Origin of the sequence: Nostoc sp. (assembly GCF_036917815.1) — a bacterium.
In the GTDB taxonomy this organism is placed as follows: Bacteria; Cyanobacteriota; Cyanobacteriia; order Cyanobacteriales; family Nostocaceae; genus Nostoc.
The window spans coordinates 1-47,628 of sequence record NZ_JBALEK010000099.1; the positions used below are offsets into that span (position 1 = coordinate 1).

The following is a 47,628-nucleotide window of genomic DNA, read 5'->3' on the forward strand; positions in this document are numbered from 1 at the left end:
ATCGCGTCTTCCTCCTGATTCATCGCGTCTTCCTCCTGATTCATCGCGTCTTCCTCCTGATTCATCGCGTCTTCCTCCTGATTCATCGCGTCTTCTTCCTTCCCGTCATTTACATAGCGCGAATAATTCCGAGTTTTTTGGGTTGGCAATTACATCAATGCAAAGCAATAATTGCATAAATTTTTGTATAAATCAAAGATGTAACCATGAATCATTACGATCCTCAACCAGAAAACGACAAACCCAAATACAAAGGTAAATATCGAATTGATTCAACCCGTTTACCAGCATGGAGTTATGCTAGTAATGCCGGATATTTCGTTACTATTTGCACCGACGGTAAAAAATGCTTTTTTGGTGAGGTTGTGCAGAGTGAAATGCAGCGATCGCCAATTGGAGAAATTGCTCAGAAATTGTGGTACGAGATTCCTAATCATTTTTCTAATTGCCAGATAGATTCGTTTTGCGTCATGCCTAATCATATTCATGGGATTTTGGTTATTAATCAAATACGAGAAGAGGACGTGATGAATCCACGAACACAGGAAGAAGAAGACGCGATGAATCGCGTCTCTACAAGGGGGGATGGTGAACGGGGTGGGGTTACTGGGTTATTTAATCCGATGTTGTCTAAAAATTCTCTTTCTAAAATTATTAGATGGTACAAAGGACGATGTTCATTTGAAATTAATCAAATATATGAAGGTTTTGGATGGCAAGAAAGGTTTCATGACAACATAATTCGTAATGAATTCGCCCTCGATAAAATTAGACAATATATTATCAATAACCCAATCAATTGGGAACGCGATGCCTACGGCGGGGCATAGCCCATCGCGAACAACCACCCCATCCCCCCTTGTAGAGACGCGATTCATCGCGTCTTCTTGCTGTGTTTGTGGATTCATCGCGTCTTCTTGCTGTGTTTGTGGATTCATCGCGTCTTCTTGCTGTGTTTGTGGATTCATCGCGTCTTCTTGCTGTGTTTGTGGATTCATCGCGTCTTCTTGTATTTGATTATTCATCGCACCTAGTACTATTGACGGGTATAACGATGTTTCACCCCAATCGGAAAATATTCTGCATCCCCCATTGGCGCTAACATAACCTGTGGTGTTTGATATTCTGCGGGAACATAATTAGCAAACTCGCTATTTAGGCGTAGCAGTTGTGAGAGAATAGAAGATGCGATCGCTTCTCTTCGATCTTCACTACCCTCTACCCCTGCTCCTAACTCCACAACCACAGATAAAAATCGATTCTTGTCTGCATCTTCCTTCACCTGCAACACAAATTTACCCGTTACCCATTCTTGAATTACTGGTTGTTCTAATCCCACCGTCACATTTTCGGGATAGATATTTGCGCCAAAGTAGGAAACCGTAAAGTTAGAACGGCCAAAGACATAAACAAAAGGTAGCTGATGAATACCTCTAGCTGATTGTTGATTCTCAGAACGGAGATTTTCAAGCGGGTTAAATCCCCATTCTGCTAAAAATTGCAGCATGGCATCATAACTAATTATTCCACCAGTATCTAAAATGTCATAACGTACTAAGGGAATACCGTTATCTCCCGAAAACAGCAATCCGCCATCTTGAACTTCAAAAAAGCGAGTGAAGGGATCATATTGTACTAATGTGGGTAAACGCGATTCCCCAAATAAAGCTCTAGCGGCATCGGGATTTTCTGCCAAAAAACGGCGAATACAGATACTTAACGGTGTTTCATTACCTAAAACTCCCGCATCCGCAGTGCCGTAAAGTGATGCAAAATCATAGCAAGGATTTTGTGAACCAATTCTTTCACCAACTAAACTCCGCCATTCTTCACTAAATACTTCTCCCGCCATCACTAATTTAATCTGATATTGCTGCCACTCCACGCCACGGGCGATACCAGTATCAATGACATCTTTTAAAAATGGCGGGTATCCCAATAACACCACTTGTTCAAATTCTGAACCAAGTTCTTGGACAACTCGCAATATTTCTTCTTTATTGTTACCAGGAGTAATTACAGTGATGAGATAACCTTTGCTAGCAAGATAACGACAGCAATTAGTGGTAAACATCCCACCTACCCAAGTGCCCAAAGTGAAACAAATCACTGCTAGGGTACGTCTGGTATCTGTATAGAAACTATCGTGAAAAATCTGTTCAAAGCGTGTGGCGATTTGGAGTTCATCTGTGAAAAAACGAGGCCAAAATGTCGGTTTACCACTAGAACCTGATGAAGCAGCTATCATGTCACACGCTTCTAGTTGTCCGTTGTGGCACAAGTCAGCTAAGGGATAACGCAGGATATAATTTTGTTTAGCGATCGCTGGTAGTTTTTGAAACTCCTCCAAGGTTTGAATAGTCGCGGGATTAATTTCCCTTTCTGCTAAAAACGCCTTGTAAGCTGGTACATTAGCCGCCACATCGTGAAATAAACTCAAAGTTGCCGAAGTTTGAGTGTTGAGATGACGTTGCAGTAACGTTTCTAGGGGAGTAGACAAAAAATCTTCAAATGCTTTAATTACTTGCTGCTGTCTTGATTTGCGGTTCATGACGCTTGTTGTTTATCCTGAAGTAGAACCAACACCGTTAAAATAATGACGCTCCTTCCTCGCTACCGCTACCTAACGTAATTCGTAGGATATCCGAAAATAAGGGTATGCGCGTTGTAGTCATTCAATAAAACCTTAATTTATCCTTGGGCACCATGCAGCTCTATTGCAGTAAACAACACACAAATAATGGTAGTAACCGCTTTTGCACGCTTTGTGGTGAACCATTACCTCTTGCTGTGGGACAGGTTGTGGATAATCGCTATCAAATTATCCGTCAATTAGGTCAGGGTGGCTTTGGACGCACCTATTTGGCTGAGGATAAAAATAAATCCCAGCAAACCTGTGTGTTGAAGGAATTTGCACCCCAAGTACAAGAACAACAAGATTTACAAAAAGCTAAAGAGTTATTTGAAAGAGAAGCAAATGTCCTCAAAAAACTCCAACATCCACAAATTCCACGTTTTCACGCCTCGCTACAAGTGAAGATAGGTAGTAAAGATTTTTTCTTTCTAGTGCAAGATTATGTTGATGGTGATAATTATTACCAATTATTAGAAGAGCGTGAGAGTCAAGGAAAAACTTTTAGTGAAGAGGAAGTAATCACCCTCCTGCAACAGATTTTACCCGTGTTATCCTACATCCACTCACGAGATGTAGTTCACCGCGATATCTCTCCTGATAATTTGATTTGGCGGCGTTCTGATAATCTACCTGTGCTGATTGATTTTGGTGGTGTCAAGCAATTGCCAGCTTCTCAAGGCTTTTGGCGCACTAAGTTGGTGGGAAATAACACTTTGCTGGGTAAAAAAGGCTACGCCCCAGAGGAACAGCTACGGCAGGGTAAAGCATTTTTCAGTAGTGATTTATACTCTTTAGCTGTGACAATCTTGGTGTTGTTCACAGGTCAAGAACCACAAAAATTATACGACAGCTATCAGGGAATTTGGGGATGGGGAAAGGAAATCAGAGTTAGTCCCCAACTGGAAGCGGTGTTAAAAAAGATGCTGGCTTATAAACCGAGCGATCGCTACCAACGAGCCGAGCAAATTCTCAAAGATTTACCATCACCAACTGCGACTAAATCCCCAGGTAATTATATTACCACCAAGATTAAGACGATGATAGTTGCTCCGGGAAGACAACACGCCAGCGCTGTTGTGAGTAGATTCCAGAGCAAAACCCAAGCCATCGCTAAACCAATATCTTGGCCTATTTGGATTCGCCCTTTTGTGATGAGTTTAGGGGGGACGGCTTTAGTTGGATTAACTTTAGCAGCGGGAAATGCAGTCATTCGGGCCGTAACTTCAATCACTATCCCATCAATTTCATTACCTTCATTACCTTCATTACCTTCATTACCGGAAATCCCACACTTTCCAAGCGGAAAACCAGTCAGTGAGAAAGGAAAAAATCACGATATCCAAGAAATTATCAGTCGTCGTCAACAGCTAGAAATTCCTGAAGGATTTTTTATTGGCTTCGTAGATGATTTATTTTATACAAAAAAACCGGAACTAAAGGGACGTAGCCTGACATCTAAAGCTGAAGACGCTGGTTTACGAGATGAATGGTCTGGTGTCGCTGACGATTTATTGAATCAACTAGAACAGGCGAAACTGAGTACAGCATCTCGTCGTAAATTGGGTAAATATACTGAAAAAGATTATAAAACATGGAGACGACAAGCGCGATCCGGCCAATTGGGGAACTATACAATTGATCAGCTGACCAAAGATACAAATGAAAAATTTGATCGGTTGTTTCCTGGTCAGCAGCGTGGGAAACTCAATCAACAGACTTACCTTCAAGTTTGGTATGCGATCGCAGCCGATCAAGTTAGTAAACTACAATCTGGCAAGTAAGGGGATTGGGGAAGAGTCAGTAATAACAAATGACAAATAACAAATGACTAATGACTAATGACTAATGAGTAATGACAAAAATATATTGTTCTAAAAGACATGAAAATTCCCCAGGTAGTCGGTTTTGTCTCCAGTGTGGTGAAAATTTGTTGGATGCGCCCATGAGTTATAGTATCCAACCGGGATTAACTTTAGGCGATCGCTATGTGATTGTACGTCAAATTGGCCAAGGTGGCTTCGGACGCACTTATTTAGCTGAAGATGTCAACCGTTTCCGCGAACTTTGTGTTTTAAAAGAGTTTTCGCCCCAAGTTCAAACCGCTTACGTTGTCCAAAAAGCTGAAGAATTGTTTGAGAGAGAAGCGAGTGTTCTTTATAAACTGCAACATCCCCAAATTCCCCGCTTTCGGGAACTGCTTCGGCTGAACTTAGGGGGCAAAGAATATCTGTTTTTAGTGCAAGATTATGTCGAAGGGGAAACTTACAATTCTTTGTTAAATACCCGAATACAGCAGGGTTTGCGCTTTACAGAAACGGAAGTCCGTCAATTGTTGCAGCAAATTTTGCCAGTATTGGAATACATTCACTCACTAGGAGTAATTCACCGAGATATTTCTCCAGATAATTTAATGCTTCGCACTGTTGACAAATTGCCAGTATTAATTGATTTTGGCGGTGTCAAACAAGTAGTAGCAACCGTTGCTTCTGAATATTACCAACCCGGTATGGTCGCACCCCCTCCAGCACCAACCCTATTAGGTAAAATAGGATTTGCACCCCCAGAACAGATGCAAACTGGGTCAGTATCTCCCCACAGCGATTTGTATGCCTTAGCCGCAACAATGTTGGTTTTACTGACAGGGAAACAACCCCAAGAATTAATTGATACCTACAATCTTACCTGGCAGTGGCAGAGGCAAGTTAGCTTGAGTCCAATTTTGGGACAAGTATTAGATAAAATGCTATCTGCCAGACCAAGCGATCGCTATCAATCAGCCCGTCAAGTACTGCAATCCCTTAACCCACCCCCAGTTAACTATCCCCCAACTCAATACCCCACACCACCACAACCGACATCCGCCACCGTCGCCGTCTCCCCACCCCCCCCATCCCCCTCCCCTTCATATCCCTCATCTCCCCCTCCTCCCTCTTGGTGGACACCAACAAAAACCTTCCTAGTGGCGGCGCTAGTAGCTGGTAGTGTTGGATTAATTTGGTGGGGAGTCAATAGCCACCGCAATGTAGTGGAAGTCAAACCTACTTCTACAGCCAGCCCAATTCCAACCAAGGAACAACCAACCGATCCTTTAGCGCAATATTCACCAGCTGAACGGGAACGCAAAGAAAAATTAAGCGATCGCCGTCAAGAGTTGGGTATTGACTCTAACTTCTACGTAAACTTGGTGAATCAAGTTTTTTGGGACAAAAATCCCAGTTTAAGGGGACGTACTCTCAGCAACGGCCCTGAAGATGAAAGTTTGCGGGCAGAATGGGATAAAACAGCCTCAGAATTGCTAGAAAAGCTAGCCCCACTGAGTAACAAAGCACGTCAACAAATGGGAAGTTACACAAGGGCTGAACACGATCGTTGGAAAGTGGAAGTTAACAAAATCAACGTTGGTAGTCGTTCTTTGGATGATTTGGGAGACGCTGCTTTCTTCAATGTATTCCCTGAACAGCGTGGTAAAAATTTCCGATCTCAGCCCATTGAACAAGTTTGGTACGGTTTTGTTAGCGATCAACTCAGTGCTATCCTCAGTGGTAGCGCTTTCGAGAAACTTGTTTTTGATCCGGGTGCGATCAGTAAAACAGTTAGTGGTACTCTTAAACCTGGTGGTGGTAAAGTATTCATTGCTGGACTTGCTAAAGATCAATTTCTGGACTTAAAGCTACAAGCAAATTCCCAAGTTTTATTATCAGTCTATTCACCATCTGGCAAAATCCAAATTTTAGAAGATTCTACCCAGCGTAGTTTGTCAACTAAATTACCAGAGAAGGGATTTTACGAGTTTGCTGTGGTTTCTACAGCATCGAAACCAGTAGATTATCAACTCAGCATTACAGCAGAAAATCCCACGCCTGCACCAACACCAACGCCAACACCAACGCCAACTCCCACGCCTACACCAACTCCCACGCCTACAGAAACCTCCAAACCTGAACCTACACCTACACCAATACCAACTCCTGAGACAACGCCTTAGTGTTTTTGGAAGAGGGCGCAGGGACTCAAAGACATGGGGACACAGAGAATACTTTCACCGTGTCTCCCACTTTCCCCGTCTTCTTGTTTAGTGTTTTCCAGTCTCACCGAACAAGGCAAAAGTAAAAAGTAAAAAGGCACTCATCAAGAAAAAGAAAAATGGTTTGAGAGCAACTAAATTTATTTATGGAATGAAATAAAAACATTTATAACGATAGCGCCGGCGGCAAGCGAGTCATCGAGCGTCGTGGCGCAGCGCGTTCGCATGATTGCGTCTCGTAGAGAGAAATAAGGTGTCCTTATTAAATCCCCTCAATTTATTTATGGGGATTATCTTTTTACTTTTTACTTTTTACTTCTTAACTCAACCTGTCTCTACTACACCTAAACGCAACGCAATTCGCTTGTGTTTCGTTGCATCATAGGGTGTACCTCTGTGCATCACCTGTGAGTTGTCCCAAAAAATAATATCTCCTGGCTGCCAAACATGGGAGTAGACTGGCGTACAGTCTAGAACAGTCCTAAACAAATCCTCCCAGAAACGTTTTGCTGACTCTGGTCGATCTTCCATACCAACTGCGATCGCAGTGTCCGAACCTAAATATAATCCCTTTTTACCAGTGACTTTGTGAGTAGACACAATGGGATGCACTTTTCTCGGTACATCAGTCTCTACATTGGGATTTTTAGAAAACATTGGTGGCGAGTGATACATCGATATCTGCTCTAACTGCTGCTGATGTTGAGGATCTAGGTTATTGTACGCTTCTACCATATCGACGAACTCGGTAGTGTGAGGTTGCCCATCTACACCTTCCGGCACTTGTATTCCATAAAGCATCACAACATATAGTGCGTTCATATCAAGTCCCTCTGTGCGGGGGAGACTATCTTTATCATGATGCCATTGCCACGCATATTTTCCGACTGGCTCAGTAACCGGCCCTTTAGGATTGCCCAATATATAGACATATTGGCTTTGTAAGTCTGGACTAATATCAGGATCTAATGTTTTCGGAGGGCCGCCCAACATAAAATCGCCAAAGGTCTGCTTGGCAAATTCTTTTAATTGTTGTGCGGTAAGCTGTTGCTGTCTGACGACTACAACGCCATGTTTCCAAAGTGATGCCTTTAATTCACGCGACTCTAGATTTGTGAGGTTGCTAAGATTGCAACCGCGCAGGACTTCAACTCCGAGTCTTGGGTGGTACTGGATTGGTTGTTGTTGAGTATTTTGAGTCATTGCTATACAGTTATTTTGAGAGTAACTATATAGCAATCCTAAATGAGTTGTGAAAATCGAGAGACTCAGATCCCCGACTTCGTAAAAGTTGTCAGGGATCTTCTTATTTATTGTTCACAAATGATTTAGGACTGCTATATAGTCAATTAGTGTAGTATCTTAGCTAAAAAAGTTGGCAAAGTATATTAAATACTGAAGGGGCTACTAATCAAAGTCTGTCGGTAAATCTGGTTGGCGATAATGCTGAAAAAGTCGCGTGATTTGTGCTGGTGTCACACGTCCAAGAGAAAGTTCTGGTAACGCATCTTCAGGGAAAAAACTTACTTCTTCAGTTTCAATACTTGGTGAGGGAGAACCAGCGATAATTTCACAGTGAAAAAACAGCTTGTAGACATAAAACGGAAGCGGTGAATGTCCCTGTTTGTCTCTGTCATAGACTGCTAGGAGTTTGATAGCGCGTGCTTGATATCCAGATTCTTCATATACTTCTTTCACAACTACCTCGCTGGGAGACTCGCCGACATCAGCCCATCCACCAGGTACAGTCCAGCAGCCGTCTGCTCGTTCTTTGACTAATAATATAGTATCATCACGAAAAATAGCTGCCCGCACATCAACTTTGGGAGTTGCATATCCGACTTCACGGCTAAACAAATCGAGGACATAGCTATGTTCTACATTTGAATAAGTCGCCATGATTTCTGTGGCGATCGCTCGTAACTGTGTATACCGTTCGATATCATAAACACCTTCAGAATAGGTTAGACCATTTTGAGCGATCGCTTGTAATTTTTGCGCCCATTCCAGCCATTTAGTTTCCACAGTTTTCCCAAATTTGTATAAATTAGTGCGAGCAAGTACCTAATTAATAAATTTTATTTGACGATTAATAATATCAAATATGCCAGTAGTTTTAGTGTACCGTCTGAGGAAAACCTAGCTAGAAATGGTTTACTAAAAGGTGCATCTTTAAATAAAAGAGCTAATCTGCCATCAATTGTTGGCTCCGACTCCACTTTATACTTAATTATAATTTCAATTTCTTGACCTTGACAATCACGGGAGATAACCTCTTGAAATCTTCCTCTTTTTTCTAACGCTTTACGAACATTAGTAGTTAGGCAATCTGATAGGAAACCTATCACATCGAAAAAAGTAGTTTTGCCACTACCATTAGGCCCAAGAAAAACGGAAAAAGGTTTAATATCTTTTAGGGTAATATTTTGCAAAACCCTATAGTTTTTGACTGAAATTTCTTCAATTCTTGCCATTACAACATCACTTCCATAACTTTGTTCGCATGGTTGCAGAAATATTAATAAAAATAGCAAGGGCACAGTAAACCGTGCCCATACTAAATTTACAAGTCCCTTAACTGATGTTAACAATAGCTTAAGAGCTAACTTGATTACGCATCATCTAAAGCTGCAATTCCAGGTAATACCTTACCTTCAAGTAACTCCAAGCTAGCGCCGCCACCTGTAGAAATGTGGCTCATTTGGTCAGCTAAACCAACCTTTTCCACAGCCGCTACTGAGTCACCACCGCCGATAATGGTGGTTGTGCCAGTTTTGCTAATTTCAGCTAAGGTATGAGCGATCGCTTCCGTACCTACTGCAAACTTATCAAACTCAAACACACCCATCGGCCCGTTCCAAATAACCGTTTTGGTATCTGCAAGGGCATCTTGGAAAACCTTCACCGAGTCTGGCCCAATATCCAAACCCATCCAACCATCAGGGATATTCTCAATACTAACGGTTTGAGAATTGGCATCAGGGGCAAAGTTATCTGCCACTACCACATCTGTAGGTAACAGTAAGCTGACACCACGTTCCTTAGCCTTAGCTTCCAAAGACTTCGCCAGTTCCAGCTTGTCTTCTTCCACCAACGACTTACCAACATTTAAGCCACGGGCTTTGTAGAATGTGAAAATCATTCCACCGCCGATGATCAGCTTGTCGCACTTCTCCAGCAACGTTTCAATCACGCCAATTTTACTGGAAACCTTGGAACCGCCAATAATTGCGGCCAAAGGACGTTGGGGATTTTCAATAGCGTTTTGCAGATATTGCAATTCCTTCTCAACTAAATATCCAGCCACAGAAGGACTGAGGAATTTAGTCACACCTTCAGTAGAAGCATGGGCGCGGTGTGCAGTACCAAAAGCATCATTTACATAAAAATCAGCATTAGCTGCCAATTTTTTCGCAAATTCTGGATCGTTTTTCTCTTCTTCTGGGTAAAAACGGACATTTTCTAGTAACAGCACTTGGCCATTTTGCAACGCGCCAACTTTAGCTGCAACTTCATCACCAATAGAGTCATCAGTTTTAACGACTTCTTGCCCCAGTAACTCCGACAGACGCTTGGCAACGGGAGTTAGGCGTAATTTGTCATCCACACCCTTGGGACGGCCAAAATGGCTTGCGAGAATGACCTTAGCACCCTTCTGCGTCAAATCTCTGATAGTTGGCAGAGCGGCGCGAATGCGAGTATCGTCGGTAATGTTGCCTTTATCGTCCACAGGCACATTAAAGTCAACCCGCACTAAGGCACGTTTCCCAGAGATATCAGCCGAAGATAAACTTGCTAAACTTTTTTTGGACACACCAAACTCTCCTGATTGCCTTTTTGTTATTGTTTTGAAAGTAGAACCATCCAGATTTTACCGGAGTCAGGGGTGCCCAGGTGACAGAAATGTTTAAGACAGTACTATTTCCTATTGATCAAAGCCGGGAAACGCGGGAAGCTGCTGACGTAGTTACCAACGTCGTCCAAAAGTACGGCAGTCGCTTGGTGCTGCTGTCTGTGGTAGAAGAACCGCCTCCAGATGCGCCTAGTGCAGATCCGATGGTGTCACCAGAGGTAGTTGCCAAACTGCTAGAAAATGCCCAATCTTTATTTTCTGGACAAGGAATTCAATCAGAAATCCTGGAAAGGCAAGGCAAACCAGCTTTTACTATCTGCGATGTCGCTGATGAAATCGGGGCCGATTTAATTATCATGGGTTGTCGAGGGCTAGGTTTGACTGAAGAGGGAGCGGATGATAGTGTTACCACTCGCGTGATTAACCTTTCCCCTTGCCCAGTGCTGATTGTGCCTTAGCAGTGTATTGCAGAATACTAGCAAAAAGAAAATTACTGTAGGGCAGCCAGTGCGTTGGACGGGTTCCCCCGCTTGTAACCCTCCGGGGATCTTGCTACGCGTAGCGTCTCCCCCTGGGAGAAGCAACTGGCGTTGTGTTAGGCGCATATTTTAATATGCTTTGCCACGAAAAATTTTGGTCAAGCACCTAACACACCCTACTTAAAATTTACTTGATCAATCAACTCTCAATACGGTTCGGTTAAGGCAAGAGACGCGATAAATCGCCGTCAAGACAAAGGACTGATTATTGTCAAGACGGCGATTTAAGTAAGTCGGTGCTAATATTTCCAGCTATGTTAAGGAATTTTCATGTAGGGTGTGTTGTCGCCAAGCGCCGCACCGTCAACAATCTCAGGTGCGTTGCTATAAGGCATAACACACCCTACAGCTGATTATTGTAAAGACGGTGATTTATCGCGTCTTTGCGATTAGCGGCGTGTCATCAAAAAACCTTATCCGAACCGTATTGAATCAACTCTGATCAAATCTTCTGATTCCTCCAAAAAAAATTAACCAAACTACTACTACAACCCAGTGAATTAAAACTATCACAAACAAAGATCCTGTTAGGGTATATGCAACAGTACATATAATTCCCAAGAATGCAGCCAAAACCAGAAAAACACGATTGTAAAATGTGGGAGTTCCAGCTTTAAAAAACATCCTAGCATTCAATGGATGATATAAAATAAATAAGAATAAACTCACTATTGCCCCCAGAGATACTTCTAACCAATTGCTGATTTCGCTAGGATTAGGGAGCAAAAAAACGCGAAAGAAAAGTTCTTCAACAATGGCAGGTAAAAATAAACAACGCAATGCTAACAAGCATTTATCAATCCAATTCGCAGACCAAATTTGGATATGTAAAAATCCAAATTTCCAGCCATAAGGTAGGGCAATAACGCTATAAATTATCAGCATTAAAGCAACAACTAACCAATCTTTTAATGTCGGAACTGCTAAGGACGCTAAAACGCGATTTAAAATAATTGAAATTGGTGAAATATTGGTAAAGGGAATCTTAATTTGTCCTAAAAGTACTGTTGGCGCAATGGGTGTAATATTAGGTTGCCAACCACCTACTTGATTGGTTCGCAATACTTGCATAATCGCACCATGTTTTAAAAATATTGTGGCGAGATCGTCGTGTGCCTGTCTAGGCATTATTGTTCGCCATGTTGTCAAACCAGCCCAAATACTACGATCTTCAAATGGTTGCGTCGTTTTTCCTATGCCCGTACCTGCGAGTATACTTGCTTGACTTTGCCAATCAGCGCGAACTATACCCAATGGTGCTAATTGTTGTTCTAAAGATTTACCTAATTCAACTAGCTGCTGAAAGCGTAATGCTTGCGGGTGATTGGGATTTGCGCGTACCCAAGTTTGAATTTGAGGAGTTGTAGCAACTTGGTTTTTAATTGCCAGTATCGTAGTATAAAGTGCTTGACTTGCGTCTTGAACACACGAGGTAGCAGGTGATACTATTGCGCCACCAGTTCCATCACCAACCCGATAACGTGCCATTGTTACCTGTAATTGTTGCTGGAATTGTTCTAAAGGCGAAAGTTTAACACCACCAAAATCATAATCCTGCGTTACAGGATCGAATTTGATCAGAATATCTGATATTGGACGTGTTGCCACCCAACCACGTTGTAAATTACCCATATAATCAGCCCATGTATGCGTTCCGGCAATAATTCCATCGGGGTTCTGGGCATAAATTTGGTGGTATTTAGTCTCAAAACGTAATTCTTTAGTAAACTCGTCACGGACAACTTCTGCAATTCCAAAAGCAAAATGTCCGGTGATAGTATAAGGTACTGGGACTGCTTCAGCATTACGTCCGCCAATTCCACCAAATAGGTGTAGGACAATAGCTTTATTACCTTCTTGCCATTTTGAGATAGATTGATTAAGTGAATTTTGTGTTTCTACAGGTTTTAATAATACAGTATTGAATTTACCTTTATTTTTCTCGGTATTTTGCCAATTTACCTCTTGGATGTAATTTAGCCCTAATTTCTCACCAGTAATGATTTGACGGGGTTGAATTTGAAAGAGAGAACGAGGTGCAAGTGCGGCTACTGTAAATACACCCTTTGCATCATCAGCACCATAAATATACCAACCATCCTCACCCGCAGGTGATTGTTCGATTTGCTGCGAACTTGAAGGAGCAAAATTTCGCCTATCTATTACTTGTTGGGGAATATGAATAGTTTCTTGAAGACCATCGAATTTATTTGAATTAGGATTATAATGCTTTACCAAAAAATAATCGGTATATTGCTTTGCTTTTGGAAATGAAATAGTTTTGGAGCTAGATTGAATCGGTTTAATTATTTTTACCAACCCATAAAATCTACCAGTTGCCAAAACAGGTTCGCGTTCAATTTGCAAAATAGATTTTTCTTGACTTGCATCAATAATTGTACTTGAATCTAAAACAACAATTACATTATCATCAGGATTTGCACCAGCCAAAGAGCGTAAAATCCCTACGTGGCGAACTCCATTTAGTCGAAAAGGATGAATGTTTCCTTTTTTTTGACTTTTAATCACTTCAGAAGTGAAATTTACATCTCGCGTTACTGCTTGATCCAAAGCAAGCAAATCTTCATTCTTTTTCCACTCTAAACGCACAATATTCCCTACTAAATTTTGTGCTGTGGGTGGTGCATATTGCACTTCCATCCATACCCAATCCAAACCATCTTGTAATTGCTGTTTAGTTGGTAAAATTAACCTTCCTACCCAATCGCCAATCGGTTTATAAAGGTTTACAGATGGAATTTTGGCAATGGGATAAAAACCAGATTGATTAAAATTTTGTCGAATATGTATCGCGTAATTACTTTCTTGTTGTACTAACTGGGCTTGTATTGGGGAGAGTTGCCACCCCGCAATTACTGCTATGAAAACTAGCAGCAAAAATCTCGTAAATAGTAGCTTTGCTTTTCGACTCAATCCATGCCAAATCATATATTATCAGCAACTAAAACTTGCTGATAATCTTACTATAAATATAAGAGTACTGTAGGTTGCCAATGATTTTAACCATAAAGGGCAAACAATCCCCAGACTTGCCAAGGTGTTTTTGGTTCGCGCACTCCCGCTATTAATAAAGCTACTGCGAAGAATCCAGGGATGAGTGCTAGCCAAAAAATGCTGGTAGAGCGCTTCCAACAGCAGTCAGACGAGGAATATCAAGAGTTTTTGGCAATGTCGGGATTTTCATCGCGAATTGAGCGAGGAACGGAAAATAAGTAACCTCACTTTTGCAGAACTGGAAGAGAATGAGGCGGAACTAACTAAACTGCGTTCTTGGTTGCCAAAAATCCGCGATCGCGATTTGTTTAATGCTCAAAAATACTCACAAGCCACTGAAGTTTTTAAGGCGTGTGAATTAGACTTTCACCTATTTACCGAACAAGTATATCAAGCAGAAGGGATAAATTCGTAACCTGTATAAGTAACCAAGCCCCTTCGGGGCGGGAACAGGGAAGAGGGAACTCTTAACAGTGCAAGAATTAGCCCCGTTCGCGCAGCGTCTTTGCCAGGAGAAGATTTAGGGTACAGAGCAACTAAATTTATTTATGAAAGAAATAAAAACATTTTTTAAGGGGACGCGTAGCGCAAGAAAAAATACGTCCTTGTACAAATCCCCTAATTTTAATTATGGGGATTTCCCTGTTCCCTGTTGCCCGTTCCCTGTTCCCTTTTAATGGATCTGAATTAATGATGTTGGCGTAGCCTAACTTAGAAATTGCACTTGTAATTTCTATCTAGATAGACAATTTATCCCTGTAGATAGATGCGTTTTTGGCATTTATCTATATTATTAATACATCCGTATCAAAAACAACTAAATTAGTATTGATAAAAGTTAAGTGGGAAAACCGTACTTCTGTGATAGGTTTTCTGTACCACATATCTAAGTTTGGCTGGATAAAATCAGAATGTAGCTGAAGTAATGCTGTCTTCTCAAAAAAATTTACACAGCATTAGCAGGAGAGCAAAAATATGACAAATCAATTAAAAACGGCTGCTTTGCTTGCTGCGTTAAGTGGTCTTTTGATCGCAATTAGTTACTGGGTAATTGGCGGTTCTAGTGGCTTAATTATCGGGATTGGCTTGGCAGCAGCAACAAACCTGTTTTCTTGGTATCAATCAGATAAAATTGCCTTGGCAGTATATCAGGCACAGCCTGTGAGTGAAAGGGAAGCGCCAGGACTTTATCGGATGGTGCAAAGATTGAGCGATCGCGCCAATATTCCCATGCCTAAAGTTTACATCGTTCCTAGCCTTGGTGCTAACGCCTTTGCAACAGGGCGCGATCCAGAACACGCTGCTGTGGCTGTCACCGAAGGTATTTTAAATATATTGCCAGAGGATGAACTCGAAGGCGTTATTGCTCACGAACTCACCCACATTATTAATCGTGACACCCTCACACAAGCCGTTGCTGCTACTGTTGCTGGTGCTATTTCATTTCTAGCCCAAATGGTTAGTTATAGCTTATGGTTTGGCGGTAGTTCACGAGATGACAACAGAGGTGGAAATCCCATAGGAGTTTTATTAACAGTTATGCTTGCGCCGGTGGCTGCAACAATTATTCAGCTAGCAATTTCGCGCACACGAGAATTTTCTGCTGATGCCGGTTCTGCTAGATTAACTGGTAATCCCCGCGCCTTAGCTAGGGCGTTGCAACGGTTAGAAGCCTCAGCAAAGCAGGTGCCTTTAAATGCTAATCCAGCTTATGAGCCGTTATTAATTATCAATTCCATCTCTGGGCAGTTTTTGGGTAACTTATTCTCCAGTCACCCTGCTACAGAAGTGCGAGTTGCAGCATTGCTAAAATTAGAGCAACAACTGCCAACAAAAGCTTATTAATTAGTCATTTGTCATTAGTCTAGGACTAGCCCTTTCAAGGTGGGTAAAAATTTTGGTAAAAGAATCCCTCTTTACTCTGTGTTCTCTGCGCCTAATAAGGTTAGATAAATTACTTTTAAACCGCAGAGGCTATAGAGTTGCCAGTGCGCCCTTGCGGTTAAGAGACTTGTACCCCTCCGGGGATCTTGCTACGCGCAGCGTCTCCCCTTCTCCCAAAGGGAGAGGCTAGCGCCAAGGGAGAAGCAACTGGCGCAGCGCAAATTTTTGTAAAACAAGGGGACTGGGGATTGGGGATTGGTTATTGCTTTGCCTACCTCCCCAGTCCCTAGTACGACACGGTGTAAATAAAGCAACCATTTTAAATAGCCAGAAAGCCTACAAAATAAGCATTCTTTCTTTTTACTTTTGCCTTTTTACTTTTGCCTTCTTGTACTAGTCCTTAGTCTCCATCAACCTAAGCAATTAATTTCTGCCAGCTAGCAGGCCCGACAATGCCATCGGCATCTAGACCATTTTGCTTTTGAAAATTCTTAACTATAACCTCTGTTTGCGGGCCGTAAACGCCATCATTATCAACACCTAAACGGTATTGCAAGTATCTGACAACTGCACCACCAGCATGGTTTGGTCTGATAATTCGTTTTGCCAAAATTAGATTTATGCCATTCCATGTAGCATCATCAGCAATTCCAGTGGGCTGAACTGCAATAATAGTCTGAAATTTTTCTACGGCAGATTTGGTGCTAGCCCCGGTGAAGCCATCTTCCACTAAAGCCTTACCATTTTTATCAGTTATTTTTAGCTGATTTAAGGTTTTTTGCAATCTGAGAATAGTCTCATCTGCATTATTTTCTTCATCTTGTACGGGGTTAACAGGAACACTTGACACTTTACCTGTTAAGCCTTTGACGATCGCATTAGCCATTGCTTCAGGATTAAAAAGATTCATATCTTTTTGCGAATCGACAAAGCAACCTTCTACAAGAATCGCAGGCATATCTGTATTTTTCAGAACGTACAAGTGGGAACCACTCTTAACGCCGCGATTAAAAAATCCTAACTTGATGATTTCATCTAGTACAGGTTTAGCGATTTTTACGCCTGTATCGCTATTTGCATATACTTCTGTGCCGTTAGCTTGTCCGTTAAAACAGTTAAAATGAATCGAGACGTAAATATCTACTTTACTTCCATTAGCTGTAGAACATCTTTTTGAAAGCGATTCAGTTACTGTACGAGCACTACTTGGTCTACATACAACGACTTCGTTCCCCAATGCTCTTAACTTGGCTATAACTCTATTACCTACATCTAGAGTTAAATTATCCTCAAATCTAATTCCGTTGGCTCCTGTGTCTGGTGGACAATTGTGCCCGCTATCAATTCCAAATTTCATGAATTTATCCTCAACTTACTTGTTTTTACACTAGTTCAAAACTCTTCTAATTATATAGATAAAGTTTGGTTAATAAATTTGTGAAAGTACTTGTTAGCAATGGCTGCATTGTTTTCAGCATTACTACGGTGGTAGACAAAATAAGTTTTCGTGCGAAGATGAACAGCAAATTTTGTGTCGTAAAATCCACTCTAATAAAGGCGTTTTGTCACCAAAAATACAATCATTATAATCTATCAAAATCGGGAATAAGTCGTTAATTTTTGCAATATATTGAAATGCAGCAATTGACTCCATTATTGAGATAATAACTCTTTGTAAAAGTAGAAAGCCATGATAAATCTACCTAGTACGATGCCCAAATCCCTGAACGAAGGCATACCCTAATGTAAACCTGACTTTTCACGGGTTCTGGAAAACCTCTCTCTAAATCTCCCTCCTAAAAGGCTACGGTGTAGACATAAGTAGATATAGAGAGAGTTCCCAGCGAAGAAAGGTAGATTAAAACTGATAAAGTCCACGAATTAAAGTAGTAATTCCCGGAGGATTTTGTTGAAGTCCAGTTTTTTCATCTATTGTAGGTGCAAGAATAGACAAGCATTGCTGTTGCTCGTCGGTAAAGGCAACAGTTGCAGGCTCTTTCAGGATTATCCCGTCCCTGAATCAGTTGTAAAATTCGTACAATGCTGCCCCCTATAAGTCCTATAGCGGTTCTCGCTTGAGTGAAGTACAAGAACCCCACCCCCAACCTTCTCCCCGCTCTTCGAGAGGGGGCTAAGATGTGCCTCATGTGATTAGGAAACGCTATATTTGTTATTTCTTATTCCAGAGGCTTAAAAATGCTTGAGAGATGGCTGGGGTAATCTGACTTTGTAAGTGATTTAGTGCATCACGATGGTTTGGATTGTTGTCATCATAATAAGTAAACACATTCGTCAGCTTGACAATCTCAGGATTTTGATCGTTTGTCCCTCTCCATTTATTAGTAACTTGATGTAAAACGTCCTTGGGTAGATTTTGTTGTAAGTTATTTAATGCTGCAATGTAAGAAGGATTTTGAGGATCTTTTTTGAATTGGAAGCACAAATCTATCAGTTTGAGTTGTGATTGGGGCTGAGGCTGGGGCTTATCTGTTAAAGTAGGTTGCTGGAGAATTTGACGCTGTTCAATAGTGGCAATGCCATTTTCAGTTAAACCCTGAGATTTTTGAAATTTCTTGACTGCTGTATAAGTGGCTGGCCCATAAAAAGGCAAGTCTTTTGGAATTTCGGCATTGGTTGCAAAACCGTGAAACTTCAATCTATTCTGAAGCCCTGTGACTGTATCTTCCATTACAGATCGAGTATCAGAATCAGCATTACCATTAACCACAAGTTTTTGTGAGTACTGTTTCTGAAACTTTTTAATCGCTTCTTCAGTAGGATCATCTGTCAATGAGTTGTTATTCCGCTTCCAGGGAGCAAATTTAGTGAGATCCGGTTTAGGATCAATCTCAGGAGCTAAATATCCCAACCCGATCAATATATGACGGATGACTTCAGGGCTACTAACGGACATACTTTTTGGTTCCTTTGCGACTAAACTACCATTCAATGTATCTTGTTTTACAAAAACTAAGTACGTAGGAATAAATAAATCTAACATTTCTTATTTGCAAGGCGTTCCAAAAGTTAGGCGATGTGTGACGACAAACTACTTCTCTAGAACACTAATTCAGTAATCCTGAAAGAACCTCTCCCCCAACCCCTCGCCCTTGGTGTCAGCCTGCCGTCAGGCAAGCAAAGAGGGGAGTTTGCCTCCCCCTTCCCTGGCAGGGAAGGGGGCTGGGGGGTTAGGTTTTTGATTAATGAATCGGTGTTCTAGGAGACGTTCGGCGTAGGCGACTACACACAGAGAAAAAGAAAGGGCGATCTCAACTATTGATGATACTACGTAGTAGGGTAGCACAACTAGCTATGCTACCCTACCGCTCTACCCACAATCCAAAATAAAATTAGCTACAACATTAAAAATCACAAAAACATCGCTCAACTATTACCAGAAAAAAAATCAAACTCCGATTTAATATTCCAGCGATTCCCATCGTGAAGCAGCAGTGTTAATTTGTCAGCAGTAAACTCAAAATGTAACTGACGCTTTTCAAATTCTGGCCAAGCAGCTTGAAAAGCTTGCTTTGTTAAATCCCGAAATGCAACCGTTAGATGAGGCGCAAAAGGGCGGGTTTTAGAAACCTTGTCAACAATTCCCAAGTTGCTTTCTGTATAAGCCATTAAATCAGCTTGCAAAGTTAAAAGCTCTTGACTTTTGACTACATTGATGTATACAACACGAGGCGCAAAGGCATCAAATCCCCTGAGTGTAATTGCTACAGGTTGTTGTCCAGTAGCAAACTCTTTCAAAGATGCTTCTAGCAGTGGCAAGTTAGCATCTGCCCATTCAAAGGGCGATCGCAGGGTAATATGAGGCGGAGACTTTAGCGCCCCGCTACTAGCATAGCGATCGCTAAAGTACTGCTTAATCTGGTTGGCGTAATCTTGAATGTCTTGCGGTGGTAGGAGGGCGACAAAAAAACGGCTCATCTATTTATATTAATTATTTTTACTGCTTAGTAATTGGTGATCGGTGGGAAAACTTAGGGAAGGCGGATCGAGTTGGCGCTTGATCTGCCATATTGTGTACCGAAAGAGAAAATTGAAATGCGTAGTCACAGACGTAGATCGAGCTTCAGGGATGAGAGTAATAAATTCAGGGATGAGAGTAATAAATATAGATTCGACTTCAGCGATGAAGACAGATTTAACTTGGACGATGAAGACGTTGTATCCGCTTTTTCTTCAAACGCTTTTGATACACCGCCCATGCTGAAGTTCCGCAACCTTGTACAAGCTATTTTTTCCTGGACAGATGGGAAGAATAATTATCCTGCTCCTGAGCGCCAATGGTTTACGGAAGAGGGTTGTAAGTGTGAGGTTTTACTAGCTAAAGGCGGAGGCTGGCAGAAGGGACGATTCCGTTTTCGTCTAGAATTCATCCCTGAAAACCCAGAGGCTTTTTTGAAAAAGTCCCCTCCGGCAGATGAAAAGCCACAGTCACCCTTGGATGATCTGCGATCGCACCTAGATATCTAAATAGTCACAGATGCTTCGCTTGTGCTGTTTTCGGGAAATATTCAGTATACTGCTACTCAAATGCTACTCAAAAATAGTCATAACTTAAGCAGGATGTCTGTTGTAACTGGAGTTAAGAAGCAAATGCCGTGGTTTGTCAAAATTGAAGAAGGCAAAGTCGATAAACCTACCTTTGACCAATATGTACCCGCCCACAGAGCCTACATTCAGGACTTGATTGCTAAAGGACACAAAGCGCGAACAGGCTATTGGGCGGAGCAAAGAGGCGGGATGTTGCTATTTGAGGCAGCCTCAAAAGCTGAAGCCGAAGCAATTGTTGCTGATGACCCCTTGGTGCAAAACGGCTGCGTCACCTATCAGCTTTATGAATGGCGAATTGTTATGGAATAACACACACTTACTGACTTTTCATGTTATGCTTTGAGAAGACCTGGATCTATGCGATCGCAACACCCAAATCTTGTCAGAACCGGAAGGTAGCAGCAACACGGGAGGCTTGTGGTAGGCGTAGTCTCCGGGTCGCCCTATTTTTAGGAGCGGTCAGCAACAATGGCTGGTTTTGGAGATATTGTTCAAAAAGCTTTTTACCTCGGTGTTGGATTAGCTTCTTACGCAGGTGAGAAAGCAGGGGGAAAATTAGCCCAAGTGCGATCGCAAGTCCAAAAACTGGCAGATGAAATGGTTGCAAAGGGCGAAATGAATACAGAAGAAGCCCGCCGCTTCGTTGAAGATATGATGAAGCAAGCCCAACAAGCCCAACCATCTGGTGAAACCTCTGAGAAAGCACCCCCTTCTGAACCTCGCCGCATTGAGATTTTAGAGGAAGATGAAGAACCAACGGTGAAAGAGGCATCAAATGATGAGAATGTAGATAAGTTACGCCAAGAAGTGCTAAACCTGCAAGAAGAGTTAAAACGATTGCAACGGGATCAATAAAAAGCATTCTTTGATGGAAATATCAGTAATAAGTGGCATTTTGACATGACACTTAGGATAGAAACTTGATAAGATACATTGCCTAGTGTATACGTTAGTGCTTCAAGCCAGATAATACAAAGCGTCCTGTTTATAGCCTGCAAAGGTGTCAAGTTTATGGAACAGTGGCAAAAAGATTTAGCAGAAATTGTCGAAATAGTGGCTGAAGAAGTAGAGCGTTTCTTCCTGGGAATGAGTGAAGTGGTAGACGCATTTTTTGAGCTAACGGAAGAAGTCACCGAGCAAGTACACAACAACATTGTGACTGAAGTGGATCAGTATTTACAGGATTTTGCTGAACCAATGTTGGAAGCTTACTGGGAACTGGAAGACGTTGTAGCAGATGTAGATCCGGGTTTTCCTTATTCAGTTGAAGCCACAGCCGAAAAAAATCCCGCCTGCATTGGTTGTAATCACTACCACGGCCAAGTTTATGGTGGTAATTTGTTAGTTTGTGCTATGCATCCCAACGGTTGTGAAGATGAGAGTTGTCTAGATTGGGAGAAAGAAGAGTATTGAGGGGGAGTTAGGAGAGACGCGATTAATCGCGTCTGTACGTTAGGAGTTTGGAGTTATAAAATTACTAAAAGGACGTAAAGATCAGTAAAATAACAAATGACAAATGATAATCTATCCCAGGCAAACCAAGAGATGAAATATGGCGAACGCGACATTGCGGAAGGTAAACTAATTACCTTTCCGAATCCGCGTGTGGGGAGGCGATATGACATTAATATTACTTTGCCGGAATTTACTTGTAAATGTCCCTTTTCCGGCTATCCTGACTTTGCGACAATTTACGTTAGCTATGTGCCTGATGAACGGGTAGTGGAATTAAAGGCACTCAAACTTTATATTAATAGTTACCGCGATCGCTACATTTCCCACGAAGAATCTGCAAATCAAATTTTAGATGATTTTGTGGCTGCTTGCGATCCGTTAGAAGTCACGGTGAAAGCAGATTTTACGCCTCGCGGTAATGTACATACTGTGGTTGAAGTACGGCACCAAAAATAATGATGATTAGCGCAGATGGGATTAATCGGCTTTATTCACCAATTTTATTGACAGCAGATTCCACTTGAAGCACAACTTTTTTAGGCAAAGGAACATAGCCGAGTTCCAAACTGGATTTTTGCCCGTCAACCACAGCCCAATTAACAAAGTTTTTCAGCGCTTGAGCTTTAACACGGTTTGGATATTGGTGATAAGTTAAAAGCCAGGTGTAAGTAACGATAGGATAAGACTGGGCATCTGTAGGATCGGTGATAAAAGCAATCAAGTTATCGGCGGGTAATTTCACTGTCTCTAAAGTTTGGGCTACAGATTCCGGTGTCGGCGTAATATAATTACCAGATTTATTTTCTAAAGCAGCTACAGGAAGTTTATTTTGTTTGGCGTAAATGTACTCGACATAGCCAATAGCTCCTGGTATTTGTTGAATCAGGGCGGTAACACCTTCGTTACCCTTTCCACCAATTCCCACTTGCCATGCTACAGATTTACCAGCCCCAACTTTGTTTTTCCATTGTGGACTTATAGCGCTTAGGTGTTGCGTCAACACGCCTGTAGTTCCACTCCCATCAGTTCGGTGTACAACCTGAATCGGTAAATCGGGCAAACTTACTCCTGGATTAGCTGCGACTATTTTAGGATGATTCCAATTCGTAATTTTTCCGAGAAAGATATCTACGTAAACTTGGCGTGATAGCCTGAGAGCAGTTGGCACATTGACTTGAGGCGAGTGCTGTGTAACTGGTGTCAGGTTATAAGCCAGCACAATAGAACCGGCAGTTAAAGGTAAAGCGATTACTCCCCGTTTGATCTTGGCTGCTTCTTGATTTGTAATTCCCACATCACTAGCTGCAAAGTCCACAGTACCTTCGATTAGCTGTTGCACTCCAGCACTGCTGCCTATAGCTTGATAGTTAATTTCTACATTGGGATTTTGCTGGTTATAATCTGAAAGCCAGCGATCGTACAAAGGTGCGGGAAAACTAGCCCCGGCACCAAGAAGAGAAACACGGTTGATATTTCGATTATTCGCAGTGCAAGAAGCGATACTCAACAAGATAGCGATTAAAGGTAGAAGGTAAACGCATCCCTTGGGTTGAAGTTGAGCATACATAGAAATCTTTTGTTTCAATTTTTAATAAATACCTCTGTTGACTCTCAAATTTATAGCTTTGTAGATGTAAATAACTTTGAAATGCAAAGGAACGCAAAGTAAACCTTTGCGCCCCTGGAGCGTTTAAACTTCAATCGCCGCCTCTTTCTCCTCACCTTTTGGCTGTGAACTCAGCCGATCTAAAATCTCTAAAACCTCTTGTTCAAAAGCAACTTGGGCGCGATTAGTTTTGCCACCTACATACAAGCGATCGCCTTTTTGCAATGCCCAGATTTGCGAATGGGAGAAGTAACTCATCACCACACCCAGCATTAGCAAACCAAACCCTGTGTAAACAATTGGTATCCCTGGATCGGCTTTAATTTGTAAGCCAGTGCTACCAACTACATCCAGAATTTTCAGCTTCACGCCATTAACTTCGGTGAACATTCCCGCGCGGACTGTATCAACAAGTTTACCGCTAACATCATAAATTAATACCATTCCTTGCAAGTCTTTGGTTAGCAGGGAGACACCTTCACTCAAATCGGGTTTAGTCGGAACCCAGGTTCCCCAAATGCGCCCGTTACCGTTGCTGTTCAATTGCGCCATCGGTAGCTGAAAAACCGGGCTGTTGTTAAATTGGACGCGAACTGCTGCGATTCCCCAATCAGTTTGATATAAAGTTACACCATGATAGCGCAGAGGCTCGTTGACAAAAATCTTCTTGTGGTCAACTTCTTTTCCTTGATTATTCAAGACAGACAAATCTGAATAAAATTGATCAATGCCGCCAGATGGTGTGTAGTCAATCCAAAAACGGTTGACGCGCACAGACCAATCTTTCGGGACTTGGGCTGCTGCTAAAGGGCCAGCATCCACAATATTTGTGATCTGAAATGTATCACCACTGGCAACCATTTCTTGAGCCAGAAACCCAGTCATTGCCCCCCAAATTCCCCCTAGCAGAATAGCGACGATGCCAATATGAACGATAATGGGGCCGATGCGTCCGACTATTCCTTTGCGGGCGTAGAGGAGATTTTCTTTTTCTGGATCTCGAAAGATTTTATAGCGGTGTTTCTGTAATATCTGGTTTAAGGAATCTAGGGAACCAGTATCTAATTCTGCACTTAAAGCTAACTTTTGAAATTGCCGTGGTTCTTCGTAATATTTCCAGCGCTGGGCAGTTTTTAAGGCTGGCAACTGACGGGTAAATGAACAAGCAGTTAAGCTAGTGCCAAATAAGACGAGTAAAGACAGAAACCACCAGGTACGATATACGTGGTCTAATCCAACTACTTGAATTACCTTCCAAGTTAAGAAACCAAATAAAGCTGGATGTTCTGGGTAGTTAGCCTGGTAAAATGCAGGTGTTCGACCTTGCTCAATGACAGTACCGGTGGAGCTAAAGATAGCAATCAATAGCAGTAGTGCGATCGCTAGTCGTAAGTTAGTCAATACAGGCAAAAGGTCTTGCCGTAAGAGTTGCCCAGGTATCGCCCACCATTTTAATTCTTTGGACGCTGAATCTTCTAAGGTCATTATGTGTAAAATCTAATAGAGGTATTTTAAAAACTGCCAAGGGGAATCCGAGAAATTAAGGAAAATACACCGAATCCTACTAACAGCGCCCCACTAACTGGGTTAATCCAACCAGACCAGCGACGCAATTCTAGTAATTTTTTAATTGAAGCTGTAAAAGTACCCGCCAAAATTAACGGTGCTACATAACCGGCTGTATAAGAAAGTAGCAAAACAGCGCCTAAAATTAAGTCTTGTGTATTGGCAATCCAACCTAGTAAACTAGCTAAAACAGGCGTGCTACAAGGAGATGCGACTAAGCCGAAAGTCAGCCCCAGCAAATAAGAACGCAATCCGGCTGGTAAATCTGGCGAAATCCAATTGGTTTCACCCAAGGATGGAAATTGTAAAGGTAGTGCTTCTAATAAGTTCAGCCCCATGAGAATGGCGATAATGCTGACGATAATCGGCAAACCAATTCCCACTTGACCGTAGACTTTTCCGACAAAACCTGCTATAATACCTAACGCTGCCAATGTAGTTGCTAATCCGAGAGCAAACCAAGTTGATTGGGCTGCTGCTTGTAAGCGACTTTTCGCTTCATAACCACCGATATAACCAATGGTAATTGGTAGCATAGAAAGCATGCACGGTGTGAGACTGGTGAGCAAGCCAGCCGCAAAGATGATACCAATACTCACCACGCTTAGGTGTGTGAGTTGGTTAGAAACAAGGCTGTTGGCAAATTGTTCTAATTGGTAAATTTGGGTTTGCAGGTTATCAAGCATGGGGAGTTTCTGAGCGGGAAATGCTTACTCTGCTTGAATTGTAGCTTATTTTTGATTTGTGAGTCAGAATAACTCAGGATCGGAACCTAAACCACGTCTCTTTTGAAACCCGTAGTTCTTGGGTGATGAAAAGGATTTGCCCTCATCCCCCAACCCCTTCTCCCAAACTTGGGAGAAGGGGAGCGAATTTCAAAGTCCCTCTGCCAAGCTTGGGAGAGGGATTTAGGGTGAGGGCGAAAACTACAGTTCTCAACTTCGATAAGGTTTAATATCATTTAAATTTCATCTGTCTAAGGAAATGTATTTAAAATACAATTAAGCTCAGATTATCCCTGAAGAATCAGGCCTGGAGTATTTGGCATGATGATTGCATTACCCGGATTTAAAATTGTCACTTTGTTAAAAGCAGGGGTAAAAGCAGTCATATACCGTGGAATTAAGGTTAAAGATCAGTGTCCGGTAATTATCAAAGGGCTACGGAAAGAACAGTGTACACCCAATAATATTGAACAACTCAAACATGAGTATGCGATCGCCCAAAGCTTAAATATCGCCGCCGCAGTCAAAGTCTACGCCTTGGAGATGCACCAGGGAATCCCTTATTTAATTATGGAGGATTTTCAGGCGCGATCGCTCGACCAATTTCTAGACCAATTTCAACAGCCTATTCCCTTTCTGAAAATTGCCATTGAAATCACCAGCAAACTCGCCCAAATCCACACTCATCACATTGTCCACAAGGATATTAAGCCGCAAAATATCTTAGTTAACCTCGAAACTAATCAGGTCAAAATTGCCGATTTTGGAATTGCTGCTTTCATTCCCTACCAACAGCAAATAGTTAGCAGTTCCAGTCGCATTGAAGGCAGTTTACCTTATATATCACCTGAGCAAACCGGGCGGATGAATCGAGGAATTGACCATCGCAGCGATTTGTATTCTCTGGGAGTCACCTTTTATGAAATACTCACAGGTCAGCTACCATTTCAAGGCAAAGACCCCTTAGAGTGGGTGCATTGTCATATTGCTAAATCTCCGCCATCCCCGAAAAAGCTCAAGTCTGATATTCCTCAAATCCTCTGTGACATCATGATGAAATTGTTGTCTAAGGTTGCAGAACAAAGATATCAGAGCGCTTTAGGTTTGCAATTTGATTTGGAACGATGCTTAAAGCAATTAGAGACAACCGGACAAATCCAATCCTTTGTTTTAGGTGAGCAAGATATCTCAGAGCGCTTTCAAATTCCTCAAAAATTGTATGGGCGAGAATCAGAAATTGCCCAGCTTTTACAAGCATTTGAGCGAGTTGTTAGTCAAGGTAAAGCAGAACTCGTGTTAGTTTCTGGCTATGCTGGTGTTGGTAAATCTTCTCTGGTAAAGGAGATTCATAAGCCCATTGTCAGAGAACGCGGCGTTTTTATCCCTGGTAAGTTTGATCAGTACAAACGAGATATTCCTTATTCCACCATTGTTCAAGCTTTTCAAACACTCGCGCGACAAATTTTAACGCAACCTGAAGATCAACTTGCTACCTGGAAAAAGGAAATACAAGCAGCATTAGGGAACAATGGTAGATTGATCGCTGATGTCATTCCAGAAGTTGAACTCATCATTGGAGAACAATCTTATATACCAGAGTTGGGGCCTGCTGAATCTCAAAACCGATTTAATTTGGTGTTTCAAAACTTTATCAACGTATTTGCTCAAAAAGAGCATCCACTCACTGTTTTTTTAGATGATATGCAGTGGGCAGACACAGCTACTTTAAATTTAATTCAAACTATTATTACTGGTTCTAGTATTCAATATCTCTGCTTTATTTTGGCGTATAGAGATAACGAAATAGATATTGTACATCCCTTCAACTTGATGATAGAGAAGGTTCGACAGCATGGTGCAAGAACGACTGAAATTCTCCTGACTCCGTTGAATATTGTCTATATCAATCAATTAATTGCTGATACCTTGCATAGTTCAGCAGAACAAGTAGAACCCCTCGCCCAATTAATTATCAAAAAAACTGACGGTAATCCTTTCTTTGTCAATGAATTTCTCAAAACACTGCATCAAGAAAACCTGCTGAATTTTAATCGCCAAGATGGTGTTTGGCAATGGGATCTAGCTGAGATTGAAGCCCAAGGTATTACAGATAATATTGTCAGTTTGATGATTGGGCGGATGCAAAAATTGCCAAAAGCAACTCAAGAGGTGCTTAAATTAGCCTCTTGTATTGGTAATCACTTTGATTTAGAAGTTTTAGCGATTGTTGGCGAACAATCTATTGAAGAAACGGCAAATGCACTTGTGGAAGCAATTTTAAGAGGATTAATTATTTCCATTGAGTCAGATGAAACTGTTGATAAAAACTATCGGTTCTACCATGACCGAGTTCAACAAGCTGCATACTCCTTAATTGCCGATGAATCAAAGTCGGCTGTTCACCTAAAGATTGGGCAAATTTTGCTGAAAAATGCTAGTCCTGAACAAGTGAACGAGCAAATTTTTGATCTAGTCAATCAACTCAATCTCGCGGTGGATCTGATTATTGAACAAACAGAAAAAGATGAATTAGTCCGATTGAATTTAATTGCTGGGAAAAAAGCAAAAGCTTCCACAGCTTACACTCCTGCGAAAAGATTTTTTAGTGTTGCGATGAATCTTTTGGCTGAAAATGCCTGGATTGGACAATACAAACAAACATTTACTTTGTTTAGAGAATTGGCTGAGTGTGAATTCTTAACCGGAAATTTAGAACAAGCGGAAGAATTATTTGAACTACTATTACTGAAAGCAGAATCTCATTTGGATGAATCTAATATTTATATGCTGCAAATTAGACTCTATCAAGTTGCAGGTAGGTATGAAGAGGCGCTGACATTGGGATTAGAAGCTTTAAAACTTTTTTGGGTAATATTTCCTGATTCAAATGAGGAAGTGCAAAGTGCGATCGCAATTGAAAAAAGCCAGGTATTAATAAATTTAGGTGATAGACAAATCTCTGATTTAATTAATGCTCCGGTAATCGAAGATCCAAATATTAAGACACTAATTAGTCTGTTGACAACATTCGGTCCACCTACTTATCTCGGTAGACCCGATCTCTTTCCCTTAGTCGTACTTAAGGCAGTTAATTACTCACTCAAGTTTGGGAATACGGAAGATTCCTGTTTCGCTTACAGTATGTATGCCATGTTGTTAGTCTCTATCTTCGATGATATTCCTACAGGCTACGCATTTTCTGAGATGACAATTAAATTAAATGAAAAGTTACACGACTTGAAACTTCGAGGAGTTGTGCTACACATTCATGGAAGTCATATCAACGTTTGGCGTAACCATATTAGCACCGACATTCCCTTTTTAGAGCGGGGATTTATTGGCTGTGTAGAAGCAGGTGATGTGACGATGGCAAACTACAACGGCTATCAAAGTTCCTGGCAAATTATCCAGTTAGGCTCTTCACTTACGGAAACAGCCAAATCTCTAGAAAAATATACCGTGTTTGCCCGCCAGTCTAAACATGAAGCTGTCTATCAGACAATCAGATTACAACAAATGCTACTGATGAATCTGCGGGGACTGACTCACCAAAATCTGACTCTAAGTGATGATAATTTTGATGAATCACGCGCCTTTTCTGTGATTCAAGATGCAGGTTTTGTCAGTGGAATTATTTTTTATCACATTATCAAATTAATTATATTTTTTACATATCAACAGTATTCAGAGGCGCTTATTTGTGCCTTACAATTATCCAATTTTCCAGTGACGACACTGGCATTACCAATTGAAACAGATTATATTTTATATTATTCACTGACTCTCACAGCTCTTTATCCCAAAGTACCAGATCAAGAGCAAGAACAGTTTTTATTAACCCTAGAATTGCATCAGCAGCAATTGCAATACTGGGCTAACCACTGCCCTGCAAACTTCTTGCACAAGTCTCAATTAGTCGCTGCGGAAATAGCTCGGATTGAAGGTAGAGATTTGTCAGCAATGCGCTTGTATGAGCAATCAATTGCTTCAGCGCGTGAGCAGGGATTTGTGCAATATGAAGCTTTGGCTAATGAGCTAACTGCTAAGTTTTACTTGGAGCGAGAGTTTGAATTAATTGCCGAAACCTATTTGCAAGCAGCTAAAAATAGCTATGTGCGCTGGGAAGCATTTGCTAAAGTTAAGCACCTCGAAGAATCTTATCCTGTGCTATTGCCACGACAACAGCTTGTCTCGAATGGAACGTTTATTACCACAGGTGAACATTTAGACTTTTTATCAGTAGTTAAAGCCTCTCAAACCATAAGTAGTGAAATTGTTCTTTCGCGGTTGTTGAAAACATTAATGCAGATTGTCATCGAGCAAGCAGGAGCAGAAATCGGTTATTTGTTGCTGGAACACGAGCAAAATCTGGTAATCGAAGTAGAAGCTAAGGTTAATCCCCAAGCAGAAAAGCTCAATGTTTCTCGACCTGTATTAGATGGTGAAATTTCCCAGTTGATTCCACAATCAATGCTGAATTATGTTCAGCGAACTCAAGAAACAGTGATTTTGCAAAATGCCACTGAGCATAATCATCTGTTTTCCCAAGACGAGTATGTAATTCAAAAGCAACCTAAATCTGTACTTTGTTTGCCGATCGCTCGTCAGTCGAAATTACTTGGTATCTTATATTTAGAAAATAATCTCATCTCCAGTGCTTTTACACAAGACAAACTTTCGGTACTGGAAATATTGACAGTTCAAATTGCCATTTCTCTAGAAAATGCTCGTCTTTATCAAGGTTTAGAAGACAGCCAAGCCCAACTCAACCTAGCGTTGAAATCTGGTAAAATCGGTGTTTGGAGTTGGGATATTGCCAGCGATCGCTTTAACTGGGATGAGCAGATTTATCAACTATTTGGGGTAACGCCTGAAACCTTTGCTGGCACTTCCGAAGCACTTTTAGCTCGTCTGCATCCAGATGATCGAGGATTGCTGGCTAAATCCTTAAGCCGAGCGATTAACGAAGGTGTGGAGCATAATTTAGAATATCGAATTATTCACGATGACGGCAGTATTCGCTACGCAGCCTGTCGGGGAAAAGCCTTTTTCAACGAAGCTGGGAAAGCCACACATATGAATGGTGTTGTGCTTGATATCACCGAGCGCAAACAATCTGAAGCCGAACGTATCCAACTGATTCAAGAACAAACCGCCCGCCTGGAAGCAGAAGCCGATCAGCAACGAGCAGCGTTTTTGGCTCAAGTCAGTGCAACTCTCGCCTCTTCCCTCAATTACGAAAGCACACTAGCAAGTGTGGCCAACCTGGTTGTGCCTTATTTCGCTGATTGGTGCAGCGTTGATCTGCTGCAAGAGAACCAATCAATTAATCGGGTAGCAGTTGCTCACCGCAATCCAGAGAAAGTGAAACTCGGTTGGCAAGTTCATCAGCGTTATCCGAGAAAGTTGGATGAACCTGTAGGTGTGCCGAAAGTGTTGCGTACAGGAGTTGGTGAAATGGTAACTGAAATTCCAGATGCAGCTCTGGTAGAAGCTATCCCAGATGCAGAACATCTCAGGATTATACGTGAGCTTGGTTTAAAGTCTTGTATAATCTTGCCCCTGGTGGGACGTGAAAGAATTTTTGGTGCAATTTCCTTTTTTACTGCGGAATCAGAACGTCGTTATAGTACGCCTGACTTGTCACTAGCGGAGGATATTACCCATCGAGCAGCGATCGCCATTGATAATGCCCGCCTTTACCAAGAAGCGCAGCAAGCACAAAAAACCGCAGAAAGAGCATTGGAGCGCATTGCCCGTCTTCAATCGATTACGGCGGCTCTTTCAGAATCGCTGACACCAGCCCAAGTCTCTGAAGTGATTGTAGAGCAGAGCATGGCTGCCTTGGGAGGCAGTTCTGCCCTCGTCGCCTTGTTGAATGAAGGTAAAACTGAACTGGAAATTGTCCGAGCGGTTGGCTATAACCAAGATTTGGTGAATACTTGGCGTAATTTTGCCATCGATTCCCCCTCTCCCCTAGCAGAAGCTGTGCGGACTGGGAAACCTATTTGGGCTGAACCAACAAAAAATCGGGTAGATCGTTACCCACATTTAGCAGAAGTGTACGCCCAATATGATTTTAATGCCTGGATTTCTATTCCCTTGATGGTAGAAGGTTCGGCAGTTGGCGGTATCAGCTTGGCATTTGCCCAGCCTCAACAACTTAGTGGAGAAGATCAAGCATTTATCTTGGCTGTTGCTCAACAATGCGCCCAAGCGATCGCTCGCGCCCATCTCTACGAAGCCGAACGAACGGCACGAAGCGCTGCTGAAAGCGCAAACCGCGTCAAAGATGAATTTTTAGCTGTGCTGTCCCATGAATTGAGAACACCACTTAACCCGATTCTGGGTTGGGCAAAACTGATGCGAAGCCGCAAGCTGGATCAAGCTACAAGCGATCGCGCCCTAGAAACTATTGAGCGCAATGCCAAGTTACAAACCCAATTAATTGAAGATTTGCTGGATGTTTCCCGCATTCTTCAGGGTAAACTTAATCTCAACTTTGTCCGCATTAATTTGGTATCAGTCATTGAAGCTGCGATGGAGACAGTGCGTTTATCGGCGGAGGCTAAGTCTATCCAAATTCAGACAATTTTTGAATCTGGTGTATGGCCAATTTTAGGCGATGCCAATCGCTTGCAACAAGTTTTTTGGAATATCCTTTCTAATGCCATTAAGTTTACTCCCATTGGGGGACAGATAAAAATTAAATTACAGCAAGTTGGCTCCCAGGTACAAATCTGCATCATTGACACAGGGAAGGGGATCGCGCCTGAGTTCTTACCTTATGTCTTTGATTATTTCCGTCAAGCAGATGGGGCCACAACTCGCAGATTTGGCGGTTTAGGTTTAGGTTTAGCGATCGTCCGCCATCTTGTAGAACTTCACGGGGGAACTGTGCAAGCAGAAAGTCTGGGGGAAGCGAAAGGAGCAACTTTCACTGTCAGATTTTCATGTTTACAGAATGAAAGCAAAGGAATCAAGGATGCAAAAGATCACTCCTCACTTGTGGCGGCTCAATCCTCGCCCTTATCTGGCTTAGAGATTCTCGTGGTGGATGATGATGCAGATATGCGAGAGTTTTTGTCTTTCATGCTGAATCAGTATGGTGCAACTGTTACCACTGTCACCTCAGCCATTGCAGCTTTAACTGCACTGAGTCAATGCCAGCCAAATCTGATTATCAGCGATATTGGGATGCCAGAAATGGATGGTTATATGCTGATGCGAGAGGTGAGGAGTCTGGAACCAGAGCGAGGCGGGAGAATTCTGGCGATCGCTTTAACTGCTTATGCTGGTGAGATGGATTATCAGCAAGCGATCGCTGCGGGATTTCAACTGCATATTTCCAAGCCTGTAGATCCAGAGGAATTGGTGAAAGCGATCGTGTCGTTGGTTCATAATTTGCCATGATGGTGGAATATAGCACAATACGGTTCGGTTAAGACAAGAGACGCGATGAATCGCCGTCTCTACAATAATCAATCTTTTTAGGACTTACGCACAGGTAACGGAAAATCGAACCACAGAGACACAGAGAACACGGAGAAATAAGAGTTTGAGAGGTATTTTGCGTAAGTCCTGCTTTTGTAGAGACGGCGATTTATCGCGTCTGCTTTTGTAGAGACGGCGATTTATCGCGTCTGCTTTTGTAGAGACGGTGATTTATCGCGTCTGCTTTTGTAGAGACGGTGATTTATCGCGTCTTTATAATGATTTATCGGATCTTTCCACTCTACAATTTCCATCAAAAAACCTTAACCGTATTGTATAGCAGGTTACAATTTTGGCAAAGTCAAAATGCAGTAAAGGTTTTACAATGGTATTAACGATATAACCAAACACGCAACAGTGAAAGCAATTGCTCAGTATCTACGGGTTTGGTGATGTAGTCTGATGCGCCGGCTTCAATACACTTTTGGCGATCGCCTTGCATAGCTTTAGCGGTCAGTGCAATAATCGGCAAAGATTTAAATTGATCCTTTTGGCGGATCACGCGTGTTGTTTCGTAACCATCCATTTCTGGCATCATTACATCCATCAAAACGACATCAATATCTGGTGTATTTTCTAACAGAGTGATTCCCTCTCTGCCGTTTTCAGCATATAAAACTTGGATTTGATAACGCTCCAGCATACTGGTCAGGGCGAAGATATTCCGCATATCGTCGTCTACAATTAGGGCTTTTTTGCCTGTGAGTAAATAGTCTTGTGAATGCAGTTGTTCCAGTATTTGCCGTTTGGTTGCTGGTAAATTTGCTTGGACTCGGTGTAAAAATAATGCTGTTTCATCGAGAAGACGTTCGGGCGATCGCACGTCTTTAATAATGATTGTCTCGGCAATTCGTCTGAGTTCCGTTTCTTGAGCTTTGCTAATTTCTCTACCTGTGTAAACAATAATTGGCAAAGTTTTGCCGTGAGGTAGAAGCTTGATCTGTTCAATCAGTTCAAAGCCGGTCATGTCGGGTAGCCCTAAATCGAGAACAAGGCAATCAAAATGCTGAGAACGAATAGCTTCTAGGGCTGCTGCACCAGTGTCTACAGCAATGGTCGAAACATCGCTGTTGCCAATTAACTCAACAATACTACGCCGTTGGGTGTCGTCGTCTTCGACTACCAACAAATTTTTCACCTGGCGCTCAACAAAACCTTTAATTTTGGTCAACGCCTCGGATATTGTCTCGCTAGTTAAGGGTTTTTGTAGATATGCGATCGCACCTAGTTGTAACCCGCGCTGTCTTCCTTCTTCAACAGTCATAATATGTACGGGAATATGACGAGTATTTGAGTCATGTTTTAGACGATCTAATACCGTCCAACCATCCATTTCTGGCAACCGAATATCTAGTAAAATGGCTGAAGGTCGGAATTGCTGCGCTAGCATCAAACCTGTACTACCGGTTTGGGCAGCGATCACCTTGAATCCTTGTTGTTGTGCCATATCTAGAAGAATGCGTGCAAAATTAACGTCATCTTCGACAATTAGTAAGACGCGATCGCCTCTTTCAATCGTAGTGCGATCGTCATTAATCATCATTGTAGAGACGCGATTCATCGCGTCTGTGCTGAGTTGTGTTGATGTTGACTCAGCACTGAATTGTGGCAAGTAGAATGTAAAGGTGCTACCTTGACCGGGTTGACTGATTAATTTAATTTCGCCACCAAAGAGACGGGCGATTTCCCGGCTAATTGATAAGCCCAATCCGGTACCGCCGTATCTCCGACTGGTAGAGCCATCAGCTTGCTGAAATGCTTCAAAAATCACTTTCTGTTTTTCGGGGGCAATGCCAATGCCTGTATCGCTGACTGAGAAGGCGATCGCTAGTTGGGCACGATTTAAGTTTTGATTGTCAGAACTCCAGCCTTGCTTGGCTACCGCAATCTGTAAACGTACCTCTCCTTTCTCTGTAAATTTAAAAGCGTTGGAGAGGAGATTTTTCAACACCTGTTGTAAGCGTTTGACATCTGTATAGATGGTGTTTGGCAATTCGGGAGTAAATTCAATCGCAAAGACAAGTCCTTTACTCTGAGCGATTTGCCGGAAGGTGCGCTCAACCTGTTCGCCCAAATCTACCAGTGGCATTTGGGTCATGTCAATGGACATCGTTCCAGATTCAATTTTAGCGAGATCCAGGATGTCATTGATTAAGGTCAATAAATCAGTACCGGCTGAATAAATTGTCTGACTATATTCGACTTGCTTGCTGGTAAGGTTGCTATCAACGTTATCTGTCAACAATTTCGCCAAAATTAACAAGCTATTTAGCGGTGTCCGCAGTTCATGGGACATATTGGCGAGAAATTCTGATTTGTATTTTGAGGAAAGGGCGAGTTGTTCAGCTTTATCTTCCAAAGACAGTCTTGCTTGTTCAATTTCCCGATTTTTGCGCTCGACTTCTTTTTTCTGCATCGCCAACAACTCTGCCTTTTCTTCTAATTCGGCGTTGGTTTGTTGCAGTTCCTCTTGCTGTCCTTTGAGTAAATCTTCGGAAGTTTTGAGTGATTGGGCTTGTTGTTCTAAACGCTTGTTGGTTTCCCGGAGTTCGCTTTGCTGGGTTTGGAGTTCTTCAGCCAAAGATTGCGACTGCTTGAGTAATTCTTCAGTTCGCATCGATGCGGCGATCGTGTTCAGGACGATCGCGATACTTTCGGTAAGCTGGTCGAAGAATGTCAGATGAATTTCGCTGAAGCGGCGAAAAGATGCTAATTCAATCACTGCTGTCACCTGTCCTTCAAAGAGTACAGGTAAGACTACGGCATTCAGGGGCGTAGCTTCTCCTAAACCAGAGGCAATTCTGATATAATCGCTTGGCACCTCCGTGAGCAGAATTCGCTCTTTTTCTAAGGCGCATTGTCCCACCAAGCCTTCACCCAATTGGAAGCGGTTAGCTAGATGTCTGCGTTCGCGGTAAGCGTAGCTACTAATTAATTTTAAATAGGGCGTATTTTCAATAGAAGAGTCCATCAGGAAGAATACGCCATGTTGCGCTCCTACCAAGGGTGCTAATTCTGAGAGAATTAGTTTAGATACGGTTTCTAAGTCTCGCTGACCTTGGAGCATTCGGGTAAATTTGGCTAAGTTAGTTTTTAACCAATCTTGTTCGGTATTTTTCTGCGTTGTCTCCCGCAGATTGGCAATCATCTGGTTGATGTTGTCTTTGAGGATCGCAACTTCCCCTAGTGCTTCGACGGCGATTGAACGAGTTAAATCACCTTTAGTTACAGCTGTAGCAACTTCGGCGATCGCTCGCAACTGAGTTGTCAATGTAGCAGCAAGTTCATTCACATTATCTGTCAAATCTTTCCAAGTTCCAGCCGCCCCAGGGACTCTCGCTTGTCCGCCCAACTTCCCTTCAATTCCCACTTCCCGCGCCACTGTGGTTACTTGATTGGCAAATGTTGCGAGGGTATCAATCATCTCGTTGATTGTCTCTGCCAAGGTTTCAATTTCTCCCTTAGCATCTAACATTAGTTTTCGTTTCAAGTCACCGTTCGCAACTGCGGTGACAACTCTGGCAATACCCCGTACTTGTGCCGTTAAGTTCCCCGCCATTGAGTTAACGTTATCAGTTAAATCTTTCCAAGTCCCGGCTACACCTTGAACTTGTGCTTGTCCGCCCAACTTCCCTTCAGTTCCCACTTCCCGCGCCACCCGCGTTACTTCACTGGCAAAGGAACTGAGTTGATCCACCATTGTGTTGGTGGTGTTCTTCAAGTCTAAAATTTCGCCTTTGGCATCGACGGTAATTTTCTTCGATAAGTCGCCATTAGCTACCGCTTTTGTAACTTCGGCGATGTTGCGAACTTGTCCGGTGAGGTTCCCCGCCATCGAGTTGACGTTATCCGTCAAATCTTTCCAAGTTCCTGCAACTCCTCTGACGTAAGCTTGTACGCCCAATTTACCTTCCGTTCCCACCTCACGGGCAACCCTGGTAACTTCTGATGCAAAGGAATTAAGCTGATCCACCATTGTATTAATAGTGTTTTTAAGCTCTTGAATTTCGCCTTTGACATCGACGGTAATTTTTTTAGATAAGTCGCCATTTGCTACGGCGGTGGTAACTTCGGCAATATTTCGCACTTGCGCCGTCAAACTTCCCGCCATGAAGTTTACGCTGTCGGTTAAATCTTTCCAAGTGCCGGCTACACCTTTAACTTCGGCTTGTACGCCCAGCTTACCTTCTGTTCCCACCTCACGGGCAACTCGCGTTACTTCACTGGCAAAGGAATTGAGTTGATCTACCATTGTGTTGACGGTGTTTTTCAACTCTAAAATTTCACCTTTGACATCAACGGAGATTTTCTTAGATAAGTCGCCATTTGCGACGGCGGTGGTGACGGCGGCAATATTTCGCACCTGTGCCGTTAAGCTTCCCGCCATAAAATTCACGCTGTCGGTTAAATCTTTCCAAGTTCCAGCCACGCCGCGCACATCTGCTTGGACACCCAGTTTACCCTCACTTCCCACCTCACGGGCAACTCTTGTCACTTCCGATGCAAAGGAGTTGAGTTGATCTACCATGATATTGATGGTATTCTTAAGTTCGAGAATTTCGCCTTTGACAGCAACAGTAATTTTTTTGGATAAATCACCATTAGCGATCGCAGTTGTCACTTCGGCAATGTTCCGCACCTGCGCCGTCAAGCTTCCCGCCATAAAATTCACGCTGTCGGTTAAATCTTTCCAAGTGCCGGCAACGTCTTTTACTTCCGCTTGTACACCCAATTTCCCTTCAGTTCCCACCTCACGGGCAACTCGCGTCACTTCACTGGCAAAGGAACTGAGTTGATCTACCATTGTATTGATCGTATTTTTCAACTCCAGAATTTCACCTTTGACATCGACGGTAATTTTCTTGGATAAGTCGCCAGTTGCGACGGCGGTAGTCACTTCGGCAATGTTTCGCACCTGTGCCGTTAAGCTTCCCGCCATAAAATTCACGCTATCAGTTAAATCTTTCCAAGTACCAGCCACGCCGCGTACTTCTGCTTGCACGCCCAGTTTACCTTCGCTTCCCACCTCACGGGCAACTCGTGTTACTTCACTGGCAAAAGAATTGAGTTGATCTACCATTGTGTTGATCGTATTTTTCAACTCCAGAATTTCACCTTTGACATCGACGGTGATTTTCTTGGATAAGTCGCCTGTTGCAACCGCCGTAGTCACTTCGGCAATGTTCCGCACCTGTGCCGTCAAACTTCCCGCCATGAAGTTCACGCTGTCGGTTAAATCTTTCCAAGTTCCAGCCACACCGCGCACATCGGCTTGCACACCCAGTTTACCTTCACTGCCCACCTCACGCGCCACCCGCGTCACTTCACTGGCAAAAGAACTGAGTTGATCTACCATGATATTAATGGTATTCTTGAGTTCAAGAATTTCACCTCTGACATCGACGGTGATTTTTTTAGATAGATCGCCATTAGCGATCGCCGTCGCAACTTCGGCAATATTTCGCACCTGTCCGGTGAGATTACCCGCCATTAAATTAACGTTGTCGGTTAAATCTTTCCAAGTCCCCGCCACTCCCTGCACTTGCGCTTGTACGCCCAACTTACCTTCAGTTCCCACTTCCCGCGCCACCCGCGTTACTTCCGACGCAAAGGAATTAAGTTGATCCACCATTGTATTGATCGTGTTTTTCAACTCTAAAATTTCGCCTTTCACATCCACAGTGATTTTTTTGGAAAGGTCGCCATTTGCTACAGCCGTTGTCACTTCCGCAATATTCCGCACCTGTGCCGTCAAGCTTCCGGCCATGAAATTCACACTATCAGTTAAATCTTTCCACGTACCCGCGACACCGCGCACTTCTGCTTGACCGCCTAATTTTCCTTCTGCACCCACTTCCCGGGCAACTCTTGTGACTTCCGATGCAAAGGAATTAAGTTGATCCACCATGATATTGACGGTGTTTTTCAACTCCAAAATTTCGCCTTTGACATCAACAGTGATTTTCTTGGAAAGGTCGCCATTCGCTACCGCCGTTGTCACTTCCGCAATATTACGCACTTGGGCAGTTAAATTTCCTGCCATCAAATTAACGTTATCTGTAAGATCCTTCCAAGTACCTGCAACTCCTTTAACTTCTGCTTGTACGCCCAACTTCCCTTCAGTTCCCACCTCACGGGCAACTCGCGTCACTTCACTGGCAAAAGAATTAAGTTGATCCACCATTGTATTAACGGTGTTTTTCAACTCCAAAATTTCGCCTTTCACATCCACAGTGATTTTTTTGGATAAATCACCATTAGCGATCGCCGTGGCAACTTCGGCAATGTTGCGAACTTGTCCGGTGAGATTACCCGCCATCAAGTTAACGTTATCAGTCAAATCTTTCCAAGTGCCAGCCACACCTTGCACTTCGGCTTGAACACCCAATTTACCCTCAGTTCCCACTTCCCGCGCTACCCGCGTTACTTCACTGGCAAAAGAACCGAGCCGGTCTACCATCGTGTTGACGATATTAGCAGTTTGGAGAAACTCACCTTGGAGAGGTCTGCCGTCAATTTGTGTAGCGATCGTTTGGGATAAGTCACCATTGGCGACAGCCCGAATTACCCGCGTAGTTTCGGCTGTTGGTTGAACTAAATCTGTAATCAGAGTATTGACAGAAGTAACACAATGTAGCCAAGAACCCCGAACATCTCCGAGAGAGGCGCGATCGGCAATTTTGCCTTCTTTGCCGACAACATTACCAATTCGCTGTAGCTCCGCCGCCATCCGCTCATTTTGATCAATAATATCATTGAGCGTGTCAGCGATTTTCCCCGCCACACCAGTATGGTCTATGGGCATCCGAGCCGAAAAGTCACCCTGTTTAACAGCATTCAGCGTTCTTAATAGCTGATTTAAATCTAGATTGTCGCTGTCTCTAGTCAACTGTTCGGTTGCCATAGCTTAATCTCTAAAAATTTTTCTGGGTTTTCGTGTTTAAAAAGGTTTTCTCAAAGCAGAAAGTTGATTTTAACTCCGATCAGTGCTTTTAACTTTATAGCAACAAATCTTTGGTAATCTGATTAGCTTGGAGTAGGTAGTTGTTTAACTGTTGAAACTCCCTAGTAGTGAATGATATTGAGGTTTGCACCACTAAGGCGTATTCATTATAATAGACATCTCCATAAATATAAATATGCTTTATCCAGAACCCTTGTAGAGATGTAGCACTGCTACGTCTCTACATTCTTTTCACGATCGCGGGGGAAGGTGAACTACTCCCAATACCAGTCCCCAATTAAACCTTAAGAGCCTTGTTTGAAAGTTTCAGTTGCTAGTTAAATTCTTATAAGTACAGACCAATTAAATCAATTTGCCAAACTATTAGGATGCTAAACTTTATTTTATGACTTATGATCAACCCTCTGAACAATCTATACCTGAATCCATCGTTAATGAAGCGTTCGACGTAAAGCAGCAAGACAATACAGATGATTTATTTCCCATTGTTGGCATTGCCGCCTCTGCGGGGGGATTAGAGGCATTTACGCAGTTACTCAGGCATTTGCCTACTGATACAGGGATGGCATTTGTGCTGATTCAACACTTAGACCCTAACCACAAGAGTCTGTTGAGAGAGATTCTGACAAGAGCAACTCAAATGCCTGTCAGTGAAGTGCTAGATGGGGTGATTGTAGAACCTAACCAAGTTTACATCATTCCGCCTAACACTAAAATGATCTTGTCTCGTGGGGTGTTGCAACTCATGCCGCGAGAGAAAGTTCAGGGGAAATATATGCCTGGTGATGCGTTTTTTACTTCATTGGCCGCGGATCGAGGGCGCAAAGCGATCGCAGTGGTTTTATCTGGATCGGATGGAGATGGTTCACTGGGGCTGAAGGCAATCAAAGCAGCCGGAGGAGTGACTTTTGCTCAGTGTGAAGACACAGCCAAATTCGATAGTATGCCCAATACTGCTGTTGCCACAGGGAATGTCGATTTTGTCCTGCCGCCTCAAAAAATTGCCGAGGAACTGGTAAACCTCAGTCACAATCCTTCTCTTTCTAACTTGTTGCCCTTAATAAATCTAGAGAAATTGCCCCAACAGAGAGATGCCCTGGGAAGTATTTTTGTGTTATTGCGATCGCTAACTGGTGTTGACTACAGCCACTACAAACCCAACACCCTAGAGCGGCGAATTCAGAGGCGAATGCTGTTGTACAAACTAGACCGGTTGGAAGATTATGCCCAGTATTTGCAAGAACATCCAACTGAAGTTAAGGCGCTCTCTGAAGAAATTCTGATCCACGTCACCTATTTTTTCCGCGATGCTGGAGCATTTCAACTGTTGAAAGAGCAAGTCTTTCCCAACATCATCCAAAACAAGTCCCCAGAGTTGCCGATTCGGATTTGGGTGGCGGGGTGTTCGACGGGCGAAGAGGTCTATTCCATCGCCATCACCTTGCTAGAGTTTTTGTCAAATAAAGTAACCCAGCCGCCAATCCAGATTTTTGCCACAGACATCAGCGAAATGGCCATTGACAAAGCCAGGTCGGGAATTTATGCCGAAAATCAAATGGTGGAGGTTTCACCAGAGCGCCGCCACCGATTCTTTAATGTCATCGAGGGTGGTAGATATCAAATTAACAAAGCTGTCCGTGAACTGTGTGTATTTGCCCGCCAAGACTTGGGCAGCGATCCCCCTTTTTCTAACTTAGATTTAATTAGCTGTCGGAATGTACTGATTTATTTGGATGCAACGTTGCAAAAACGAATACTGCCGATCTTTCATTACAGTCTCAACCAGACTGGCTTTGTGCTGCTAGGGACTTCAGAAAGCACAGGTAATTATTCAGATTTGTTTACTCTAATTGACGGAAAGTATAAAATCTATACCAAGAAGCTAACCGCAATTCGTCCAACTTTCTCCTTCGTTACCAGCAATTATCCGATGGCAAAACTGGACGAACATCGGCCAACAAATGACAATCCATCTGATGGCTTTGACTTAGAGAGAACAACTGACCAACTGATCTTAAATCGCTATGCCCCAGTGGGTGTAGTAATTAACGACAAAATGGACGTGCTGCAATTTCGGGGAGAAATCGATCTCTACCTCAAACTTGCACCAGGGAAACCGAGTCTCAACTTATTTAAAATGGTGCGTCAAGGCTTACTCGTCGAGCTACGTGCCACAATTTATCAGTCGCAACGGCAAAAAATTCTCGTTAGAAAGGAAGGGTTACGGATTGAATCCGGCGATGTTTCCAGAATCATCAATCTTGAGGTGATTCCATTCAAACCTGCAACTGGCGAAGAACTCTACTTTCTGGTTTTATTTGAACAAGCCCCACCCACGGTTAGTCACCTCAGCCCGATTAATCCTGAAAATCCAGAGCAGGGAGACCTAGAACGTGAGATTGTTCGGCTCAAACAGGAACTCGCAACCGCAAAAGTTGAACAGGCTGCAACTCAAGAATATCTGCAAGCGGTGATCCAAGAGCAGGAAGACATCAATCAAGACTTAAAAGTTGCCAATGAAGAAATCCTCTCCAGTAATGAAGAGTTGCAAAGCACCAATGAGGAGCTAGAAACAGCCAAAGAAGAGATTCAGGCAACCAACGAAGAACTCAACACAACTAATGAAGAACTTCGCTCTCGAAATCGGGAATTACACCAAGTTAACAACGATCTCACGAATTTGCTTGCCAGTATCAATATTCCCATTTTGATGTTGACAAATGACTTACGCATTCGACGTTTCACGCCAATGGCGCAACGGCTTTTCAATTTCATTGCTACCGATGCTGGACGACCCTTAAGCGATATCAGAGCAAATCTAAATATTCCTGAGTTAGAAGCTCTAATTTTGGAGGTACTTGAAACACTCAGCATCAAAGAATTAGAAGTCCAAACTCTGGGGGGACATTGGTATAACCTCCGCATCCGTCCTTATCGCACCAAAGAGAACCAGATTGACGGTGTAGTATTAGTATTAATTGATATTGATGTGCTCAAACGCAGTGCCGCAACCTTAGAACAAGCCCGGAATTACGCCGAAGGGATTGTGGAGACGGTACAAGTGCCGTTAATTGTACTTGATGCTAATTTCCGGGTGAACCAAGCTAATCGTTCATTTTATGAAACATTTCAGGTTTCACCATCAGAGACAGCGCAATCTCTGATTTTTGAACTAGGCAATGGTCAGTGGAACTTACCCGGACTGCGATCGCTCTTACAAGATATTATCGCCAACGATACCACTATTCACGACTGGGAAATAGAGCATCATTTTGAGCGGATTGGGCAGAAAACCATGTTGCTCAATGGTTGGAAAATTATTCAAGAGGGAAATACTCAAAGGATTTTGCTGTCCATTGAAGATATTAGCGATCGCCAGCAGTTTGAGTTGGAGCGATCGCAACTCCTAGCACAGGAGCAGTCAGCCCGTCAACAAGCCCAAATCGCCAACCGAGCTAAAGATGAATTCCTGTCAAACCTCTCATATCAACTTCGTAACCCCCTTAACACCATACTTGGTTGGGCGCAAGTCTCCCGCAGTCGCAATCTAGATCAAGCAGCAGTCACCAATGCCTTGGAAGTGATAGAGCGGAATGCTAGGGTGCAAGTTCATTTAATTGATGATTTACTGGATGTTTCACGGATTACCAGTGGCAAGCTGAATTTAAAAACTCGTCTAATTGATCTAGTTTCAGTCATAGATAGTGCGATTGAGTCGATCAAATTGTCCGCAGAGGCGAAAACCATTGAAATTGTTTCACACTTGAACTCGGCAAGGGTTGTTGGAGATTTTGATCGCTTACAGCAGGTGATGTGTAATTTACTTTCTAACGCCATTCAGTTCACTCCATCCGGTGGGCGAGTGGAAATCATCCTCCAACCTCTATCTACTCACGCCGAAATCCGAGTCAGCGACACCGGAATTGGCATTCGGGCAGACTTGCTGCCATATATCTTTGATCCTTTCCGCCAAGGTGATTCTACCAGCAACAAAGTCACTCCAGGACTGGGATTAGGTTTGTCCATCGTCCGTCATCTTGTAGAACTTCACGGTGGAACAGTTGAAATCCAGAGTCCAGGCGAAGGACAAGGAACCACCATTACTGTCAGGCTGCTGTTGCACACAATGCTACTGGAGATGACTGCACCAAGTTCTTTAGAGCCGAGCCTTTTGTCAAGGACTGTGGATACATTAGATGGTAATATTGCATCCCTAACTCTAGAAAACCTGTGCATCCTGGCTGTAGACGATCAAGACGATAGCGGCGACTTAATCAAGTGGATCTTAGAAGACTTCGGGTGCCAAGTAGTGGTTGTAACATCGGCAAGGGAAGCGATCGCGGCTCTAACTGAATCTCCTGGCAGATATAATGTGCTGCTAGCAGATATTGGAATGCCAGAATCAGACGGTTTATCCCTGATTCGTCAGGTGAGAGCGCTTGACGCTGAAACGGGGGGACAAATTCCAGCCGCCGCCATCACTACCTATGTCAGCGAAGCAGAGCAACAAATGGCAATTGATGCTGGCTTTCAAATGCATCTGGCTAAACCAATTGACCCGAATCAATTAGCATTGATGGTTGCAAACTTAAGTGGACGAAGTTTTTAAGGCTATGGTATACACACAAGTCTTATAACCTAGCCCCACAACGTTTTGATCCCCCCTAACCCACGCCAGTCGCTCTACTTGGGGAGACCCCATCGCTTTTAGCGTCTCCCCTTCTCCCAAAGGGAGAGGCTAGCGCCAAGGGAGAAGACCGCGCTGGCTCCCCGATAAATTGGGGGGGAAAGAATCAAAGTCCCCCAATTTATCGGGGAGCCACTGCCAATACGGTTCGGATAAGGTTTTTTCATGACAGATCCTAGATCACAAAGACGCGATAAATCGCCGTCTTTACAATAATCAGTCCTTTGTAGAGACGGCGATTTATCGCGTCTCGAAAACCAAAAATTGTTGCCAGTAGCCCTTAACCCAAGCGTATTGATTTAGAGAGAGGTTTTCCAGGCGTAAAAAGTCAGGTGCGTACACCGTAGCTGGAAAAAGCAAGTGGTCTTTGAGGAACGAAACCCCGCAAAATGTTAGGTTTGTTGGGTAACGCTTGAGCTTCAAGCCAACCTACGAATATTCTTAACCGAGCAGCACTATCCCAAACAAAGTTGTTTTGTAGACAACAACAAACTGGCTTCAATCTTCTGGCGCACAACCTCTGTTACTTGACAGTTGCTATTCAGACAATCGATTAGCAACTGATTGGCATAGTAATATTGTTGCAATAGTTGCTCTTGTTCAGGGCTGAAGTGCCAGTCATGCTGAATGTTTTCATGCTTATAGATCATTTCTTTTAACTGGGAGGGAGTCGAAAGGAAATTTTGGCTGACACAAGTTAAACATTTTTGCAAAGATGGTTCTTGAGCCACTAGCGCATCAATTCTTTGCTTCATCAACTGCACTAATAAATCTGCATTCCGCAGCATGGCAACCGTTAACAAAAAGATTTCCCGCCACCTGGGTTCAGTAATATGACTCACCAGATTTTCTAAAGGTTCTTCTAACCCTTGTAAATCATAACTGACAACAATTTTTCGAGCAGTAAGATATTCTTGAAACGTCAAATAAGAAAAGGAGAAAATCCCCCGCGATCGTTCTGTCAGTAATCCATGTTGCAACTCTATTGCCTTCAGTATCCTTTCACTATCTAATTGCAATTCATCTGATTCCGTTGAAGCATTCGGTAAATCACGGAGATAGTCGCCAATGTATTGCTCAACAAGGCGTTGTTCAAAAAAGTAATTACCCTGCTCAAATGTCTCGCTAGCAAGCTGAGTCAACAGCTTTAGCTTTTGTGGTAAGAAAAAACCTTGGTACGCTTCATCGCGCTCAATTCCTTTACTTTCGTCCCATTTGTAAAGCAGAAGGTCTAAACATTGCTTATAAAACGCAGCTTTTTGGGTTGGAAATTGGTTATTGTGACGAAAAATCCAGCAGGTGAGGTGCAAAAATAAAGGGATAACGGCAAGTCTACGAAATTGTAAGTTTTCAGGCAAATCTAGTTTCTCAATGAATTGAACTGCCTGTTGCTGGTGGACATTGGTTTTTGTGAGTGCTGTAAACCACTTTTGAGCAAAGGCAACAATTTGGTCTTGACTAAAGGGGGCAATTTCAACATCTGTGAAGCGTGTGAGGTTGAAAACTTGAGCCGCAGTTCGGCAGGTGACGACAAACATATTCTTGTGATACTTTTCAGAGAGTCTGCGAATCTCGTTGATGACAGCCTTAGTCTCTTGATGGTAGACTTCATCTAATCCATCCAGTAACAACAAAACTCTGCCCTCCAACAACAAAGTTTCCAGCACAGATGGATCTGAAATGCCACAGTTCAAGAATTCCTTGCGAATATAGTTGAGTAAATCGAATTCCTGTGATTCTCTTTCTTCGTCTGCAAAATCTCTTAAGGTGACAAAAATGGGAACTCGATTAGCTGCAAATATACCTCGCTGACATTGAATCCCCAGATGTTGTAAAAAGGTGGTTTTACCTACTCCCACTTTACCCAATACCCGCAGTTTTGAATAAGTTTGGACTGCTTTGATACCCGTAATTTGTGTCTGGGATACTTCACCTAAGCCAAAGCGATCGAGTTCTTTTGACGTGAAGCTTTGCAGGTGAGCAAACTCCAACCACTGAAGGCTGACAATCTCCTCGGAAATGTTGATATCGATGTAAATATCGTCAATGCTAATGGGGTGGCTAATATCTAAGAACTGCAAGATGCCGCACTGATTTTTAATTTTCTCAAAGCGTTGCGATCGCACCTGTTTCACTAGGTTATCAATATCTAAGACCGTAGCCTGGCCAACTTCTCCAAATTCCAAAAATTCTGCCGGAGGATCGATAGCAATCTCTCGCCAATCCAATTCCAACACGGTACAAACTTCGATAAATGTGTAACGTTCAATCCTCTGTCCAGAGAAAAAACGCCAAATGGGTTGTCGAGTCTTTAAGTTAACTTCTGCCGCCAGATTATCTTGCGTCCAACCTTTGCGGGTAAAGGCTCTTTTTGCTTGTTCAATTCCTTCTGGTGATGCTTGGAGCGATCGCTTGGCCATAATACAAAACCATGCTCCCAATATCAGGTTACTTGAACTTTTATCAATAACTGTGATTGTATAGTTTTTGATGTGATAGCACAATTCTGCCCGTTTAAAACTTACAGCAATTTTCAGGTAAATAGACCACAGTGATTGAACCAACCGAGGGCATCATCTTCGGTAATGTAATTGACAGCAACCGCCATTGCTTGG

At 42.7% G+C, this 47,628-nt stretch carries 28 protein-coding genes and 1 other RNA gene; 15 read left to right on the forward strand and 14 right to left on the reverse strand.

The genetic code is table 11. From position 1 onward, the window contains the following. The first annotated feature begins 206 nt into the window (after positions 1–206). Complete coding sequence (locus tag V7K97_RS29585; RefSeq protein ID WP_334804540.1) at positions 207–830, forward strand: transposase; 624 nt, start codon at positions 207–209, stop codon at positions 828–830. 206 nt (positions 831–1,036) lie between these two features. Here V7K97_RS29585 and V7K97_RS29590 read toward each other — a convergent pair whose 3' ends face one another. After that, a complete protein-coding gene (locus V7K97_RS29590) occupies positions 1,037–2,551 on the reverse strand; it encodes a phenylacetate--CoA ligase family protein (RefSeq protein WP_334804541.1) in 1,515 nt (504 codons plus the stop codon). A gap of 155 nt (positions 2,552–2,706) precedes the next feature. Between V7K97_RS29590 and V7K97_RS29595 the strand changes: the two genes are divergently transcribed. Continuing rightward, on the forward strand, positions 2,707–4,416 hold the full coding sequence (locus V7K97_RS29595; protein ID WP_334804542.1) for a serine/threonine-protein kinase: 1,710 nt from the start codon (positions 2,707–2,709) through the stop codon (positions 4,414–4,416). A gap of 71 nt (positions 4,417–4,487) precedes the next feature. Beyond that, positions 4,488–6,620, forward strand: coding sequence for a serine/threonine-protein kinase (locus V7K97_RS29600; RefSeq protein WP_334804543.1), 2,133 nt, complete (start codon positions 4,488–4,490; stop codon positions 6,618–6,620). Between the two features lie 363 nt (positions 6,621–6,983). Here V7K97_RS29600 and V7K97_RS29605 read toward each other — a convergent pair whose 3' ends face one another. The 4 genes from V7K97_RS29605 to V7K97_RS29620 all read right to left on the reverse strand — a co-directional run bounded on the left by V7K97_RS29605 (position 6,984) and on the right by V7K97_RS29620 (position 10,473). Continuing rightward, entirely contained in the window at positions 6,984–7,862 is an 879-nt protein-coding gene (locus V7K97_RS29605; protein WP_334804544.1) for a TauD/TfdA dioxygenase family protein, read from the reverse strand. Between the two features lie 204 nt (positions 7,863–8,066). Then, positions 8,067–8,684: an NUDIX hydrolase gene (locus tag V7K97_RS29610; protein ID WP_334804545.1), complete on the reverse strand. Its 618-nt coding sequence runs from the start codon at positions 8,682–8,684 to the stop codon at positions 8,067–8,069. A 53-nt stretch (positions 8,685–8,737) separates the two neighbouring features. Beyond that, positions 8,738–9,133: an AAA family ATPase gene (locus V7K97_RS29615; RefSeq protein ID WP_334804546.1), complete on the reverse strand. Its 396-nt coding sequence runs from the start codon at positions 9,131–9,133 to the stop codon at positions 8,738–8,740. A gap of 137 nt (positions 9,134–9,270) precedes the next feature. Further along, a complete protein-coding gene (locus V7K97_RS29620; protein WP_334804547.1) occupies positions 9,271–10,473 on the reverse strand; it encodes a phosphoglycerate kinase in 1,203 nt (400 codons plus the stop codon). A gap of 89 nt (positions 10,474–10,562) precedes the next feature. Here V7K97_RS29620 and V7K97_RS29625 point away from each other — a divergent pair, with 89 nt between their 5' ends. Further along, positions 10,563–10,970, forward strand: a complete 408-nt coding sequence (locus V7K97_RS29625) for a universal stress protein (RefSeq protein WP_334804548.1) — start codon at positions 10,563–10,565, stop codon at positions 10,968–10,970. A 513-nt stretch (positions 10,971–11,483) separates the two neighbouring features. On the opposite strand, the gene V7K97_RS29630 is transcribed toward V7K97_RS29625, so the two are convergent. Beyond that, positions 11,484–14,000, reverse strand: coding sequence for a CPBP family glutamic-type intramembrane protease (locus V7K97_RS29630; RefSeq protein WP_442938938.1), 2,517 nt, complete (start codon positions 13,998–14,000; stop codon positions 11,484–11,486). A gap of 165 nt (positions 14,001–14,165) precedes the next feature. Between V7K97_RS29630 and V7K97_RS29635 the strand changes: the two genes are divergently transcribed. The 3 genes from V7K97_RS29635 to V7K97_RS29645 all read left to right on the forward strand — a co-directional run bounded on the left by V7K97_RS29635 (position 14,166) and on the right by V7K97_RS29645 (position 15,911). Next, positions 14,166–14,288: a hypothetical protein gene (locus V7K97_RS29635; protein WP_334804550.1), complete on the forward strand. Its 123-nt coding sequence runs from the start codon at positions 14,166–14,168 to the stop codon at positions 14,286–14,288. Continuing rightward, on the forward strand, positions 14,263–14,481 hold the full coding sequence (locus tag V7K97_RS29640; RefSeq protein ID WP_334804551.1) for a Chromate resistance protein ChrB: 219 nt from the start codon (positions 14,263–14,265) through the stop codon (positions 14,479–14,481). The genes V7K97_RS29635 and V7K97_RS29640 overlap by 26 nt, the downstream gene beginning before the upstream one ends. Positions 14,482–15,041: 560 nt before the next feature. Beyond that, on the forward strand, positions 15,042–15,911 hold the full coding sequence (locus tag V7K97_RS29645; protein ID WP_334804552.1) for a zinc metalloprotease HtpX: 870 nt from the start codon (positions 15,042–15,044) through the stop codon (positions 15,909–15,911). 454 nt (positions 15,912–16,365) lie between these two features. Here the strand turns inward: V7K97_RS29645 and V7K97_RS29650 are convergent, their stop codons facing one another. The 3 genes from V7K97_RS29650 to V7K97_RS29660 all read right to left on the reverse strand — a co-directional run bounded on the left by V7K97_RS29650 (position 16,366) and on the right by V7K97_RS29660 (position 19,886). Continuing rightward, positions 16,366–17,307 (reverse strand): N-acetylmuramoyl-L-alanine amidase, encoded by a 942-nt coding sequence (locus V7K97_RS29650; protein WP_334804553.1) that lies wholly within the window; start codon positions 17,305–17,307, stop codon positions 16,366–16,368. 813 nt (positions 17,308–18,120) lie between these two features. Continuing rightward, positions 18,121–18,864, reverse strand: coding sequence for a peptidoglycan-binding domain-containing protein (locus tag V7K97_RS29655; RefSeq protein WP_334804554.1), 744 nt, complete (start codon positions 18,862–18,864; stop codon positions 18,121–18,123). Between the two features lie 470 nt (positions 18,865–19,334). Continuing rightward, the gene (locus V7K97_RS29660) at positions 19,335–19,886 is read right to left on the reverse strand and encodes a 2'-5' RNA ligase family protein (RefSeq protein WP_334804555.1); all 552 of its coding nucleotides are present in this window, start codon (positions 19,884–19,886) and stop codon (positions 19,335–19,337) included. A 222-nt stretch (positions 19,887–20,108) separates the two neighbouring features. Between V7K97_RS29660 and V7K97_RS29665 the strand changes: the two genes are divergently transcribed. The 6 genes from V7K97_RS29665 to queF all read left to right on the forward strand — a co-directional run bounded on the left by V7K97_RS29665 (position 20,109) and on the right by queF (position 22,427). Then, positions 20,109–20,435, forward strand: a complete 327-nt coding sequence (locus V7K97_RS29665) for a KGK domain-containing protein (protein ID WP_334804556.1) — start codon at positions 20,109–20,111, stop codon at positions 20,433–20,435. Between the two features lie 123 nt (positions 20,436–20,558). Further along, positions 20,559–20,825 (forward strand): YciI family protein, encoded by a 267-nt coding sequence (locus V7K97_RS29670; protein ID WP_334804567.1) that lies wholly within the window; start codon positions 20,559–20,561, stop codon positions 20,823–20,825. Positions 20,826–20,862: 37 nt separating this feature from the next. Further along, an RNA gene (gene ffs, locus V7K97_RS29675) (signal recognition particle sRNA small type) lies at positions 20,863–20,959 on the forward strand. A gap of 25 nt (positions 20,960–20,984) precedes the next feature. Beyond that, positions 20,985–21,371 (forward strand): phasin family protein, encoded by a 387-nt coding sequence (locus V7K97_RS29680; RefSeq protein WP_334804557.1) that lies wholly within the window; start codon positions 20,985–20,987, stop codon positions 21,369–21,371. 156 nt (positions 21,372–21,527) lie between these two features. After that, a complete protein-coding gene (locus V7K97_RS29685) occupies positions 21,528–21,929 on the forward strand; it encodes a hypothetical protein (protein ID WP_334804558.1) in 402 nt (133 codons plus the stop codon). Positions 21,930–22,025: 96 nt separating this feature from the next. Continuing rightward, the gene (queF, locus tag V7K97_RS29690; RefSeq protein WP_334804559.1) at positions 22,026–22,427 is read left to right on the forward strand and encodes a preQ(1) synthase; all 402 of its coding nucleotides are present in this window, start codon (positions 22,026–22,028) and stop codon (positions 22,425–22,427) included. 31 nt (positions 22,428–22,458) lie between these two features. Here queF and pstS read toward each other — a convergent pair whose 3' ends face one another. The 3 genes from pstS to V7K97_RS29705 all read right to left on the reverse strand — a co-directional run bounded on the left by pstS (position 22,459) and on the right by V7K97_RS29705 (position 25,829). After that, positions 22,459–23,538 (reverse strand): phosphate ABC transporter substrate-binding protein PstS, encoded by a 1,080-nt coding sequence (gene pstS / locus V7K97_RS29695; RefSeq protein ID WP_334804560.1) that lies wholly within the window; start codon positions 23,536–23,538, stop codon positions 22,459–22,461. Between the two features lie 123 nt (positions 23,539–23,661). Further along, on the reverse strand, positions 23,662–25,062 hold the full coding sequence (locus tag V7K97_RS29700; RefSeq protein ID WP_334804561.1) for a cytochrome c biogenesis protein: 1,401 nt from the start codon (positions 25,060–25,062) through the stop codon (positions 23,662–23,664). 26 nt (positions 25,063–25,088) lie between these two features. Beyond that, positions 25,089–25,829 (reverse strand): cytochrome c biogenesis protein CcdA, encoded by a 741-nt coding sequence (locus V7K97_RS29705; protein WP_334804562.1) that lies wholly within the window; start codon positions 25,827–25,829, stop codon positions 25,089–25,091. 360 nt (positions 25,830–26,189) lie between these two features. Here V7K97_RS29705 and V7K97_RS29710 point away from each other — a divergent pair, with 360 nt between their 5' ends. Then, positions 26,190–33,281, forward strand: a complete 7,092-nt coding sequence (locus tag V7K97_RS29710) for an AAA family ATPase (RefSeq protein ID WP_334804563.1) — start codon at positions 26,190–26,192, stop codon at positions 33,279–33,281. A 412-nt stretch (positions 33,282–33,693) separates the two neighbouring features. Here the strand turns inward: V7K97_RS29710 and V7K97_RS29715 are convergent, their stop codons facing one another. Then, on the reverse strand, positions 33,694–40,266 hold the full coding sequence (locus V7K97_RS29715; protein ID WP_334804564.1) for a HAMP domain-containing protein: 6,573 nt from the start codon (positions 40,264–40,266) through the stop codon (positions 33,694–33,696). A gap of 445 nt (positions 40,267–40,711) precedes the next feature. On the opposite strand from V7K97_RS29715, the gene V7K97_RS29720 reads away from it, so the two are divergent. After that, a complete protein-coding gene (locus V7K97_RS29720) occupies positions 40,712–44,935 on the forward strand; it encodes a chemotaxis protein CheB (protein WP_334804565.1) in 4,224 nt (1,407 codons plus the stop codon). 533 nt (positions 44,936–45,468) lie between these two features. Here V7K97_RS29720 and V7K97_RS29725 read toward each other — a convergent pair. Further along, on the reverse strand, positions 45,469–47,577 hold the full coding sequence (locus V7K97_RS29725) for an NACHT domain-containing protein (protein WP_334804566.1): 2,109 nt from the start codon (positions 47,575–47,577) through the stop codon (positions 45,469–45,471). Between the last annotated feature and the right edge of the window lie 51 nt (positions 47,578–47,628).

Bases quoted from the DNA above. Each gene is read 5' to 3' on its own strand.
- V7K97_RS29585 (WP_334804540.1), top strand. From the start codon at position 207: ATGAATCATTACGATCCTCAACCAGAAAACGACAAACCCAAATACAAA.
- V7K97_RS29590 (WP_334804541.1), bottom strand. From the start codon at position 2,551: ATGAACCGCAAATCAAGACAGCAGCAAGTAATTAAAGCATTTGAAGAT.
- V7K97_RS29595 (WP_334804542.1), top strand. From the start codon at position 2,707: ATGCAGCTCTATTGCAGTAAACAACACACAAATAATGGTAGTAACCGC.
- V7K97_RS29600 (WP_334804543.1), top strand. From the start codon at position 4,488: ATGACAAAAATATATTGTTCTAAAAGACATGAAAATTCCCCAGGTAGT.
- V7K97_RS29605 (WP_334804544.1), bottom strand. From the start codon at position 7,862: ATGACTCAAAATACTCAACAACAACCAATCCAGTACCACCCAAGACTC.
- V7K97_RS29615 (WP_334804546.1), bottom strand. From the start codon at position 9,133: ATGGCAAGAATTGAAGAAATTTCAGTCAAAAACTATAGGGTTTTGCAA.
- V7K97_RS29625 (WP_334804548.1), top strand. From the start codon at position 10,563: ATGTTTAAGACAGTACTATTTCCTATTGATCAAAGCCGGGAAACGCGG.
- V7K97_RS29630 (WP_442938938.1), bottom strand. From the start codon at position 14,000: ATGATTTGGCATGGATTGAGTCGAAAAGCAAAGCTACTATTTACGAGA.
- V7K97_RS29635 (WP_334804550.1), top strand. From the start codon at position 14,166: ATGAGTGCTAGCCAAAAAATGCTGGTAGAGCGCTTCCAACAGCAGTCA.
- V7K97_RS29645 (WP_334804552.1), top strand. From the start codon at position 15,042: ATGACAAATCAATTAAAAACGGCTGCTTTGCTTGCTGCGTTAAGTGGT.
- V7K97_RS29650 (WP_334804553.1), bottom strand. From the start codon at position 17,307: ATGAAATTTGGAATTGATAGCGGGCACAATTGTCCACCAGACACAGGA.
- V7K97_RS29655 (WP_334804554.1), bottom strand. From the start codon at position 18,864: ATGTCCGTTAGTAGCCCTGAAGTCATCCGTCATATATTGATCGGGTTG.
- V7K97_RS29660 (WP_334804555.1), bottom strand. From the start codon at position 19,886: ATGAGCCGTTTTTTTGTCGCCCTCCTACCACCGCAAGACATTCAAGAT.
- V7K97_RS29670 (WP_334804567.1), top strand. From the start codon at position 20,559: ATGCCGTGGTTTGTCAAAATTGAAGAAGGCAAAGTCGATAAACCTACC.
- V7K97_RS29680 (WP_334804557.1), top strand. From the start codon at position 20,985: ATGGCTGGTTTTGGAGATATTGTTCAAAAAGCTTTTTACCTCGGTGTT.
- V7K97_RS29685 (WP_334804558.1), top strand. From the start codon at position 21,528: ATGGAACAGTGGCAAAAAGATTTAGCAGAAATTGTCGAAATAGTGGCT.
- queF (WP_334804559.1), top strand. From the start codon at position 22,026: ATGACAAATGATAATCTATCCCAGGCAAACCAAGAGATGAAATATGGC.
- pstS (WP_334804560.1), bottom strand. From the start codon at position 23,538: ATGTATGCTCAACTTCAACCCAAGGGATGCGTTTACCTTCTACCTTTA.
- V7K97_RS29700 (WP_334804561.1), bottom strand. From the start codon at position 25,062: ATGACCTTAGAAGATTCAGCGTCCAAAGAATTAAAATGGTGGGCGATA.
- V7K97_RS29705 (WP_334804562.1), bottom strand. From the start codon at position 25,829: ATGCTTGATAACCTGCAAACCCAAATTTACCAATTAGAACAATTTGCC.
- V7K97_RS29710 (WP_334804563.1), top strand. From the start codon at position 26,190: ATGATGATTGCATTACCCGGATTTAAAATTGTCACTTTGTTAAAAGCA.
- V7K97_RS29715 (WP_334804564.1), bottom strand. From the start codon at position 40,266: ATGGCAACCGAACAGTTGACTAGAGACAGCGACAATCTAGATTTAAAT.
- V7K97_RS29720 (WP_334804565.1), top strand. From the start codon at position 40,712: ATGACTTATGATCAACCCTCTGAACAATCTATACCTGAATCCATCGTT.